Genomic DNA, 53,967 nt, shown 5'->3' on the forward strand with positions numbered 1-53,967 from the left:
GGGGGCGGCGGGGGCGGCGGGGGCGGGGTCACCGCAACCGGCGCAACCACCGGCGGCTCTTCGCCACCGAAGTTGTAGGTGATCGTGCCAAGCAGCGAGTGCGTGGCGACGCTGGTGTCGAGGTCGCGGCCGAACGGATCGACGAGGTTCACGTCGGTCGCGCGGAAGTAGCGATACTTCAGACCGACATCCCAAGAGTCGCTGATCGGCGCGCGGACGCCCGCAAGAAGCTGCCAGGCAAAGCCGGTGTCCGAATCGTTCCACACGCCCGGGCCGTTGGCATTCACGCGGCCGTCCATGTCGACGCGGGCCACGCCCACACCGCCACCGACGAAGCCCTGAACGCTGTCGTCATCGCCGAAATCGACGAGGCCGTTGAGCATGAAGCTCAGCGCGTTGACTTCACCCAGCGCGTCGCGCGTGCCGGTGAAGGTGTTAAAGCCGCCCGGCGCGCCCTGCGCGGGGTTGAGCGCGAGGCCCTGGCTGCCGGCGGTCACTTCCGAAAGATCGGCAGCGCGGTAGCTGGCTTCGGCTTCGAGGCGGAAGCCGCCGAAGTCATAGCCCACAATCCCGCCGAAATCGTAGCCGGTGTCATAATTGGCCGCCGCGTCGTCCGCAGCACCGTTGACATCGATCGACTGGTCTTGGACCACCATGACGCCGCCATCACCCTCGATATACCACTGGCCGTCGCGGGCCATGGCGGGCGTGGTCAGCGCGGTCGAAGCCATCGCCATTCCAATGACGAATTTGCGCATTTCCGGATTTCCCCTTTGCGTTAAACTTGAGGCACTCGCTTTCTCTATCTTTTCCCCCCGCGCGAGGCAAGCAGTCAATGCCCTTGTGGTGTTGCAAGAATGTCGCTGAAAAGGCCTTGTGGATAAAAATGTAACCCCAAAAGCGGCGGTAATCCGCCATTCGCAGGATTCATGGGAGCCTCTAGGCGAGAACACCCATGGTCTTCAGCGCCGTAATCAACGCCGTCAGGGTGTTGCGCGCCTGCACGTCGATAACCGTTCCACCGGACGCTGCGGCAACCACCGCAGCCGGCTGCCATTGTGTCCGGAAGATGACAAGTGCGCCGACCGCGCGGTCGTAAATCACCATGCCGTCTGCGGGCGGGATGAAGTGCCAGGCACCGGCAATGCGGACCGCCAGCTTTCCTTCCTGGCCAACCCATGCACCGGTGGCGGTCGCCGTCACCCGGTAGCACGCGCCGTCCAGCGGGCTTGCCGGCGGAGCCGCCTGCGAGGCGGTGACAGCGCGGGCGTGGAGCGCATCGAGCAAGCTCAGCGCCTCGTTAACGAAGAATTCCTTCTGCGCCTGCCCTGCAAGCATGGCTGTGCTGCGGCCCGCGCAGCGTCTCCGGCTCGGCGGCCGAGAACAGCTGTGCCTGCGCCCCGTTCTCGAACCGGATGCGGTGGAGCGAGGGTTCGAAATGCGGCTTGTGGCCCGGGCGGCAGACCGCAAGCAGCCCGCTTTCGCCCTCGACCATCACCGCCCGCGCCTCGGCCAGCGAGGAGGAGACCAGCGCGATCCGCGCGTCAGGGTGGCTATCGGCGATCATCCGCACCCATTCGGCACCCGCGCGGGTCTTGCCGAAGCCGCGGCCGGCCATGATCATCCACACCCGCCAATCGCCCGGCGGGGGCAGCTGTTCCTTGCGGGCGAGGTATTCCCACAGATAGTCGAAGCTATTCATCTGGTTCTGATCGAGGTCCTCGGTCAGCTCGCGGTAAACCCGTTCGCCATCGGCCTTCTCGATGTCGGGTTTATAGGGATCGGCGATCTGGTCGATCATCTCGTCATAGGGGCCGCTCATTCGCCCTTCCCTTCTGCTGCGGCTCTTTCGCGGGCGATGCGGCGGCGGATGTCCTCGATCTTGCGGTCGATCGAGGCGCGCACTTCGGCGGCGCTGACATCGCGCACCTGGCTTGCCGCGCGGCCCGCGTGATCGCGGTGGGCGGCGAGCAGACGGATCGCGTTGGGGAAGTCGAACTTCTCGCCATCGGCGGTCTTGGCATCGCCGTCGCGCAGGCGGCGGACCACCTCGAGCTCGAGGCCGAGATAGCCGTCAGCCAGGGCCGCCAGCCAGCCGCGCGCGAATTCGGGCTGGTCGCGGCGCGCCTGGCAGGCTTCGGCGATGCTGACGCCGGCGGTCGTCGCGGCGCGATCGAGGCTCGAGGTTGCGCTGAGGGTGTCGAGGAACCGCTTTTGCCAATGCTGCCCGCAGGCGGCTCCGTCACGGTCGGAACGGGCAGGCACGATCTTGGCCATGGGCGCCACTCCTTCGGCGAACGGAAGTGGGCAGCGCTTCCGGTGGGAAGCGCCGCCCGCTGGCGAATCGCTATTTCTGGATGATGTCCTTTGATAACCAATAAGCGTGACGATGTCAATCAAAATAACCATTCAGGTTAATTGACACATTCGGTTTCACGATCCACCGACAAGGGCTGCCACGCAATCTCGTTGCGCATACCGTATTGACGGCGCGCAACATAGCCCATGGTATCATTGGTGGCCGGGCGGGCAGGTGGACCGGGGGAGGAGGCTGCTTCGCGCGGCAGCGCGACAAATGCCGTCAGATGATCCCGATCGCCTTGCCGGCGCGCTCGAACATGCCGAGGATGGTCTGCACCTGCTCGGCCGTGTGCTCTGCGCACAGCGAGCAGCGCAGCAGGGTCATGCCCGCAGGCGTTGCCGGAGGCCTTGCGAGGTTGACGTAGAGGCCCTCCTTCAAGAGCGCTTCCCACATCATCGCGCCCTTTTCGAGATCGGGCATCATGACCGCGATGATCGCGCTCTGCGGGGTTTCGGTGCCCAGCTGGAAACCGAGCTCGATAAGGCCCTTGTGCAGTGTGCGGCTGTTCTCCCACAGGTGCGCACGCTTGTTGCCGCCATGCATCAGCTTGCGGATCGAGGTCGCCGAGCTTGCCATCACGGCGGGCGGAAGGGCGGCGGTGAACACATAGGGACGGCACACCAGGCGCATTACCTCGAACTTGGGGTGGTTGGAGACACAGAAGCCGCCCACCGTGCCCACGCTCTTGGAGAAGGTGCCGATGATGAAATCGACATCATCGATCACGCCCTGCTCTTCGGCGACGCCGCGGCCGTGCGCGCCGATGAAGCCCATCGAATGGGCCTCGTCGACCAGCACCATCGCGCCGTGCGCCTTGGAGATGCGCACCATCTCCTGCAACGGCGCGACATCGCCCATCATCGAATAGACGCCCTCGAGCACCACCAGCTTGCCCGCGCCTTCGGGGATGCGCTTCAGGCGCTTCTCCAGCGCTTCGACATCATTGTGCTTGAAGGGCACAACTTCGGCATTGCCCATCGCGCAGCCATCCCAGATCGAGGCGTGGCTATCGATGTCGAGGATGATGTAATCGCCCTTGCCCGCCAGCGTCGAGATGACGCCGAGGTTGGCCTGGTAGCCGGTCGAGAAGACCATCGCGTGGTCCATGCCGTAGAATTCGCGCAGCGCGGCCTCGACATCGCGGTGGTCGCGGAAGGTGCCGTTCAATACGCGGCTGCCCGTGGTCCCCGCTCCGAAATCCTCCATCGCCGCCTTGCCGGCCGCGATCACATCTGGATCGAAGGTCATGCCCATGTAGTTGTAGGTGCCGAGCAGGATCGTGTCGCGCCCGTTGCAGATCGCGCGGGTGGGCGAGAGCACCTGCTCCATCACCAGGTTGAACGGATCCTCCACCCCGGCGGCAAGCAGCTGCTCGCGGGTCTGGATGATGGGATCGAACTTGGCGAGCAGATCGACCGGTTCGGCAGCGGCGGTGGTGTCGTTCATGGCGGTTGCCATTATCAGCTATCCTGCAACTTGTGGACTGCCGCCACCAATTGGCCCCAGTTTTCGATCTCGGCCTGCTGGTTCATCGAGATGATGACGTCGAACTCGTCCTCGATCTCGGCGACGAAATCCATCACGGTAAGGCTGTCGAATTCGAGATCGCCGGCAAAGGTGGTCGCATCCTCGATGGCGATGCCCTTCTTGTTGAAGGGCTCGATCAGGGTGCGGATCTTGGCGTCGACGTCTGCGGGGGTCATGGCGTTCGTGCTTTCGTTGGACGGCATATGCGGCGTGTCGGTTGTGGCGCGGGCTCTAGCCCTCTATTACGGCTGCAAAACGGCGGATGATGCAGCTTGTCAAGCTTTCGCCGTGCAGGCTTCGGCCGCAGGGCCTTTCCGGGGGGAAAGAATGGGCAATGAAGTCACAGGGGCCGCCGCGCCCAAGGCAGCGCCTTCGCTGCCGTCGCCTTCGGGCTATTCCAATCACGCGATCCATCTGGTGCGCACCGCGCAGCAGATCAACCTGTCGCTCAGTCAGATGGCCGACCAGAAGGCCTCGATCCTGATGGGGGCGACTTTTCTCGTCTTCACCATCACCGTCGGGCAGGCCCGCAATGGCGAACTGCCCTGGTCGCTGGGAATGCTGGCGCTGTTCGCCTTCATCTCGGCGATGTGTGCGGTTTTCGCGGTGTTGCCTGCGGTCAGCAGCCCGGCGGCGGCAAAGCTCAATAACGGCAAGGTCAACAAGCTGTTTTTCGGCACCTTCACCGGCCTCGACGAACAGGAATGGATCGATTCCATCCTCGCCGAACTGCACGCCGATGAAACCGTGTTCCGCACCATGCTCCACGACATCTACCAGAACGGGCAGGTGCTCCAGCGCAAGAAGTACCGGTTCCTCGCCTATGCCTACAAGAGCTTCATGTTCGGCATGTGCCTGACCGCGATCACCTTCGTGATCGAGATGGCGGCGCATTACGTCTGAGGCGGGTCACACCAGCGCGTTGACCGCGTTCATGAAGGGCCCGATGGAGACCGGCTTGGAAAGATAGCCCTCGGCCCCCGCCGCGCGGATGCGCTCCTCGTCGCCCTTGGCGGCGAAGGCGGTCACCGCGAGCACCGGGATCGCCGCCAGCCGCCGGTCGCGCTTGGCCGCCTCGATCAGATCGACGCCGGAGACGCCGCCCAGCTGGATGTCCATGATGATGAGATCGGGCGAGACGGCGCGCGCGGTGTCGAGCACCTTGTCGCCTTCCGCCACGGGTTCCACCTCGAAGCCGTTGGCGCGAAGCACGTCGCAGAACAATTTCCGGTTGAGGTCATTGTCCTCGACAACCATGATCCGCTTTGTCACTGAACGCCCCGATTTGCCACCCGACCCGTTCGTTACTCCCAGCCGAAGGACAGGACAATCCCGCTTCGCCCCCTATCCGAGCCCCGCAATCCCGAAGGGCTGGCGCTGGCTGCGCTCGGCTGGGTGCTGGAGTGCGAGGATCGCGCCGCGCGATACCTTGAACTGACCGGGCTCGATCCCGATTCGCTGCGCAGCGGGCTGGGCGATCCGATGGTGCTTGCCAGCGCGCTCGAATTTCTCGCCAACCACGAACCCGATCTGATCCGCGCGGCAGAGGCGCTTGCCGTCACGCCCGAGGAACTGGTCGCCGCCAAGGACGCTTTGCAAGCATGACCCGCCCCCTGATCATCTCCGACTGCGACGAGGTGCTGCTGCACATGGTCGCCCCCTTCAAGAACTGGCTGGAGGCTTCGCAGGGCGTGAGCTTCCACCTCGAAGGCCACAACTTCGCCGAGGCGCTGCGTTGGCAGGACAGCGGCGAACTGCTCGCGCCGGCCGATATCTGGCGGATGCTGCGCAGCTTCTTCGACAACGAGATGGACTCGCAAAAGCCGATCGCCGGCGCGGTCGAGGGGATCAATACCCTTGCCGAGAAGGCCGACGTGGTGATTCTGACGAACCTTGTCGACCATCACCGCGATGCGCGGGCCGAACAGCTCGCCAAGGTCGGGATCAATGCGCGGGTGTTCACCAACCAGGGGCCCAAGGGACCGGCGCTGAAGGCGATCATCGACGAGTATGCCCCCACCCGCGCGCTGTTCATCGACGATCTCGCCCAGCACCATGCGAGCGTTGCCGAGTTCACCCCGCAGGTCACGCGGCTGCACCTGTGCGGCGAGCCGATGATCGCCCATGCCATTGATTGCGCACACAAGGCAGGCCACGCCGAGGCCCGGATCGACCGCTGGGACGAGGCCCTGCCATGGCTGCTTCAACGACTGGAGAACTGACACAATGACGATCGCCGCCAAACTCGCCGAACTCGGCATCACCCTGCCCAAGGCCGCAGCGCCGGTGGCGAGCTATGTGCCGGTGGTGGTGCATGGCGGCTTCGCCCATGTCTCGGGCCAGCTGCCTTTCGTCGACGGGCAGGTGGTCAAGGGCCGGCTTGGCGATGACGTCTCGGTTGCCGAGGGGCAGGCGGCGGCGCGGGCCTGCGCGCTGATGATCGTCGCGCAGCTCGAGGCGGCAGGGCTGCTCGAGCAGGTCGAACGGATCGTCAAGCTCGGCGCCTTCATCAACTGCACCGCGGGTTTCACCGACCAGCCCGAAGTGGCGAACGGCGCCTCGGACCTGATGGAAGAGGTCTTCGGCGCGGCAGGCAAGCACGCCCGCGCTGCCGTGGGTGTCCCGGCCCTGCCGCGCGGGGCGGCGGTCGAAGTCGACGCGGTGATCGCCCTCAAGGCATGAGCGCAAGGCCCGCTCCCGGCTGGCTGACGCAGTGGGAGTTTGCCCACCGCGGGCTGCATGGGCCGGGCGTGGCCGAGAACTCGCTCGCCGCCGCTGAGGGCGCCATCGCCCGCGGCATGGGGATCGAGTGCGACATCCAGCGCAGCCATGACGATCACCCGATCGTGTTCCACGACTGGGACCTCGCCCGGCTGACCGGCGAGGCGGGCGTGGTCGCCGAGCGCACCGCCGAGGCGATGGAGGCGCTCCACCTCCTGGGCACCGGCGAGCATCCGGTGCGGCTGGCGCGGTTCCTCGAGGTGGTGGCCGGACGCGTGCCGCTGCTGATCGAGATCAAGTCGCGCACCGGCTACGATGTCGAATGGACTTGCGCTTCGGTGGCATGGCTGCTGGACTCCTACAAGCATGACGTTGCGGTTATGAGCTTCGATCCCAAAGTGTCGATCTGGTTCGCTTCCGAAGCCCCTGCCGTTTGCCGCGGTCTGGTCGGCACCGACAGCTACGGGAACGGCTTCGAGGGGGTGTGGCGCTCACCTGATGCCGTGGCTGCGGCAGCACCCGACTTCCTCGCCATCGACGTGAGCGACCTTGGCCGGCCCGAGGCGGCGGCGTGGCGGGCAGGGGGGCATCCGCTGCTCACCTGGACCATCCGCTCTCCCGCGACCCGCGCCACCGGCCTCGCGCTCGCCGATGCCCTGATCGCCGAGGGGGACGGGCTGGCGTGAGCGGAGACGAGCTCACCGTCCGCATCGCCTCCTCGGTCGGCGCCTTCGATGCGCGCCAGTGGGACGCGCTGGGCGGCTGCGACAACCCCTTCGTCTCCCACGCCTTCCTTGCCGCGATGGAGGACTCGGGCAGCGTCGGCCCCGGCACCGGCTGGGAGCCGGCACCCATCGCCATCACCGCCGATGACGGCACGCTCCTCGCGGCGCTCCCCGCCTATGCCAAGGGCCATAGCCAAGGCGAGTATGTGTTCGACCACTCCTGGGCCGATGCCTGGCACCGCGCAGGCGGGCGCTACTACCCCAAGCTCCAGATCGCCGCGCCCTTCACCCCGGCGACCGGCCCGCGCCTGCTGCTCACCGACCCCGCGCTCGCCCCGCACCTCCTCAAGGGCGCCGAGGCGGTGTGCCTCCGCAACGGCCTGTCGGGCGCCCACGCGACCTTCATCGAACCGGCCCAGCTTGCGCTCTTCGAGGCGGCCGGCTGGATGCCCCGCTCGGACATCCAGTTCCACTGGTTCAACCGCGGGTATGCCAGCTTCGACGACTTCCTCGGCGCGCTCTCCTCGCGCAAGCGCAAGGACCTCAGGAAGGAGCGCGCGGCCGCAACCGAGGGCCTCACCATCCGCCACCTGACCGGCTCCGACATCCGCGAGGAGCACTGGGACGCGTTCTGGGTGTTCTACCAGGACACGGGAGCCCGCAAATGGGGGAGCCCCTACCTGACGCGCGAGGCCTTCTCGCTGCTGGGCGAGCGGATGGGCGAGCGGATCGTGCTGATCCTTGCCTATGACGGAGCGCAGCCGATTGCAGGCGCGCTGAATTTCGCGGGGCGCGACGCGCTCTACGGGCGCTACTGGGGCTGCACCCGCGAGGTGCGCTTCCTGCACTTCGAGCTGTGCTACTACCAGGCGATCGACATTGCGATTGCGCGCGGCCTCGCGCGGGTCGAGGCAGGGGCGCAGGGCGGGCACAAGCTCGCGCGGGGCTACGAGCCGGTGCAGACGTGGTCCGCGCACTGGATCGCCGATCCCGGGTTTCGCGCCGCGGTTGCCGACTTCCTCGGGCGCGAGCGGGCGGGCGTTGCCAGCGACCAGCTCTACCTCGGCAGCCGCACCCCGTTCCGCAAGGGCGAGTGAGACCGTCTCCCGCCGTGTAGGAGACACATGAGACACTGTCCTGAGGCGAAATTCCGCCCGCCCCGCAGACCGGCTTGTCACATGCGCGAACCAGGGGATTGGGGCGGACCATCTGCCGATAGTGCCGCAATCGGGGCGTGTAGGAAAACGCTTTCGATCCGGTATGCCGGCAGGGAGCGCGGGCCCCCGCAAGGGCGCGCAATGCTCAGGCCGCGCGCAGACGGCCTTCGGCGAGCCACTGGCGCGCGCGGCGCTGGGCTTCGGCGATTTCGCGGGCGGTCATTTCCTCGGCGATGTCGGCGCGGCAATGGGCGGCTTCCTCGTGCCCGCGCGCGGCGGCCAGGTTGAACCACTTGTGTGCCTCGATCAGATCGCACGGCGCACCGTTGCTGCCCGTCGAGAAGGCGACACCCAGGTCATAGCATGACCCCGCATCGCCGCGGCCGGCACCGGCCAGCCAGCCGCCGATCAGCCCCTCGCCCGGGTTCTCGCGGGAGGCATTTGCTCCGATCGCGATGATGTTCATGTCACTTCCCCTTCACCCGGCCACCCCCCTCGGCGGCCTTCCGTGATGGCAAGGTGCGGCAATTATGGTCAAAAATTAGTTAACGCGGTTTGCGCCTTGTAGCCCTTGCGTTTTTCCGCGCGCATTTGCCCCCATATTGCGTGCCAAAGCCGCTTGTGCGCCCTCGGGGGCTTGCCTATAGGGCGCGCATTGCTTTCCGCTTGCTGGGACCAAGTGAGCCAATGAAAAAATTCATGGCGTCAGGACGCGACGGTCTCCCCGGCGGCTCACGGAATGAGAGTGCGTGATGCCATCCACCGCGTCTGACGACATTGATGTTCTCGAAAAAGCCAAGCGTCTTCTTGCCCCGGACTACGTCCCGAGCGAGGACGAGGAATACATGAACGAGCGCCAGCAGGCCTATTTCCGGATGCTGCTGATCGAATGGAAGCGCTCGATCCACTCGGCGGCCGGGCAGACGCTGCAATCGCTCCAGGATGGCCCGATCCGCGAGGCCGACCTGACCGACCGCGCATCGAGCGAGACCGACTGGGGCATCGAACTGCGCACCCGTGACCGGCAGAGGAAGCTGGTCTCCAAGATCGACGCGGCGCTCAGGCGCATCGATTCCGGCGAATACGGATATTGCGAGGTGACCGGCGATCCGATCGGTCTGAGGCGGCTGATCGCGCGCCCCGTGGCGACCATGACGGTCGAGGCGCAGGAAGCCCACGAACGGCGCGAAAAGGTCTCGCGCGACGACTGATCGCCGCACGGCGGCGGGCAGCGGCAGGAAAGCCGGCTTTTCAACAGCGCCGGACAACCTGTTCCGCCTTGGGACACACCTCATCTTCAGCGCTCCACGGGGGTCACGCTTTACTGCCCGTTAACTGCGAAAGGCGCACCAGCAACGACGCACACGGGCGAGGTCGCATCCCGCGCCCCTTACAGACACACGGCATTGCCATTCTGCTCGGGAGGTTATCCGGAAGATGACGGGGGTTGAGACACGCAGTGTCGCACGTGACAGCCTGTTTCTGCTGGCTGACATTCGCGTCGAACAGAACGCCGAGGCATATCGTGTGCGCGTCAGCAATCTTTCGGATGGCGGCATGATGGGCGAGGGCCAGCTGCGCGTGCAGCGCGGTCACCGCGTTTCGGTCGAGCTGCGCAATATCGGCGCGGTCGGCGGGACCGTCGCCTGGGTGCAGGACAACCGCTTCGGCGTCGCCTTCGACGAGGAAATCGATTCGCAGAAGGCCCGCCGTCCGTTGCAGGGCGGCGAGGATCCGGCTTCGCCGGGAACCGCGCCCTCGTGGGCCCACCGCGCTCCGCGTCCGCCCGAACCGACGACGCTGCGCAAGATCTGAACCATTTTCGGGGCACTACCGTGCCCTGGCATGATCGCTGACGCTGACCTCGGGCTTGCAAGCTGCTAGGCCTTGGCGAATGCGAATCTGCCTGCTTCCGCTTGCCGTGCTGGCACTTGCGTCCTGCGGCGCGGGTGCGGGCGACGGGGCAGTCGCGGTCGCGATCATCGGCACGCCGGCCGGGATGTTCGATGATGGGGTGCGCCTTGCGCCGGCGGCCCAGCTGCTGCGCGGCGCCACGCATGAAGGGCTTGTCGCGCTCGACCAGTCGGGGCAGGTCGTCCCCGCGATCGCCGAACGCTGGATCGTCAGCGACGATGGCCTCAGCTACATCTTCCGCCTGCGCGACAGCAGCTGGCCGGACGGCGAGGAGATCACCGCGCCCGAAGTGCGCGACCAGCTGCGCCGCACGATGGCCCGGCTGGAAGGCACCTCGCTCGCGCTCGATCTCGGCAATGTGCGCGAAATCCGGGCGATGACGGGCCGGGTGATCGAAGTGCAGCTGACCGCGCCGATGCCCGATTTTCTGCGCCTGCTCGCCCAGAGCGAGATGGGGCTGACCCGCGGCGGGAGCGGCGCGGGACCGATGGCGATGTCGCGCGGGGAGGGCGATGGCAACGCGCGGCTCTCGGCGCTGCCCCCCGAAACCCGCGGGCTTCCCGCAAGGCAGGACTGGGAAGAGGTCGCGCGTCCGATCGCCGTCCGCGCGCTTGCGGCGGGTGCGGCGGTGGAGGCCTTCGCCCGCGGCGATGTCGATATCGTGCTGGGCGGCAGCATCGTCGATTTCCCGCAGGCCACCGCCATCGCCGGGCCGCTGTCGCGCGGGACGGTGCAGGTCGATCCGACCGTTGGCCTGTTCGGGCTGACGGTGCGGCGCGAGGCGGGGCTGCTGTCCGATCCCGCGCGGCGCGAGGCGCTGTCGATGGCGATCGACCGGCAGGCGCTGATCCAGGCCTTCGGGCTTGGCGGCTGGCGCGAGAACAGCTGGATCGTTCCGCCCGAAGCCTTCGCCGCGCCGACCTATGGCCAGGACCGCTGGGCCGGCGCCTCGATCGATGAACGCCGCCGCATCGCCGCAGCGCGGGTTGATGCGTGGAAGGGGCCGGGCCGCGCGCCTGTGGTGCGCCTCGCCCTGCCGCGCGGCGCGGGCAGCGACATCCTGTTCCGCCAGCTCGCCGAGGCCTGGGCGACGATCGGCGTCACCACCCGCCGCGCCGCGCCGGGTGAGCCGGCCGATCTCGAACTGCGCGACGTGCTGGCGCGCTATGTCTCGCCGGTGTGGTATCTCAACCAGTTCAACTGCCGCCTCGGCGCAGGGCTCTGCGCGCCGGCCGCCGATGCGCTGGTCAGGCAGGCGCAGGCGACCCGCGATCCCGCCAGGCGCGAGGTGCTGCTCGCCGAAGCCCATGCCGCGCTCGCCCAGAGCGAGGTCTATATCCCGCTCGGCGTGCCGGTGCGCTGGTCGCTGGTGCGCGGCACGCTCGGCAATTTCCAGCCCAACGCCTTCGCCTTCCACCCCTTGTTCCCGCTATCGCAGCCCACCACATAGGGGATATGGAACAGCCCATGCCCCGCCGCCCCGAACCGCTCGGCTTTTCGCTTCCCGCCGGCACCGATCCTGCATCGGTGCGCGCGCGGGTGGCGATCATGGAGCGGCTGCTGGAACGCAGCTTCACCATTCCCGGCGTGAACATGCCCGTCGGCCTCGATGCGATCATCGGTCTGGTGCCGGTGCTTGGCGAAGTCGTGACCGCCGCCATGGGCGCCTATATCGTGTGGGAGGCGAGGAACCTCGGCCTGCCCAAGTGGAAGCTCGCAAGGATGGGCGCCAATGTGCTGTTCGATACTGCGATCGGCGCGATTCCCGTGGTGGGCGATGCGGCGGACCTGCTGTTCCGTTCGAACAGCCGGAACCTCAGGATCCTGACCAGGCATCTCGACAAGCACCATCCCGAGACGCGGGTGATCGAGGGCTAGTTTCCTCAGGCGGCGCGGCGCGCTAGGGGACGGGCATGAGCGCCGATGTCACCTATGCGAGCTATCTCGATCTTGGCCGTATCCTTGCAGCCCAGCACCCTGCGTCCGATGCCCATGACGAGCTCTTGTTCATCATCGTCCACCAGGCGAGCGAGTTGTGGCTCAAGCTGTGCCTGCATGAACTGACCGCCGCGCGCGAGGCCATCGAGGCCGATGACCTGAGGCCCGCCTTCAAGATGCTCGCCCGGGTGGCGCGCGCGCAAGCGCAGCTGATCCAGAGCTGGGACGTGCTCAGCACCATGACCCCGCATGACTACTCGGCGATCCGCGCGCATCTGGGCGCGTCGTCCGGGTTCCAGTCGGCGCAGTACCGGATGATGGAATTCATGCTCGGCGGGCGCGATGGCAAGCATGTGCGGCTCCACCAGAGCAACGCCGAGTGGGCCGGGCGGCTGGAGGCCGAAGCGGGGCGGGCGAGCCTCTACGATGCGGCGATCCGGCTGCTGGCGCGGCGCGGCCTTCCCATCGATGCAGGCGTGCTGGCGCGCGATCCTTCCGCCCCCTACACTCCCGACGCCAGTGTCGAGGCGGCCTGGGCCGCGATCTACCGCGACCCGCAGGCGCACTGGGACCTCTATGAACTCGCCGAGAAGCTGGTCGACCTCGAATACCACTTCCAGCGCTGGCGCTTCGGGCATTTGAAGACGGTCGAGCGCATCATCGGCTTCAAGCGCGGCACCGGGGGCACGCCGGGGGTGCCCTATCTCGAAGGGGTGCTGAAGCAGGCCTTCTTCCCCGAGCTGCTCAGCGTCAGGACCGCGATATGATTCCTGAAGCGCGCGCCGCCGAATTCGATGCGGCCGATCCTTTGGCGGCCTATCGCGAGCGCTTCACGATCCCTGCGGGGGTGATCTATCTCGACGGCAACTCGCTGGGCGCGCTGCCCAAGGCGACCCCGGCGGCGCTGGCGCGGGTGGTCGAAAGCGAATGGGGCGAGGGGCTGATCCGCTCGTGGAACAGCGCCCGCTGGTTCGACATGGCAAGCCGCATCGGCGCCAAGATCGCGCCCCTCATCGGCGCCCGCCCGAATGAAGTGATCGCCTGCGATTCGACCTCGGTGAACCTGTTCAAGCTGATCGCGGCGGCGCTCCACATGCGCCCGGGCCGCAAGGTGGTGCTGTCCGAGCCGGGCAACTTCCCGACCGATCTCTACATGATCGCAGGGCTCGAAGCGCAAGGCCTCGCGACCCGCAGGCTCGCCGAACGCGAGCGGCTGGCAGAGGCGCTCGGCGGCGATGTCGCGCTGCTAATGCTCACCCACGCGCACTACAAGACCGGCGCACTGCATGACATCGCCGCCCTCACCCGCGCCGCGCACGAGGCGGGCGCGCTGGTCTTGTGGGACCTGTCGCATTCGACCGGTGCGCTGCCGGTCGACCTCGACGCGGCGGGCGCGGATTTTGCCGTGGGCTGCGGCTACAAATACCTGTGCGGCGGGCCCGGTGCGCCCGCCTTCGCCTTCGTCGCCGAGCGCCATCAGGCGGCGTTGCAGCAACCGCTGACCGGCTGGTTCGGCCACGCTGCGCCCTTCGCCTTTTCGGACGATTACGCAGGCGCGCCGGGTATCGAGCGGCTGCAATGCGGGACGCCTCCGGTGCTCGGGCTGGCGGCGCTCGAAGTCGGCGTCGATCTGATCGCGGCAATCGGCATTGCGCGTCTTTATGCCAAGTCGCAGGCGCTCTCCGAATTCTTCCTTGAAAGCCTGATGGCGCATGATGTGCCGCTGGAGCTGGTCAGCCCGCCGCGCGCCGCCGAGCGCGGGAGCCAGCTCTCGTTCCGCCACGCGCACGCCTACGCGATCTGCCAGGCGCTGATCGCGCGCGGGGTGATCGGCGATTTCCGTGCGCCCGATGTGCTGCGGCTGGGCTTCGCGCCCGCCTACCTGAGTTTCACCGACATGGCCGCCGCCGCCCGCCATCTCGCGGAGGTCTTGGCGAGCGGCGAGTGGCAACGCGAGGCATTCAACCAGCGGGCAGCGGTGACCTGACGGGGTGACTTTCGGCCCGCTGGGCCGCGAGCGCACCCGCGCGAGCCGCAGGCGCCCCGTAGCGCAGCGAAGGGAACCGCGCCGAGGACGAAGGCGCGGAGGCGCCTTCGCAACAAAATCAGCCGACCGCTCGATCAGCCTTATCGGCAGCATTCGTGCCCTTGATCATCGCACGCATCTGCTCCCACTCGGCATCGCCCAAGGCGCTCAGCATCGGGTAGAAGGTGCCGCCATTGGCCTGGAAGCCCGCGCCGTCGATGGCGATGGTCTGGCCGTTCACATATTCCGCGCCCGGCCCCATCAGAAACACCGCGAGATTGGCGAGTTCGTGCATCTCGCCCGCGCGGCCCATGGGATTGAGGCTGTTGCCTGAATTGCCGCCCGCCCCGCCGGGGTGCAGCCGCGCGCTCATGCCCTTGGTCGGGAAGAGGCCCGGGGCGATGGCGTTGAACCTGAGGCCATAGCGGCCCCACTCGGTCGCAAGGCTCTGGGTCATGGCGTTGATCGCGGTCTTGGACATGGCCGAAGGCACCACGAAGGCGCTGCCCGACCACACCCAGGTGGTGAGGATCGAGAGGAAGCTAGCCTTTTTCTTCTCCGCGATCAGCCGCTTGCCGATGTCGAGCGTAACGTAGAAAGTGCCGCGCATCACGATGTCGGCGATGGCGTTGAAGCCGTTGACGGACAGGTCTTCGGTGCGGCTGATGAAGTTGCCGGCGGCGTTGTTGACGACGCCCGTCAGCGCGCCGCCATCGGCCCAGATGGCATCGACCATCGCGTGTATGGCCTCGGCATCGCGGATGTCGCAGGCATGGCCGACGATCTTGCCACCATGGAGCGCGGTGAGTTCGGCGGCGGTCTCGTCGAGCTTGTTCTGGCGGCGACCGCAGATGTAGACCGTGGCGCCCAGCGTGAGGAAGGCTTCCGCCATCTCGCGCCCGAGACCCGTGCCCCCGCCGGTCACAAGAATCCGCTCGCCCGCCATCAACCCGTCGCGGAACATCAGTTTCGAAGCGTCCATTTCCGGTTTCCTCAGAGACCGAGAACGGTCTTGGCGATGATGTTCTTCTGCACCTCGTCCGAGCCGCCGAAGATCGTCGAGGCGCGGTTGTTCAAGTATTTGCCCATCGCGGTCTGGGCATATTCGCTGCCCACGGGTTCGGGCGCCTCGTTGCCGTAGAGCGGGCGCTCGAGCGGCAATTGCAGCGCGTCGGGGCCGAGCAGTTCGAGCCGCAGCACATCGACCTGCTGGCCGATGTTGGAGCCGAGCAGCTTGACCAGCGAGGTCTGCGGCCCGGGAGCACGGCCCTTGGCGAGTTCGGCGAGGATCCTGAGCTCGGTCACCTCGAGCGCCTCGGCCTCGAGCCTGACGCGGGCAAGGCGGTCGCAGAAGCGCGGGTCGTGCGCGATCGCGCCGTTGACGCCCGAGGGCTGGGTCTCGGCGAGCGTCTCCAGCCGCCCGATGCTCTGGAGCAGGCGCGGGGCGTAGCACGATCCGCCGCGCTCGTTTTCGAGCAGGAACTTGGCGATGGTCCAGCCTGCGCCTTCCGCGCCGATGCGGTTCTCGGCCGGCGTGCGCGCGTCGGTGAAGAACACCGCGTTGACCTCGTGATCGCCCGACATCGAATAGATCGGCGTCACCTCGACCCCCGGCTGGTCCATCGGGACGAGCAGGAAGCTGATCCCCTGCTGCTTCTTGACGCTCGCATCGGTGCGCACCAGCGCGAAGATCCAGTCGGCGTGGTGGGCGTGGGTGGTCCAGATCTTGGAACCGTTGATCACATATTCGTCGCCATCAAGGCGCGCCGAGGTCTTGAGGCTGGCGAGGTCCGAGCCCGAGCCGGGCTCGGAATAGCCCTGGCACCAGTAGTCGTCGCCCGACAGGATGCCGGGCAGGAAGCGCGCCTTTTGTTCGGGCGTGCCGAATTCGCAGATCACCGGGCCGACAAGGCGCAGCCCGAGGATCGCCAATGCGGGCGCCCCGGCGAGCGCGCATTCCTTCTCGAAGATGAATTTCTGCGTCGGGGTCCAGCCGGTGCCGCCGTCTTCCTTGGGCCAGTGCGGGGCGACCCAGCCTTGGCGATAGAGGATGCGGTGCCATTCCATGCCGATGTCCGGCTCGACGAACACGCCGGGGGTGCGGCGCGCCCCGTCGCGCAGCCGTTCGGGCAGGTTATCGGCGAGGAAGGCGCGAACGTCCTCGCGGAAAGCCAGATCCTCGGGCGAGAAGTCCATATCCATTGCAGTCAGTCCCAATTGCAATCCCGCAAGCTACGCAACTTGCGGGCCACCAGCTTCATTCCCCGTCCCGCGTTTCGTCCCTTTGGGCCCACGCAATCGTGCGCCGCAGCAGGTCGTAATAGACGTCGTAGTTCCACGCGCACATTTCCTTGTGCGGGTAGAAATCGGCCATGCCGGGAAGATCGTAATGCCCGCGGCAATGGCCAAGCGCGTTGTATACAATGCGCCCTTTCCCGATATCCCTCGTATAAACGATAGGAACCGTGGTCTTGTCCCAGTGGCTGTGGGTGAAGCCGGTCGCCTCGCCTTCGAAGGTGGTCTGCATCAGCGTGTCGATCGGCGCGGTGGTCTTGGAGAGGTAGAGCTCGTCCACCACCTCGAAATCCGCGATCCCGCGGGTCAGCTCGTGGTCCTTGTTCACCACTTCGACCGGGAACTTGTCGATCGGCGGGTGGGCGACGAACTGCGTGCCGAGCATCTCCATCACGTCGGGCCGCTCGTCGGGCGCATCGACCAGCCCTTCGGCGGTGAAGACCAGGATCGAGTTGGTGCCGTGGAGTGCCATCCACTTGCCGCCCGTCTCCATCCACGCCTTCAATTGCTGCGCCTGTTCCACGGTCGGCATCAGGTCGCAGGTGTAGGTGATGAGGAAGCGGCACTGGTCGAGCCGCTCGAGCCCCGAATAGTCCGCCGCCACGGTGGTGCGGATATGCGGGTGCTCGGCGAGCAGCTTGAGGATTTCGAGCCGAGGGTAGTCGATATCGTGATACTTGCCCGCAGCGATGAAATGCGCGTCGATGCGGGTGGCGGGTTGGTTCGGCATATCAGTTCCTGCCCCTTAGCTTCTGATGCTGCCGCCGCCGTCGACGGTGAGGTCGCAGCCGGTGGTGAAGCTCGCCTCGTCGGAGGCGAAGAACACCACCGCGCGGGCGACTTCCTCGGGCTCGCCGATGCGGTTCATCGGGTGGGTGGCGGCAAAATTGGTCTCGATGTTTTCAGGCGTGTCGGCGCCGGAGAACTTGTAGCGGTTGTACATCGGCGTGCGGATCGCGCCGGGGTGGACCATGTTGACGCGGATTGGCAGGCCCCGTTCGGCAAGGTCCAATGCGACCGATTGCGTCAGGCCCCTGAGGCCGGTCTTGGAGGCGGAATAGGCCGCCACGAAGCTCGCCGGGCGCAGCGCGATCATCGAGCCGATGTTGACGATGGCGCAGGGCTCGCCGCTCGCCGCCATCGCCGGGATCGCGGCGCGCATGCCGTAGAAGGGGCCGTGAAGGTTGATGTCGATGGTGCGCTCCCACACGTCCAATGCGCCCTCGGGGACGTTGCCGGGCTCGGAAATGCCGGCGATGTTGGCGAGCACCGTGAGCTTGCCGAAGCGCGCGAGGGTGGCGGCGACGGCGGCCTCCCACTGCGCCAGGTGGCGCACATCGAGTGGGGACGCCGCCGCGCGGTCACCCAGCTGTGCGGCGAGCGCTTGCGCCTTCTCGAGCTGCACGTCGCCGAGCATCACGCTGCCGCCCTCGGCGATAATCAACCGCGCGACCGCCTCGCCGATTCCTTCCGCGCCGCCCGATACCAGCGCGACCTTGCCCTGCATCCTGCTCATTCGCGCTCCAGGATCGCGACGCCCGAAAGGCCGGGTGCGCCGTAAACGTGGGAATAGCCGAACCTCGGCCCTTTGCCATTTGGGCCGGGCACCTGCCGCTCGCCCGCGCGGCCGCGCAGTTGCGTCACGTTCTCGTAGACCTGCCTCAGGCCCGAGGCGCCGATCGGCTCCCCGCAGGCAAGGCACCCGCCATCGGTGTTGACGGGAAGCTTCCCGCCGCCGATCTCGGTCCAGCCATTGGCGAGCCATTCCTCCTGTTCGCCGTCCTTGCAGAAGCCGTTTTCGGCCATGTGCATGATTTCCGCGCCGCTCTCGGTGTCCTGCAATTGCGCGACCGAGATGTCCTCGGGCCCGATCCCGGCCTTCTCGAAGGCGGCCTTGCTGGCCAAGACGGTGGGCTTGCCGCCTTCCTCGATGCTGATGCCGGCCTGGAACACCTCGAAGGAATTGGGCGGGCGGGTCTTCACCGCAACGCTGCGGATCTTGACCCCGTCGGCGCCCAGTTCCTTCATCTTCTTTTCCGAAGCGAGGATCAGCGCCACCGCGCCCTCGGCAGGCGAGCAGAACATGTATTTGGTGAGCGGATCGTTGATCATCGGCGCGTTCATGATCGTGTCGAGATCGACCGGGCTGCGCCGCCACGCGTGGGGCGTGATCGTGCCGTTGCGGAAGGCCTTTTCGGCGACGCGGCCCAATGTGGTGCGGCTGATGCCGTGGAGTTGCATGTAGCGCTGGATCTTCAGCGCGAAGAACTGCGTGGTCAGCATCATCCCGGTCTGGCCATACCATTCGGGCAGGCCATAGTCCGATGGCTTGGCGTTGAACGCGCCCCGCGGGTGCTTGTCGAAGCCCACGGCAAGCGCGAGGTCATACATCCCGCTGGCGATCGCCTGCTGCGAGGCGGCGAGCGCGCTGCCTCCCGTGGCGCAGCCATTGGCGACATTGGTGAAGGGGAGGCTGGTCAGCCCCAGCTCGTTGACCATGATGTCGGCATTGCCCGCCGCTGCCGAGCCGCCATAGGCGCATTCGATATCGGGCCATTCGAGGCCGGCATCGGTCAATGCCTCGCGCACCGCATAGACGCCCTGTTCGCGGCCCGAGCGGCTGTCGGTGCGGCCAAAGGGATGGATCCCGGCGCCGATGATATAGACGTTCTCGCTCATGCGGCTTTGCTTTCGCTGGCGGTGGCAGGACGGAAGGCGAAGGTGTCGTAGCGCGCGTTGAACGGCACGATGCAGAATTCGAGCTCCAGCCCCAAGTGGAGGTCTTCAAGCCGGCAATCGACGATGCGGCTTTCGACGATCACCTCGCCGGGCAGTTCGACATAGCCGAGGAGGTAAGGCTGGAAATCGGGCGGGCCTTCGCCGGGCCCCGAGCCTGGGCCTTCATAGGGCTCCTTGGGGAGGAAGCCCTGGCTGGTCCACGACCACAGCTTGCCGCGGCGCGAGAGCTTGTAGGGCTCCACCCCCTCGGCCGCATCACCGGTCGGCATCGGGAAGACGATCTGCCCCGATGGCAAGCGCCCGCCCATCAGATGCGGCTGTGCGCCGTCGCTCCACAGGTCCGGGTCGATCTTTTCGCCCATGTCTCTTGTCCCCTCCAGCTGGCCGTCAGGCGGCCAGTGCATACTCCGCAAGCACCGTATCGACGTCGCCGAACAGGCGGGCGAGCACCAGCACGCGCTTCAGCGCATGGCCGATCGCCAGTTCGTCGGTAATCCCCATGCCGCCGTGCATCTGCACCGCCTCGCGGGCGATCGCATCGACGTTCTCGCCGATATAGGCCTTGGCCCCGGCGGCGGCGCGCTGCCATTTTTCCGCGTCGCCGCGGTCGGTCAATGCCGCACGGTAAAGCATTGATCGTGCTTGTTCTTCCTTGGCGTAGCAATCCACCAGCCGGTGCTGCAAAGCCTGGAAGCTCCCGATCGCGACGCCGAACTGCTCGCGCTCCTTCACATAGGTGAGCGTGTCGCCCAGCAGGCGCTGGCCGAGGCCGACCATCTCGGCGGCCGCATAGAGCCTGAGGTCGGCGACAATGCCATCGAGCGCCGCCGGATCGAGCGCCAGCCTGGCGCTCGCCGGTGTGCGGTTGAGCTTGATCTCGCCCGCGATGCTGCCATCCGCGAGGCGATAGGCGCGCACTTCGAGGCCCGGCGCATCACGCGGCACGAGGAAGCACGCAGTCTGGCCGCCAAGGTCCGCGGTGACGATGAACAGGTCGGCAAGAGCTGCGCCCATCACCATCGTCTTCTCGCCGGTGAGGGTGAAGCCGTCTCCTACGCTCTCCGCCTTCATGCCCTTGGCCTTGAGGCTGTAGCGCTGCCCGCGTTCGGTCCAGGCGAAGGTGGCGAGGGTCTCGCCCGACAGCACGCCCTCCAGCACATCGCCCGCAGCCCCGCGTTCGAGCAGCAGGGCGGGGCAAATGCCGTGTTCGAGCAGCGGGTCGGGCGCATTGGCCTTGCCGATCGCTTCGAGCACCAGCGCCAGATCGACCGCCGATCCGCCCATGCCGCCCGCGTCTTCACCGGCGGCGAGCGCAACCAGGCCCATCCCGGCAAGGTCCTGCCAGCGCGCGCGGTCATAGCCGGTGGGCGATAGGCGCAGGCGGCGGCGGGCCTCGACGTCGATGGGCGCGGCGAAGCGTTCCACCGAGGTGACGAACATCTGCTGTTCTTCGGACAGGTCGAAATTCATGTCAGGCCTTACCGGTGCCAGCGCGCGTGAACGTGATCGGCAGGTGGGTCACGCCGCGCAGCAGGATGTTGGGGAGGATACGGATCGCGTTCTCGTCTGCAATCGCGAAGTTATCGAGCCGTTCGAGCAGCTCGTCGAAGGCGACCAGCATTTCCTTGCGGGACAGCATGTTGCCCACGCACATATGCGGGCCCTTGCCGAAGCTGAGGTGGGTGCGGGCGTTGGCGCGGTCGATATCGAAGCGGTCGGGATCGGGGAACCTGGACGGATCGCGGTTCGCGGCGGCATAGCGCAGCTGGACGACCGCCCCGTTCGGGATCGTCATCCCGCCAAGTTCGGTATCCGCCTTGACGATGCGCCACATGCCCGCAGTCGGGGTCTCGTAGCGCAGCGCCTCCTCGACGAGGTTCATGATCACCTTGGGATCGCGCCCCCCGGCGGCCGCCTTGGCCTTGGCCATCTGGTCGGGGTTGCGGATCAGCTGGAGCAGGCCCCCGGCGAGGGTCGAGGTGGTGGTCTCGTTCCCCGCCACCATGAACTGCTGCATCAGCGACATGATTTCCGGGTCCGAGAGCGGCGTCTCGCCCTCGACGCGGGCTTCGACAAGGTCGGTCAAAAGGTCATTGCCGCCGTTCGCCTTGCGGTCGTCGATCAGGCCCTTGATGTAGTGCTGGAACTCTACGAGGCTGCGCGCGCATTCTTTCTTGCGTTCGTGATCGACCATCTGGCTGAAGCGGTCGACCGCCGCGTCCGACCAGCGCTTCACGCGGCCCGGATCATCGTCGAGGCCGATCTGCCCCGCGATCATCGCGACCGGCAGCGGCACGCCGAACTCCTCGACGAATTCGCACGCGCCCCGCTCGGCGAAGGCCTCGATCAGCGCGATCGACTTCTGCCGCATGTCGGCCTCGATCGCGTTGACGCGCGGGGCCGAGAAGGCGAGGTTGACAAGCTTCCTGTTGCGGGTGTGGACGGGCGCGTCGGCGGTGAGCAGGGTAGGCAGGTCCGGCCAGCCTTCGGCGAGGATCGCCTGGATGTCCTCCTCGGCCTCGCGGCCCATCAGCGCAGTGAAGTCGTTGGAGAAGACCTCCGGCTTGGCCGCCGCCTCGCTGCACAGGTCGTAAGAATAGACGACCCAGGTGTTCATGCCTTCAAGGTGCTCGATCGCGATCCCCGCCTCGTGGATGGCGCGGTAGTAATCGAACGGATCGATCAGCGTTTCGGGCGCAAAGACATTGCCTTCGGGCTTGTTCATGGGATGCGGCTCCAGACCCCTTGGGAGATTATGGGCAAAGCCTAGCTGCCCTCGCGCCCCCGATGCGATGCACGAATGTGTTAGGGTCGAGCGCGCCGCATCATGCGCCTGCGAATTCGCGCTGGAATTCCTGGCTGTCGAAATAGTCGCGCCAGCCCTTGATGCGGCCATCGGCGCCGATGTCGAAGGTGCCCATCACGCGGATCGCCGCGCGGCGGCCGTCCTTGAAGTGGAAGATGTCGGTGCGTTCGGTGAGCACGGTGTTGCCGTTCGCGGCAATCGCGTGGGTCTGCCAGTCGCAGCGCTCGACCGCGCCGAGAAAGCCTTCGACCATCGCGCGCATCTGCGCGGTGCCGTTGACCGGCTCCATCGGGATATTGTGGTAGACGATGTCATCGGCGCACAGGGCGAGCATCGCGTCGATATCGCAGGCGTTCCAGTGGGCGATGAAGGCTTCGACGGTGGCTTGCGGGGTCATGGGGTTGCTCCTGAAGTGTAGTCGAGCGCCTGGGCGAGCAGCTGGCGGACATGGGGGTTGGCGTAGGTCGCGGGGCCATCGCCGCATTGCAGGTAGACGAGCGGGGCGGGGCAGGTGCGACTCTCCCACGCGACGCAGTTGCTGCCTTGAGGGTGCTCCCAGCCCGCGTTGCTGAACATCGCGCCCGCGACGGCCTGCGCGGCCGAGTAGAAATTGCCCGCCGTGAAGGCGAACCCCTCGGCCCGGATCAGCGGGGTGAGGGCGGTCTCGTCGATGGGGCACAGGTAAAGCTCGTCGGTGACGGGAAAGCGCGCCGGAAGCCCGCGTGTGACCGGATGGTCGGCGATGACCTGCGCGGTGTAGGCGACATCGTGGCGATAGCCGGAATCGAGCCCGTGCGGCCCCGGCTGGTAGTGGAACTGCCCGCCGAGCCATGCGTGCCACTGCGGCCACTCGGCCCAGCCCGCGATGGCGTGGTGCATCGCGACCGCGCCCTTTCCGCTCGCGAAACGGGCGGCGATGGCCTCGCGCAAGGCCGGCGAGGGTGGGCGGGTGGACACGGCCCCCTCGCCGAAGCTGTAGCCCGCCATGTCGTAGAACAGCAGCGCGTGCGCCTCGCGGATGGCACCGGCCGCATCCGCCTCGCCGCCTTCGGGATGGACGAGGTGGGTGATTTCCCAATCCCCGAGACTGGCGAGGAGTTCGTCAAACGGCCCGGCCTCGTAAGGGTGCCCGCCCGACAGGACCAGCAAGGCGCGCATCAGGCGATCTTGAGGATCATCTTGCCGTCATTCGTCCCCGCAAACAGCCGCATGAAGCTGTCGAAGGCGTGCTCGAGCCCCTCGTCGATATGCTCGTCGATGGTGAGCTGGCCTTGCGCCGCCCACACCCCCATCGCCTGCGCGCCCTCGGCGAAGCGCGGGACGTAGTCGGCGACCAGCAGCCCGCGGATATGGGCGCGCTTGACGATCAGCTGCCACAGGTTGCGGATGCCGCGCGGCTCGGTGTTGTATTCGCTGATGAGCCCGCACAGCCCGACGCGCGAATGGAGGTTCAAGTTCATCAGCCCCGCATCGAGGATGATCCCGCCGACATTCTCGAAGATCACGTCGACCCCGTCCGGGCAGGCCTCGGCGATGGCGGCGGTGAGGGCGGCTTCATCCTTGCCGCGATAGTCGATGGCGGCATCGAAGCCGTATTTCTCGGTCAGGCGCGCGCATTTGGCAGGCCCCCCCGCGATCCCGACCGCGCGGCACCCGTGGATCTTGGCGAGCTGGCCGACAAGGCTGCCCACCGCGCCCGCCGCGCCGGTCACCAGCACGGTTTCGCCGGCCTTGGGCTCGCACACCTCGAGAAAGCCGAAATAGGCCGTCATCCCGACAGCGCCGAAGATCGAGAGGTAGTTGGTGACATTGGGCACCAGCGAAAGGTCGATCGGCTGGGTGAACCCGCCCGCGACGCCGATCGAGTAATCCTCGAGCGCGTTCAGCCCCATCACCCACTGGCCGGGCGCAAAGCCTTCCGCGCGGCTTTCCTCGACCACGCCGATGGTGCTGGCGCGGACCGGATCGCCCAAGGGGATCGGGGGCATGTAGTTGCCCTCTGCATCCATCCACCCGCGCATCGCCGGATCGAGCGAGGCATAGTGGTTGCGGATCAGGAACTGGCCCTCTTCCAGCGACGGGGTATCGACAGTGACGAGCGCGAAGTCTTCAGGCACGGGCGTGCCATCGGGACGGCGCTGGAGGAGGAAGCGGCGGTTCTGGGGCATGTCGGTCTTTCGGTTTGTGGGAATTTCAGGCCGGTTCGAGCTTCACTGGGATCGCGCTTTGCAGCGATTGGCCGGTGATCGGATCGTAATCGACCACCTCGCTGACGAGACGGTTGGTGGAGGCGCCCCGCTCGCGCACGTCGTCCTTCCCCGCATCGGCATCGCCATAGGCATGCGCCATCGACACGATCCCGCGCCGCACCTTGTCGCTCGCCTTGACCACGCCGTGGATCGTGGCGTGGGGGCTGGTGATGGCGACGAGGCCGCCCTCTTCCAGGCCGAGGGCCGCGATATCGTCGGGGTGGATGAAGGCGGGGTTGGTGGTGGTCTTGGCCCGCAGCTTCTTGAGCGGATGCCCGATCGAGTTGAACCGCGTCTTCGAGCGGCGGCTGATGAGGCGGAAGTCGAAGCCCTCGCGCGCGGCGCTGGCGTCGGCATACTTCCCGATTTCGGACGGCATTGCGCCGACTGCCAGATCGAAGCGGTAAAATTCGCTCTCGTCGACCGCTTCGACCACCGGGTGCTTCTCGGGGTAGATCGCCGCCGCCCCGCCATTGGCCGCGCAATCCGCGCGCACCTGGCTCGGGGGGACAAGGCAGCCGGTCACCGCAAGGTCGAGGAACTCCTGCTTGGTGGGCTTCCTGTCCATCGGCAGCGGCCCGCCGTTCAAGTTCATCTGGATGCCGAGATGGTGGGCGAGGGTCCAGAACATCTCGTATTCGTCGATGCAGTCGCCCGGCGCGTCCACGAGCGCCTCGGTGTAGCGGGCATAGGGTTCCTCGTGCCACCATTCGGAAAGGCTGGTGATGTCCTCGCGCTCGAGGCATTGCGAGGGGGCGAGCACCACCGTGGCGCGCTTGGCGCTGGCGCTCATCCACGGGTCGATCTGAACGAACAGCTCGAGATCATCCAATGCGCGGACCATCTTGGCCTGATCGGGAAAGCCCACCACCGGATTGCCGCCGACCGAGATCAGCGCGCGCACCTGACCTTCGCCGGGGGTGAGGATTTCATCGGCGAGCACGTTGCAGGGCATTTCCCAGCCCAGATGGCCGAGCCCGCGGAAGCGTGACTTGGGCATGCCGTCGGCCCCGAACATCGGCACGGGCGGGCCGACCTGTGCGCGGCGCGCGGTCTGGTAGGGGCTGAACACGCCGGGGATCGCGGCCTTCTCGCCCTCCTGCTTGAAGCGCGCGCAAATCGTGTTGAGGCACACCACGAGATATTCGGTGAGCGTCCCGTTGCCCGCCATTTCCGGCCCCGTTCCGGTAACTGCGCAGCCCTTCGTGCCTTGCGCGAACATCCGCGCGGCGGCGACAAGCTGGTCGGTCTCCAGCCCCGCGCGCGCGGCGGCGACTTCGGGCGGGAAGGCCTTCACCGCCTCGGCGAGTTCATCGAAGCCATCGACATGCGCGGCCACGAAGTTGCGGTCATAAAGCCCCTCGGCGATGATGACGTTGAGCATCCCCGCCAGCATCGCCGGATCCTCGCCCGGCTTTACGGGGAGGTAGATGTCGGCGAGCCGCGCGACATCGCTCTCGCGCGGGTCGGCGACGATCAGCTTCAGGCCCGCCGCCTTCTGGTCGCGGATGCGGCGCGAGGGGCTGAAGGGCGGCACACCGCCGACCGGCGCATAGTGCGAGACGATCGGGTTGTTGCCGATGAAGAAGGCAACATCGCTTTCCGAGAAGGTGTTGGGCCCCGCCATCCACTTGCCATAGCGCGCGGTGGTGAAGACCTTGGCGGGCTGGTCCAATGTCACCGAAGTGTAGAAATTGCGGCTCCCCACGGCATTGGCGAAAGACAGCGAGGCAGCCATCGCGGCCGAGTTCTGGAACCCGCCCGAACCCATGAACACGGCGACCGAATGCGGGCCGTGGGTGTCGATGATCCGGCGCAGCTCGCCCGCCACATGGGCGAGCGCCTCGGCCATCGGGGTCGAGACGAATTCGCCCGCCTCATTGCGCACAAGGCTGTGGTGCAGGCGGTTTTCGGAGTTGTGGCTGTCCGGCAGCTCGCGGCCCTTCATGCAGGTGTAGCCGCCATAGGCCGGATCGTCCGGATCGCCGCGCACTTCGACGACCTTGCCGTCCACCACATCGACTTCCATCGCGCAGTTGGCATGGCAGAAACGGCAGAAGGTCTTGTGAGTCTGAACGCCCATCATGTCTCTCCCCGACAATGGCGCAGAGACTACCACAGGGGCCGGGCTGCTCGACTGACACTTTTGTCCGTGGAGGGTGGCGCAGCGCGCCCGCAATAGGGCAGGCAGGAAGAGGAGACGCCCAATGCCCACCACCACCCGCCAATGGCTCCTGAACGGCCACCCGCGCGGTCGCGGGATCGAGATCGAGAACGATTTCAAGCTCGTGACCACCGAGCTGCCCGATCCTGCCCCGGGCGAAGTGCTGCTCAGGCAGCACTATCTCGGCTTCGATCCGGCGCAGAAGGGCTGGATGGAGAACATCGCCGACTACGTCGCCCCGATGAACATCGGCGATGTGATGCGCGGCAGCGGGATCGCCGAGGTCGTGGCGTCCAACGGCGGGCGCTTCGCGGTCGGCGACATGGTGTTCGGCACCACCGGCTGGACCGAATATCTCGTGACCGACGGCAAGGAGCTGACCAAGGTCGAGACCGAGATTTCGCCCACCGCGGTGCTCTCGGTGCTGGGGACGACGGGGCTGACCGCCTATTGCGGGCTGTTCAAGGTGGGCAGGCCCGTGGCGGGCGACACGGTGCTCGTCAGCGGTGCGGCGGGCGCGACCGGCAGCATCGTCGGCCAGCTCGCCAGGATCGCCGGGTGCCGCGTGGTCGGCATCGCAGGCGGGCAGGACAAGTGCGACTGGCTCGTCAAGGAAGCGGGCTACGACGCCGCGATCGATTACAAGGCGGGCCGAGTGAAGGAGCAGATCCGCGAACTCTGCCCGCGCGGCGTCGACGTGATCTACGACAATGTCGGCGGCAAGATCCTGAACGACATGCTCGCCTGCATCGCCACAGGCGCGCGGGTGGTGATCTGCGGCGGGATCAGCCGCTACGAGACCGGCACGCTGCCTGCGGGCCCCGAGAACTACTTCAACCTCGTCTTCCGGCGCGGCACGATGGCGGGCTTCATCGTGCTCGACTGGGCGAGCGAATTCCCCGGCATCCGCAAGCGGCTCGAGGGCTTCGTCAAGGACGGGAGCCTCAAGTATCAGGAGGACATCCAGCACGGCTTCGAGAACGCCCCGCAGACCTTGCAGCGGCTGTTCACCGGGCTCAATCGCGGCAAGCAGATGCTGAAGCTGTGACGTCTCAGGCCGGGGGCAGGTCCTCCGGCCGGTTGACGTTCATCAGCGCGCGCGGCAGCCCGACCCGCCGCGCGCTCGCATGGTCGGCGAAGCGGTAAAGCGACCTGCCGCCGCCTGCCACGAACCCCTCCAGCAGGGGGGCGGCGCTGACCGGCCAGAGCCCCACCACCGGCTGGCTCTCGACAATCGCCGCGCCCTCGCCCGCCAGCGTCGCGGCGAGATCGAAGGGCAGGTCGGGCACGTCCACTCCGGCGGAGAGCACATGGCTGAAACCGCCTGCCCCGGCATGGCGCAGCGCCGCCGCCAGCCCCCCGAGCGGGCCGAGCCCCGCCTCGGGCCAATCGGGGATGCAGGCGAAGCCCGGCTCCTCGCGCCCGCACACCACTTGCGCATCGCACTGCGCCGACAAAGCAGCGGCGACCCGGTCGATCAGCCGCGCGCCCTGATAGAGCGCGTGGGCCTTGTCGCTGCCGAAGCGGCGCGCCTGTCCGCCGGCAAGGATGGCTCCGAGCAGCCTAGTCAAAGGCTTCGGTGGCGTTGCCCTCGGCGTTGTAGACCGGGCCTTCGGCGTCCACGCGATACTTCTTGCTGACCGCCGCAGTGATCCCGAACCGGCCGATATGGTCGCGCATGCCGGTATAGGCCGGATCGCGGAAATGGGCGGCGAGCGCCTCTTCGCTCTCCCACTCCTCGAACACGTTGACGCGGGCCGGGTTCATCGAACAGGCGCTCCAGTCGTAGTGGATGCAGCCCCGTTCGGCGAGCGCGGCCGCGATATGCGGGCGGGCGGAGCGCAGGGCCTCCTCGCGCTGGGCGGGGTCCAGGTCGATCTGGGCGGAAATGAGGATTTTTGCCATGGTAATCAGCCTTCCACACCGAATTCGGCGATGATCTTGAATGTGCGGGCAGTGAACAGCCAGCGGCCATCCACCTTCTTCAACTCGTCTTCATAAAGCCCGCCGACATGGCGCGCCTTGGCGTCCTTGGGCTTCAAAATCTCCTGCGTCTGGACCCGCGCGCGGGCGGTATCGCCGGTGACTTCGATCATGCAGGGCACGCAGTGGAAGCTCACCGCCTCGAGGCCCGACATGGCCCCGTTCCAGAAGGCCACGATCGCCTGCTTGCCTTCAGTCTGGTGGCCCATCAGGTCCCAGTGGGCATCTTCGGCCCAGACGCTCGCCCAGGTGTCGGCATCGATCCGCACCACGCCGTCCGCATAGGTGCCGTTCAATTCATGGATCGCCACGCGATCCTCGAGGGGTCCTGTGAACATTGCTCTCTCCCTTGTTGCGCCCGGCTATCGGCCCCGAGGGGCAGGAGCGACAATGCCCACTTTTGGGAAGGGTGAGCGCACCCCTGCGCGTGTTACTCCGCTGCCCGAGAGAGGAGACACATCATGGGACAATTGCAGGGCAAGAGCGCCGTCATCCTGGGCGCAGCGTCCGAGGGGAACATGGGCCAGACCATCGCCCGCCTGTTCGCAGCCGAGGGCGCGAAGGTGATGGTCGCAGGCCGCAAGGAAGCCCCGCTTGCCGCGCTCGCGGACGAGATCGGCGGGGCATATGCCCTGTGCGACATATCGAATAAGCCCGAGGTGAACGCCATGGCCGACAAGGCGGCGGCGGTCTTCGGGCGGGTCGATATCGCGATCAACACCACCGGCTGGGGGCTGCTCGCCAGCCTCGAGGAGATCACCGACGAACAGCTCGACAGAATCGTCGACTTGCAATTCAAGGGCGTGCATCACTTCCTGCAAGCCTTCGTGCGGGTGATGGGCGCGCAGGCTCCGACCGGCGGCTCGCTCATCAGCCTGTCCTCGGCGACCACCAAGGCGATCATCACCAACCACGCCGCCTATATCGGCACCAAGCGCGGCAGCGAGGCGCTGATCGAGTGCGTCGCCAATGATTACGGGCACTTGGGGATCAAGGCCAACACGGTCTCGCCGGCCTTCACCGATAGCCCGATGACCCACGAGAGCTTCCAGGTCCCGGGCCTGACCGACGCCTTCCTGCCGCGCTACCCGATGGGGCGGCTGAACACGGTCGATGACGTGGCCCATGCCTGCCTGTGGCTCTCCACCGATCAGGCCTATGTCACCGGCGCCAACATCCAGCCCAATGGCGGCCTCATCATGCGCGGCAATCCGCAAGCGCATGATGTGGCGGCAGCGGTCGGCGCGGCGATGGCGAAGCTGCAAGGCTAGGCTAAGGTCAATATCTCGCGAAGTTCACGAAGTTCACATTGCAAAATCTGCAATCCTACAGGATTGCCCAAGCAATATCATGAACTTGTGAGCGAAAAGCGAAGTTCACACGGGGCGCGGCGCTGCATCGCGCGCGCGCGGCCGTGAAACCGCCTGCAAACGGGGCCCGACAATGGGAAAGAACGCCCCGTTCCTATCCCAAAGCCGGCCTGTAGGAAAATCGCTTCCGCCCGGGAGGCGAGGATGCGTTCAATATTGCGCCGTCCCACCGTCGACGCTGATCTGCTGGCCGGTGATCCCGCCGCCCGCTTCGCTCGCCAGCAGCACGGCAACCGCGGCGACTTCCTCGACCGTGTTGGGGCGCTTGATCGCCGCTTCGGAGGCGAACATGTCGATCATCTCCTCGAATTCCAGCCCCATCGCGCGTGCCGTGGCGGGGCCGTTGTTCTTGATGATGTCGGTGATGACGATGCCGGGGCAGATCGCGTTGACGGTCACGCCCGCCGCGCCGACCTCGCGCGCGAGGCTCTTGGTCATGCCGTTCACCGCATGCTTGGCGGCGGAATAGGCGGTCAGCACCGGCTTGCCGTGCTTGCCTTCCATCGAGGAGATGTTGATGACCCGGCCAAAGCCCTTCTCCAGCATCCCCGGCAGCGCGCGGCGGGTCGCCCAGAAGGTCGAATAGACGTTCCACTTCATCGCCTCGTCGAAGGCGTGGTCGGAAAGGTTGACGAGCGGTTGCAGGTCGCCCGCGCCGCCGGCATTGTTGACGAGAATGTCGAGCGTGCCGAAGTGCGCCGTGACGTGATCGACGAAGCCTTCAAGGTCGCCCTGCGCCATCACGTCGCCTGCAACGAAGATCGCGCGCTCGCCCGCGCCCAGCTCTTCCAGCACCTTTGCGCCCTTTTCGGCATTGCGCGCGAACAGCGCGACGCTCGCGCCTTCGGCGAGGAACGCCTCGGCGATCCCGCGCCCCATGCCTGCCGTGCCCCCGGTGATCGCGGCGATCTTTCCTGCGAGTTTCATGCTCTGTCTCCTTCGCGTGGCTGGGTAGCGGGCCGCAAGGCGGCGCGCACCTTGCCAAAATGACGGGTTGCCGCGCCCCGCCCGGCAGGCGTCTATTCGCCGCCATGGACGCGGTGGATGTGATCATTCTGGGAACGGGCGCGGCCGGCATGGCGGCGGCGCTCAGCGCACACGCGGCGGGCGCGAAGGTGGCGCTGGTCGAGCGGTGGGACCGCATCGGCGGCACCTCGGCCATTTCGGGCGGGGTGATCTGGGTGGCGGACAACCCCCGGATGCGCGCCGCCGGGATGGCGGACAGCCGCGAGGCGGCGCTCGCCTATTTCCGCAGCCTCGATCACGGCGATCTGGTGGACGACACATTGGAGGCCTTCGTCGACCGGGGGCCGGAAGCGCTGGCCTTTCTGGAAGGGGCGGGCGCGCTCAGCGTGTCGGTGCTGCCGGGCTATCCCGACTATTATCTCGACCGTCCCGGCGCCAAGCCCGAGGGGTCGCGGGCGCTCGACCACGATCTGTTCGATCTGCCTGAGTTGGGCGCCTGGGCCGCGCGCATCTACGCGATCGAGGAACCCAAGCCGCTGATGCTGCGCGAGACGCCCTTGGGCGGGGCAAGCGCGTTGCCGCCGGTGGAGGTGCTGGGTCAGCGCATGGCCGCGCGGCAATGCGGCTTCGGGCAGGCGATGGTGGCGCGGCTTTTGAAGGCCTGCCTCGCGCGGGGGATCGAACCGCTGCTCGGGGTGGAAACGCAGCGGCTGGTGAAGGACGGCGCGCGCATCACCGGCATTGAAGGATTGAAGGACGGTGCGCCCTTCGCCCTGTCGGCAAGGCGCGGGGTGATCATCACCACCGGCGGGTTCGAGTGGGATGCGGAGCTGCGCCAGACCTTCCTGCGCGGACCGGTGACAGCGCCGGCCAGCCCGCCCACGGGGACCGGCGGGGGATTGAAGTTGGCGATGGCGGCGGGCGCGAAGCTCGGCAACATGACCAGCGCGTGGTGGGCGCCCACATTGGTCACCCCCGATGCCCCCTGGGCGAGCGGCGAGCAACGCGCGCAGATCATCCTGATCGAGCGGACGGTGCCGCATTCGATCATGGTCAATCGCTCAGGCCGGCGCTTCTGCAACGAGGCGGCGAATTATTCGGCCTTGGGGGGCGTGTTCCACCGCTTCGATCCGGCCACCTATGATTACGAGAACCTTCCCGCATACCTGATCTTCGACGCGCAATATGCCGCGCGCTATCCCTTGGGCACGCGCCAGCCGGGGCAGCCGATGCCCGGGTGGGCGATGTCCTCGGACACGCTGGAGGGGCTGGCGGCGCAGATCGGCCTCGACGGCGCGGCGCTCACGGAGACCGTTGAACGGTTCAACGTCCATGCAGACGAGGGCCTCGACCCCGATTTCGGGCGCGGCACCAGCGCCTATGACCACTTCTACGGCGATCGCTCGCGGGAGGGGGCGGCGGTCACCTTGGGCGCGCTGCGGCAGGCGCCGTTCTATGCGGTGGAGATCGCCTCGGGGCTTCTCGGCACCAATGGCGGGCCGAGGACCGACGGGCAGGCGCGCATCCTCGGCCATGACGGCGCGCCGATCCCGGGGCTCCTGGGCGCGGGCAACGCCATCGCCTGTCCCACGGGGGGCATCTATGCGGGCGCGGGTGGGACCCTGGGCCCGGCGCTGACCTTCGGCTATATCGCCGGGCGCACGGCGGCGCTGGCGAACGCTTAGGCCCCCAGCCAGCGATCGATCGTATCGTGGAAGAACCGCACCCGCGCCTCTTGGCCTGCGAGGTGCCCGCCCTTGTAGCCGCGCGAGCGCAATCCCTTCTGCTGCTCGCTCCAGATGCTCACATCCTGATCGATGCCCGGACCGCAGCTGAGTTCGCCCACCACCCCGCGCTGGTGCGGGACGGGGAGGGTGCGGTCGACCTCCTGCCCCATCGAATAGGCGTAGTAGCGTTGCGCGCCTTGGGGGAACCAGGTGAAATACCACAAGTCGAAATAGCACCGCTCGGGGTCGGTCCTGTGCGGATCGGCGCGCAGCCAGATGCAGCCGTCGGGCTTCAGGCTGAAGCTGATGTTGGGGAAGATCGTGTAGTGGAAATGGTCGGTCAGCTGGGCATCGTGGAAGTGGCTGAAGTCGTAGCCCTTCTCCGCGCCTTTTGCGCGCTTGGCCTGCTGGAGCGCCTCGCGGATGCGCAGCGGATCATCGCGGAAGTCCTCGGGATCGAGGCCCCAATAGGTGAGTTCCGTCCGCATCATCTCGAGCACGGTGTCGGTGTGGCCCCGCAGGCTCCTTGAGGGCCGCGAGCCGGGCATGAACATCCGCGCATGGCCGTGCGGCGCGTAGAGATCGAACTGGCAGTCGCGGTAAGACTGCTCCATCACGAAGCGCGTCTGCGGGTGGACGAAGGGGAGGTGATAGGACTCGTTGAAATTGTCCTGCACGCACTTCCAGTTCCAGTCGCCCTCGAGCGTCACCCAGTGGGTGCGGTGCATCTCCTCCATGTTGTAGAGCGCGAGCTGCGGGCCGACCGGGCCGAGGTGATCCGCCAGAGGCGCGGCGTCAGGATCGAGATTGACCCAGACGAAGCTCGCAAAGACCTCGCAAGCCACCTCCTCGAGCCGCACCTTCCCGCACGGATTGCCTCCCGCAAAGTCCTCCGGGCAGGGGACGAAATTGAGTTCGCCCTCGGAGGTGAAGCGCCAGCCGTGGTAGGAGCAGGCGAGGCGCTTGGAATGGCCCTCTTCCTCCATCACCAGCCGCTTTCCCCGGTGCGGGCAGACATTGTAGAAGGCGCGCACCACCCCGTCCTCGCCCCGCGTGACGAGGATGCTTTCGCGGCCGATATCGTAGGTGAAGAAATCGCCGGGCCTCGCCACTTGCGACGCGAGGCCGCCGATCAGCCACGCTTTCGTCCAGATGCCGTCCCACTCGCGATCCATGAATTCGCGCGACCAGTAGCGGCTCCCGTCGATCGGCCGGTCGGAGAGGCGCGGCATCGGCTGCGGGCGCACGTCGATCCGCTGCGGGGCGGGTGTGAGGAGCGTCGCCATCTCAGCGCTTCCTCGGCTGGAACACGATGTTGAGCTGCTTCAGGCTGCGCAGCAGGAAGTGCGGGTGGTAGGTGAAGTCGTTCTGCCCTTCGGCAAAATCCATGTCCTCGAACCGGTCGACCACCGCCTGAAAGCCCCAGGTCAGCTCGCGCCGGGCGAGCGGGGCGCCGAGGCAGTGGTGCGTGCCCGAGCCGAACGCCATGTGCGCGCCCGCCTTGGGCCGGTCGAGATCGAGCTTTTCCGGGCATTCGAAAAAGCGTTCATCACGGTTGGCCGCGCCATAGCGGACGTTGACGACGCTGCCTGCCGGGATCGTCACCCCGGCCAGTTCGACGTCCGCATGGGTGAAACGCATCAGCGATTGCACCGGGCTTTCGAGCCTGAGCACCTCCTCGACGAAATTGCGCATGTGCCTGCCGGGATCGGCCTTGAGCTTTGCCCACACGTCCTTGTTCTCGATCAGCAGCTTCATCCCCGCCGCGAGCGCATTGGTGGTGGTTTCCGAGCCGCCCACAAAGGTATCGGCCATCATCTCGGCGTGGAGTTCCTCGTCATTCAAGGGGCGCCCCCAGCCTTCGATCACGGTGTTGACCAGCACCGAGATGAGGCTGCCGTCCGGCTCCTCGCGCAGGCGTTCAAAGATCGGCTGGAAATAGTGCTGCGCCTCGATCTCGCGGTCGACCATTTCGAGGTGCTTGTCCTCGGGCAGCATCAGCGAGATGCGGTGGAAGAAGGCATCGGTCCAGCCCTTGATGCGCCACATGTCTTCCCGCTTGGCCCCCATCTGTTCGCCGATGATGAACAGCGGCAGGGGAACGCAGAACTGGCGCACCCAGTCGCAGCGGCCATCCTCGACGAAGGAGTCGATCAGTTCATAGGCAAGGGTTTCGACACGCGGGTCGATGTCCTTGATGCGGGATGGCTTGAAGGCCTCGTTGAACATCGCGCGCATCTGCTTGTGGTTCGGGTCATCACGCCCCGCCAGCGTCGGCGCGGGGAGCCAGCCCTTCTCGCGGAACCGCTCGGCGACCTTGCGCCCGCGCTCGGCATCGACGGGGCTGGCGCGCATCAGCTCGCTCAGGGCGGTCGAGGGGAAGCGGGCGGGGTCCATCAGCACCTCGCGCACATGGTCGTAGCGGCTCACCACATAGATTGGCGTGCCTGGGATGTTGTAGACCGGCACCTCGTCGCGCAAGGTCTTGTAGGCATCATAGGGGCACTGCTGGAGCGCGGGATCGAACAGGTCGATCTGGGGCTGCCCCGAAACTTCCTTTTGGACGTTCATCAGCGCACCTCGATCTTTTCCGCGCCCCATGGTGCAATCGTCTCGGCGGTCTTGAACGCCTCGGGCAGCTCCTCGACCATGTGATAGGTCGCCGCGAGCCGCCCGAAGCCGACGAAGAAGGCGACCGTCATGCCCAGTTCCACGATCTGCGCCTGGCTGAAATGCTGGCGCAGGTCGGCATAGACCGCGTCGGTGATGGCAAGATGATCGGTCGCCATCAGCTCGCCGTAACGGATCGCGGCTTTTTCGGCCGCCGAGAGGTTTTCGGCCTCCTGCGGGCGTTCCAATGAGCACACGAGGCCCTCGGTCACGCCGTCGGCCACCGCGTCCGAATAGCGGATCGCCATGCACGAACGGCACTGGTTGAAGAAGGCGACGCGCAGCCGCACCAGTTCGACCAGCCGTTCGGGCAGGGAGCGGTTGCGCTTCAGCGCCCCGCCGAAGCCCATCAGCCCCAGCGCCTGTTCGGGGCAATGCGCGAAGTAGCGGGTGAGGCCCTGTTCCAGATCGGTGAGGCCCGCCGGCTGGATCGCGGCGACAAGGCGCGCGTCCCACTGGTCGGGGGGAAGCTTCTCGATACGGCTCACAGGTCTCTCTCCCCATCCACGGCACTGGCATTTTCGCCCGTTTCCGTAGCGCCAAGGCTGCGGGACAACCCCTGCATCAGCAATTGGCGGATTCGCTAAGCGGCGAGGCGCCACCGCGCAGGGGAGAGGCGGATTGCAGGCGGGACACCCTCGCACACTGGCCGATGTCGACCTGTTCGCTCCGGGCGCGCAGGAGCACTGGTATGCGGCCTATGCGATCCTCCACGAGGAGGCCCCGGTGCAGCGCCTGCCGGGCGAGGGGCTGACCCCGGGCACCGACGCCTTCGTCCTCACCAAATACGAGGACATTTCGCGGGTCGTGAAGGACTGGGACCGCTTCCTGCCGACGCTTTCGTTGCTGGTCGCGCATATCCAGGCCTCGGGCGAGATGCCGAGCCACATCCCCGATATCGACGCGATGGTGGCGAGCATCGTGTCGCTGCGCCCCGATCCTGCGCTGTGGCGCGCGCACAGGAAGGAACTGACCGATCCGTGGGTCGGCCCCGGCTGCACGCGGCACGCGGGGATGATTGCAGGGCATGTCGAGGATCTTGTCGCCGGGATGCTCGCCAAGGCCCGTGCGGGCGGGCCGGTCGATTTCGTCGCCGATTTCGCCCGGCCGCTGCCGCAGCGGGTGATGGCGAGCGTGCTGGGCTTTCCGGTGGAGGACGTGCCCAGCCTCGAACAATGGGGCAATGCGCAGGTCATGTCCTACGTGATCGGGACCACTCACAAGAACATCCTCACCCCCGAACAGAGCGCCGAGAAGTTCCGCTTGCTGGCCGGGATGAAGGAATATGTGGCGGAAAAGACACGCGAAAAGCGCGCCCGCCCGCAGGACGATATGATCAGCTTCCTCACGCAGGTCGAATACCAGGCGCTGGGCCGCAAGCTCTCCGACGACGAGATCAATGGCGTGGTCTATGCGATGGTGATCGGCGGCCTGGAGACGACGCAATATGCGCTGGCCGAACAGGCGCAATTGCTGTGCGAGCGGCCGGGGATGTTCGCGCAGCTTCGCAGCGATCGGGGTGCGATCCGCACCTTCATCGAGGAAGGGATGCGGCTGCGTTCGCCCACGCAGGGCCTCTCGACCCGCATCTGTGCTGCTGACGAGGTGTTTCAGGGCGTCGCCGTGCCCGCCGGATCGATGCTCCACCTGAGGTGGGCCGCTGCCAATATCGATGCCGACGAGTTCGAGGACCCGCTCGACCTCAAGCTGGATCGCAAGGCCGTCACCCGCCACTTGGCCTTCAGCCAGGGTCCGCGTTCGTGCCCGGGCTCGAACATCTCGCGTTTGGAACAGATGATCGCGTGGGAGAAGCTCTGCGATGCCTTCGCCGATCTCGCCTACGCGCCGGGCAACGACTTCCGCCATCAGGGCGGGATCATGCTCGGCATCTACCGGCTGATGCTCAACCTCACACCCACGGAGACACCCTGATGGCCAGTCTGCTCGCCCATATCACGATCCAGCCCGGCAAGGAGGCCAAGTGGGAGGCGATCATGCACGACATGGTGCACCACACCTTCGGGACGGAAGAGGGCGTGCTGCGCTACGAATACTGGAAGGGGCAGGCGCCGCTGTCCTATTACTGCCTGCTCAGTTTCAGGGACAAGTGGGCCTTCTATCACCACCAGATGTCCGACCACCACGAGGGGCACGATTTCGCCGATGTGCTCGCCGGAATCACGCTCGAATATATCGACCCGGTCGAGGGCGCGGGCGGCGGGCTTCCGCACACCGAGGACCCCGCCCTGCCCGAGGATGCCAGCGAGGCGATGAAGACCGCGCAGGAACGCTTCCCGCTGTCGATCCCGGCATGGTGGGGGGCGCGCGCATGAACATCGAGGAAAAGCTCCGGGAACTGCTCGACCGTCAGGCGATCGGCGATCTCATCGCGCGCTATTCGCGCACGCTGGACTGGCTGGATGATGAAGGGCAGGCGGGCTGCTACTGGCCCGAGGCGCGCATCGACTACGGTTTCTTCACCGGCACCGCGGCGGATTTCGTGCCGGTGGTGATGGCGGTGGAGCGTTCCACCGGGCGGCGCTGGCACATGCTCGCGCCCTTGTCGGTCCGGCTCACCGGCCCGACCACGGCGGAGGGGGAGTGCTACGGCATCGCCCTCGGCTTCCGGCGGGAGAGCGATGCGGAGCCCTACAAGGGCAACATGTATGGCGGGCGCTATCTCGACACCTACGAGAAGCGCGGCACCGAAAACGGAGAGGAATGGCGCATCGCCAGCCGCCGCTACATCCTGGACTGGAGCATGCCGATGCCGGACCAGCCCGACGCCGCGCCCAACGCCGCCTTCCCGCTGCCGATGCTGGATTTGCGCGAGAGCGGCCACCCGGATTACCGGCCCTTCTAGCCCCTTCCCTTGAGGGAAGGGGTCGGGGATGGGTGGTCCGCCGTCGACAGGGCAGAGCCCCCACCCCCGACCCCTCCCCAAGGGGAGGGGAGAAGGACGTGTAGCCCTACTGCGCCGGGTCCATGTAATCGCGGTAATAGGTGAGCTTGCCGCCTTCGACCTTGTAGATGCCCACACCCCCGCGTGACGGCGCGCCTTCCATGTGCATCGTCCAGCGCGCCCACACGGCGTGATCGTCGCCGCAGATCTCGTCGACGGTGAAGTGGACCTTGCGCTCCCCCATCTCCTTCACCATCGTCGTCATGAACCCCATGATCGCCGCGCGCCCGCGATACTGGCCCCAGATCGGGTCTTCGAGGAACGCGTCCTCGGCGAAGAGATCGACGAGCCTGGTGTAGTCGCCGCTGTCCTGGATGCGCCAGAAATCCTCGATCACGCGCTGTGCCTCGCCTGCCATGCCTGTGTCTCCCTTGCTGGCCGCAATCTGCCATGAGGCCGCTCGCCGCCCGCCTGTGAAAATGGCGAGGGTGTCGCAACGGCACCCTGCGGTATCTTCGTGCGGCAAAGGAGAGGCACCATGTCGACCATCCCCCGCGTATCCTCCGCGATTGCCGGAGAGCCTGCACATTTCGGCTCCGTCCTCGCCCGCCAGCCGGCCATCGCGGAGAGCTTCTTTGCGCTCTATGGCCGGTTCTGGGGCTCGGACGTGCTGGCGGCGCGGATCAAGGAGGTCGCGCGGATGCGCAATGCGCGCGTCACCGAATGCGGCTTCTGCCGCAATGTCCGCTTCGACAAGGCGGTGGCCGAGGGCCTCGGCGAAGAGGTGGTGGACGACATCACCGATGGCTACGAGACCAGCGCCCGGCTGACCGATGCCGAAAAGGCCGCGCTCAAGTTCACCGATGCGCTGATCCACGATCCCGAACTGCTGACCGGCGATGCGAAGGCGGCCCTGCAACGCCACCTCACGCCCGCGCAGATCGCCGAACTTGGCCTTGGCGTGACGCTGTTCCTCGCGCTCGCCAAGGCGCTGATCACGATGGGGCTGGAGCCCGAGGCGATGGACCGCACCGTGCTGCCCACCCCGGCCGTGCTGGAGGCGGCGGAATGAGCGCCGTCTGCGCCGCGCTGGCGGCCGATCCGGTGCTCGCCCGCCACTATGCCGATTTCCGCGCCAAGACCGAAGCCGCGCTCGATCCGGCACTGGCGGCGCTGGTGCGGCAGGCGGTGGCGGCGGTTCATGGCATGGGCGACGCGCCCGACGAAAGCGGCCTCGATCAAGGCATCCGCACAATCCTTGCCTATGCGCGGCGGATGCCGTTCGAGCATACCGCGATCACCGATGCCGAAGCGGCGGCGGCGGTGGCGCATCTGGGCGAGGCGGGGTTCGTTGCCTTCTCGGTGCTCGCCGCGCTCGCCGATGCGGAGTGCCGGGCAGAGCAGGTCGGGTTGGCGGAGCTGGCGGGCGGCTAGGAGAGTTGCGCAGCTGCGCTGCGGAGTTTCTCGCAGAGGCGCAGAGAAGAAAAGGGAGACGCGCAGGTGTCGCCCTGTGCCGAAGGCTCCTTGACGAATTGCGACGGCGCCGCGCGCCTGACGTCTTGATGAGGAATGCCGCTTCGCCGCGAGCGCAACATCTCTGCGCCTCTCTTTCCTCTGCGGTCTCTGCGGGAAACCCCTGTTCTTCTAATCCAATTCCCGCACCAGATCGCGCCCGTCCCAACCTTGCGCGGCGGCGGCGACGAAGTCGTAGAAGCCCGTCAGCTGCTCGGCCGGCTCATACAGCTCCAGCATGTGCCCGAGGCTCGTCCGGGTATCGACGAAGGCGAAAGCCGTGCCGCCTTGCGTGACCGATAGCTGCGCGAGCGGCGCGCCCTCGCCCTCGAAGCGCGCGATGGCTGCTGCGAGATCATCGACGAAGACCGCCGCATGGTGCAGCCCCTCGCGCAGCGAGCCGTGCGGAAACATCTCGTGCAGCGCGCTCTCGTCGGCGTTGTGCTGCACCACCAGCTCGATCATCACGCTGCCCCATTGGCCATAGGCGCTCGAATGGTCGAAGGGTCGCTCCACCCCGCGGTGCTGCGAGGATGCCAGCGCGACATGGCGCAGCACGAAGAAGGGCCCCGATCCGAACGCCCGGTGATGCGCCTCGGCCGCCGCTTCAAGACTGTTCACCTTGTAAGCCAGCTGCCGGACGGGGAGCACCTCAGTTGACCGCCCGGTCCTTGCCCGCCCAATAGGGCGCGCGCAGTTCGCGGCGCAGGATCTTGCCCGAAGGGTTCCTCGGCAGGGCGGGGATGAAGTCGACCGACTTGGGGCACTTGTAGCCCGCGATCAGCGTGCGGGCATGCTGGATCAGTTCCGCTTCGGTCAGGGTCTCGCCCGCCTTCACCACCACGCAGGCCTTGACTGCCTCGCCCCACTTGGGATCGGGCACGCCGATCACCGCCACATCGGCAACCTTGGGGTGCGAATAGAGCGCGTTCTCGACCTCGGCCGGGTAGACGTTTTCGCCGCCCGAGATGATCATGTCCTTCACCCGGTCGTGGATGTAGAGATAGCCGTCTTCGTCGAGATAGCCCGCGTCCCCGGTGCGCAGCCAGCCTTGCGGGTCGATGGTGGCGGCGGTGGCATCGGGGTTGTTCCAGTAGCCGCGCATGTTCTTGGAGGAACGCGTGGCGATCTCGCCCACGGTGCCGGCCGGAACCTCGTGGCCGGCCTCGTCGATCACCTTGATCTCGACCCCCGCGAGCGGCTTGCCGACCGAGCGCATCCGCACCGAGCCTTCGGGCACGTGGTCCTCGGGATCGAGCGCGACGATCGTGCCGCTGGTCTCGGTCATGCCGTACATCTGCACGAAGCCGCAGCCCATCACCCGGATCGCCTCGCGCATCAGTTCGAGCGGAATGGGGGAAGCGCCGTAGGTCACGTATTTGAGGCGGCTGAAATCGACCTCGCCCACGCGCGGGTGGTTGAGCAGGATTTGCAACGCGGCGGGGACCAGGAAGATCTTCGAGATGTTGAAATTCTCGATCAGGTCCAATGCCTTGGTCGGGTCATATTCGGGCAGGACGATCGCGTTGGTGCCCGCGACCAGCGTGCCGATGCCGGTGCCCGTGCCGCTGATATGGAAGCACGGCATGGCGAGCAGCGTGACATCGCCCGGGATCGGCTCCTGCCACTCCCGCATATCCTCGCCGCTGGCGGTCGCATCGCGGCTGGAGAGGATCGAGCCATGGGTGATCACCGCCCCCTTGGGCTTGCCGGTGGTGCCCGAGGTGTAGAGCTGGAGCGCGTCGTCTTCGGCGCGGACGCGGTGCGCGAGGGGCGTCGCCGAAAAACCGTCGCGCCAGATGCGGTAATCGGTGCCCGGGTAGTCGGGCGCATCGATGCCGATCACCTGTTCGACATGGGGGCAACCGGCCCGGATCTGGCCGAGCACCTCGGCAAAGCCCTCTCCCACGAACACCACGCGGGCGCAGGAATTGTCGAGCACATAGGCGACCTCGGGTGCGGCGAGGCGCCAGTTCACCGGGGTCATCACCGCGCCGATGCGGTTGGCGCCGAGGAAGGCCTCGAAATAGAGCGGGTGGTTCTTGCCGAGGAAGGCGACACGGTCCCCGGGCTTGATGCCGAGCGCGAGGAGCCCGTTCGCCACGCGGTCGGCGCCCGCGTCGATCTCGGCGAAGCTGATCTCTTCACCGCCGTAGGAAAAGGCGATGACATGCCCCTGCGCGCGGGCGTGTTCGCGGACGACGTCGCAGAAGCTATCTGCGGCCAGTGCTGTGTTCTCTCCCATGGGGGGCAGGGATACTCCCCGGCCGCGCGCGTGTCATTGGCACAATTCATAGCGGGCTGGTGACGGCGCGGCGGGGTAGGGTGGCGGAATGGCGATACCATCAGGCTTCGAAGCCGCCGGCTTCACTGCGGGCTTTCTCGATCACGGCGGGCCCTATTATCTCGGGGCCGCTTTCGAGGGCGTGCGCCCAGGAACCCCTAGAATTGTCGGCCTCATGATCTGCCCGCACCACATCAACTACCGCGACGCGGCGCATGGCGGGGTGATATCGACCTTCGCGGACGTGGCCTTGAGCCATGCGGTCTACGATGCGGAGCGGCCCCGCCTTGCGCCCTCGACCGTGACACTCACGGTCAACTACCTCGCGGGCGCGAAGCTCGGCGACTGGCTGGAGGCGCGCGTCAGCATCGACCGGCTGGGCGGCCGCACCGCCTACACCTCGGGCGGCATCTGGCGCGGCGAGGAACAGGTGGCGACGATGAGCGGGGTGTTTTCCTTCAAGCGGTGAAGGCTGCGCAGCTTCGCTGCGGGGTTCCTCGCAGAGATCGCAGAGAAAGAAAGGGGCGACGCAAAGGGGTTGTCCCTTGCCGAAGGCACTTTCTCACTCCTCGGCGCTGCTCCAAGCGGCAAGGTCCGACGAAGAAAGCTGCTTTGCCGCGGGCACCCCTTCTCCGCGTCTCACTTTCCTCTGCGTCTCTGCGAGAAACCGCCCTTCTTCTACCCCAGCCACGCCTTCACCGCCGCCGCCGAAGGATCGCGCTCGTCGTGATAGCCCGCCGCGCCCTCGGGCGTGTCCGACAGGTCCACCCCCTCCACCACCCGGAACTCGCGCCAGTCATACAGGCCCGTGCGCTGGGCGAGCCGCCATTCCTGCCCGCGCTTCTCGAACCGGTCGACATAGCGCCCCGCAACGATCGCCGAGTAGATCACGCCCTTGTCCGGAAACACCGCCGCCAGCGGGTAGCCGGGGGGGATCGTGTGCATCGCGGTCATGTAGGTTTCGGTGTGGCAGAGGCTATCGCTCTCGAAGCCGAAGATCGTCTGGCCGAGCTGGTGCTTGGTCGCAAGGCAGGGGTCGATGACGGCGCGCGCCTGCTCGACGAACCCGCGCCAGTCGCCTTCGATCGTGCCGAAGCGGAAGGTGGCGTCGGGGTGGAACAGGCGCTCCATCATCCCCCAGCGCCGCCGGTCGATGGCATGGGCATAGGCGGCGAGGATATCGCGGATCGCCTCGCGGTCTTCGAGGGTGCCGGTCATGGGGTCAGCTCCACGATCACCTTGCCGATATTGGCGCCGGTGAAGAGTTTGGCATAGGCGGTCAGGGTGTTTTCAAGGCCGGTGGTCACGTCATAGGGCATCACCAGATCGCCGCTTTCCGTCCACTCCCGCAAGCGGCGGGTGAGGGCGGGGCCTTCGTGCATGAAATCGGGCGAGAAGAAGCCCTCAATGCGCAGGCGCCGCATCAGCACCTGATCGAATTCCTTGGGGGCGGTGCGGGTGCCGGCGGTGTAGTCCGCGAGCAATCCGCACACCGCGATGCGGCCATAGTGGTTCATGCGGGTCAGCACCTGGTCGAGCAGCGCACCCCCGACATTGTCGAAATAGACATCGAAGCCCGAGCCGTCTCTTTTGGCCGTATCGAGCCGCGCGCCGACATCCCCCGCCTTGTAATCGACCGCCCCTGCGATCCCCAATTCTCCCGTCAGGTAAGCGCATTTCGCCGCCCCGCCCGCAATGCCCCACGCCTCGCAGCCGAGCAGCCGGGCGATCTGCACCGCGAGGATCCCGGTCGCCCCGGCCGCGGCCGAGACCAGCACGCGCTCGCCGGGCCTGGCCGCGCCGGTCCGCTCGATGCCCCACAATGCGGTCCACCCGTTCATGCCGAGCGGGCCGAACCACGCGCGCCGGTCGGCGACGGTGGGATCGAGCAGGATCGCGCCCGACATCACGGCATCGACCGTGCTGACATCCGCCCACTGCCCGAAGGCGCGCACCAGATCGCCGGTGGCAAAGCCTTCCGCGCGGCTCTCGATCACCTCGCCCAGCACCAGCCCCGTCATCGGGCCGCCCACCGGGAGCGGCGGCTGGTAGCCGTCCTCGCGGTCCGACAGCCACATGCGGGTGCCCGCGTCCATCGACAGGTGGGTGTTGCGGATGCGGATCTGGCCGTCGGCGAGGGGGGCGAAATCCTCCTCCACCAGTTCCAGCGCGGCGGCGAAATCGGTGCCCTCGGGGCGGCGCGCGATGCGCCAGATGCGGTTGTCCATGCGCGGCTTGTCAGACTGCCGCGCCGCTACGGCAACCCCGCCTTTTCGCTAGGGCCAGGAACAGGCGCGGCTATCACTTTGGCGCGGTGCGAGGGGGCGGGGGGCTTCCTAGTCTTGCCTCCACAAGAACACGAGGGAGAGAGGAACTATGGCACTCATCACGGTGATCGGCGCGAGCGGGCGGCAGGGCCTTGCGCAGGTGCGCCAGGCGCTGGCGGCAGGCTATGACGTGCGCGCGATCTCGCGCCGGCCCGATGCGCTGGAGGGCGCGCCGGTCGAGGGGGTGGAGCGGGTCGAGATCCGGCCGATGGACCTCTACGACACCGCGACCTTCGCCGAGGCGCTCGAGGGCAGCGACTACATCTTCTACACCCACCCGCTGCAAGCCCGCGCCGACCGCGCCTATCTGGTCGGCGAAGTCGGCAAGGTCGCAGCCCACCTCGGGGTCAAGCGGGTGGTTTGGAACACCTCGAGCTGGATCCCCGACAAGCCCGGCGATGCCTTCACCTATGCCGGCAACACCGCCGGGATCAACGCCCTGTGGCGTTCTGGCGCGCCGGGGACGGTGTTCGGGAGCGTCCTGTTCATGGACAACCTCCTGACCAACTGGGCGCGGCCCTTCATCGTCAATGAGGGGCGCTATGTGTACCCGCACAACCCGAACCTCGAAGCCAACTGGATCAGCCTCGACGACGTTGCGCGCTTCATGCTCGCCAGCCTCGAGCGGCCCGACATGGAGGGCGCCTGGCTCAACATCGGTGGCCCCGAGCGGCTGGTCGGCAAGCAGGTGACCCAGTGCCTCTCCGAGGCGCTCGGCAAGGCAATCAAGTACGATCCCTGCTCGCCCGCCGAGTTCGGCCGCTACCTCGTGGAAGCCGCCGGTGACGGGATGCCCGCAGAAATGCGCGCCGACTTCGCCAAGGGGATCGAGGACTTCTACGAATACAACAACAACGCGCCGACGCGGCCCTTCGCGGTCGACATGGACCACGTCTACGAACGCTTCCCGGAACTGGAGGGCAAGCTCGAGCCGATGGGCGAATGGACCAAGCGGCAGGACTGGGGCGAGAGCAATTATCGCCCGGCGTTCGGGTAAGACCATGAGCGAACGGCGCGCGGCCAATATCGCGCTCTCCACCCGCTATTACGAGGCACTGGCGGCGGGCGATTTCGATGCGCTCGCCGCCCTGCATTCGGACGACGTGGTGTTCAACCTTCTCGGCACCACGCCGGTCTCCGGTCGCTGGGTCGGCAAGGCCGAATGCTTCGGGCCGGTCGTGGCCGAGGGCGTGATCGGAAAGCTGGTGGCCGAAACCATCCGCTTTTCGCGCCAGTGGCGGATCATGTGCGCCGACGATGATCGCGTGGTGGGGTTGATGCGCGGGGGCGGCATGGCCACCAACGGCCACGAATATCTCCAGACCTACTGCCAGATCCTGACGATCGCGGACGGTCTGATCGTCGAGCTGCACGAGTTCTTTGACACCGCGCTGGTCGAGCTGGCGCTCAACGACAACCCGACAGCCAAGGGGCCGAGCGTGCCGGTGCGGCCGTTTGCGTTCTAGCTCGGCAGATTGATTTTTTCACCCCCACCCATCGTCGCCCCGTACATGGCCCGGGGCTTGGCTCCTTGCCGTTCGGGTGGAGACAAAGAAAAGCCGACAATCGGGGGGATGGCGGCCTCGGCCTCGTTTCGGCCAAAAGCGGACGTTCAGGAAGCGCCCCCGCAGCGGACACTCGCTACCCGCTCTTTCCCATGAGGACGTCCGCGGCGGAAGCGGGGCATGGGATCGATCTTTGTCCAGGCTCTCGACGTCCCCTGTCTCCTGCGCGATGGCGCTGCGTTTCTTCCGCAGGATTGATTGTGGTTGAAGTGCCGATCCACTTCTGCATCTCTTCAGGTCCGAACCACAATGCACTGGAGTGGGGAACAGAGTTGGTCATATCATAAAATTGATGTGCCTTATCGTGGCTCATTCCCATTTCCATATAGTAATTCAGATACATTTCGTTCACCGGGTCATGTTTTTTATAATCGTAAGGGCCCTTTCCATAATAATCGGACCAGCAATGAACTGCAAAACGCGCGCCCTTGTCCATCGTGCGGCGCACGCCCGCGATAAAGAGATCGACAGCGCCGGAACGCGCCGAGCCATTGTTAGGGACATGGGTCGACAACCCGCTCGCGCGGATCAAGCGACCGAGCTTGAGGTTGCTGATATCGTTGATTGTTCCTGGCGCATCAATGAAGTCCAGCTGATCGATGTCAGGGTATGAGGTCATCATCCGCCCGAAATGCTTCAGGCTCTCCGAGTCCGTCGCTCCGACCAGTCCTGCAACTCTGCTGTTCAAGACAACAAATGGCCCAAACCGCGCGGGCGGGGCGGCCGTCTCGTCTGCCGTTTGGCGATGGACTTCGGAAGAACATGCAGCAGATGGCTGGTCAACTCTGATCCAGCAGCGCTTCACTGGATCCCAATCCTCGACCCATGTTTCAACGACCTGAACGCCAGTCTTCCGGGCCGCAGAATGATCTTCAGCCGGGGATGTTTGGTCCGTTGAAAACGATATCACCGCAAAGGCGAAGATTGCGAACAACGCCATCGTACATGCTGCAAGAAAGATTTTTGCGCGGTGCATTCTGAAGACGCGATCTTGGGGGTTACCTTACGACCTTAAGTCACTTGAACTACAACAGCATCATCCATCCGAGGCCGGTAGCATCCGGTCTATACAGCCCAGCCGACACATGCTTGCGAGTCTGGAACTATCCTGCACGGGAGCTGGCGCGCAAAGCGGGCGCTCAATGCACAAGCAATTCTCTCTAGAAACGTCGCGTCGGTGAAAAACCTGTCTATCGGGATAGCCACCAGATCTCATATGCCCTCGATCTTTCGGGGCGCAGGAAGCCACCCAATCCTGGACGTTGAGCACAGGCCCGAGCAACCCCGAAAGCAGCCGTTCCGAGGGCGGCGTCCGATCCACTACTCCGCCGCCTGCCGCTGCTCCTGCGCGAAGATCGCCACCAGATCATCGTCGCTGGCGTTGACCAGACGCTCCACCCATTGGTGGAAGACCTGTCCGCCCTTCTCGTTCTTGCCGAACAGCACCTCTTTCATCAGGCCTGATGCCAAGGCCTGCTGCTGGCGCTTGCCGGTCGCATAGTCCTCGTCGCGCACCACGATTTCGAGGAAGTTGAACTGGTCGTGCGCGGCCTGGACCTGTTCGGGGGTCTCGGGCTGGTTTTCCATGACGTAGAACTGGGTGGTGTAGCTTGTCCCCACTGTCTCGCCCGGGAACAGCTGGCTGATCATCGCCCCGCGCTGGCCGCCGCCGTAGAAGCTGGCGATCGAGATGTGCGGGAAGATCGTCCACACGCCCTGCACCAGCACCTCCTGCGGCAGGTCATCGTCGGCCATCGCTTCGAGATCCATCTGCTGGTCATCGTCGCCCTGCACCTTGATCGCGAATTTCGACGGGGTCGAGAGGCGCTGGTGCGGGCCGAAGGCGAAGTAATTGGCGCGGTTGTAGAAGTCCGCCCCGAAGGTGTCCTTGTGGAGCACGGGCAGGTGGTAGAAATCGAGGTAGCCGTCATAGGCCGTCTTCCAGTTCGGACCCGAAAGCGTGCGCTGGGAGAACAGCGTCCAGCCTTCGAACTCGAAGGCCTTGAGCAGCTCGTCATAGCCGCACAGGTAATCGGCGATCGAGAGCTTGGAGAGCGGATCGAGCGTCACCCAGATGAGACCCGCGTTCTCGTAGACCGGGAACTTGGTGAGGCAGTGCTGGCTCTTGTCGATCTTGCCGAAGTCCTGCGGGGAAGCGACGCCGATCAGGTCGCCGTCGGCCTTGAAGGTCCAGCCGTGATAGCCGCAGGTGAAGCGGCTGGCATTGCCGCAGCCTGCCGCGAGCGGATTGCCGCGGTGGGTGCACATGTTGAGGAAGGCGCCCATGCTGCCATCCTTCTGGCGGCTGAGGAGCAGCGGCACGCCGCAGATGTCCATCGCCTTGAAATCGCCCGGGTTGGGCAATTCGCACGAGGGCGCGACCATCAGCGGCAGGCGGCGGAAGATCTGCTGCTTCTCGGTCTCGAACACCGCCTGATCGGTGTAGGCGCTGGCCGGAATGCGCACGACATCATCGGCATATTCCATCGTGTCGGCCGCGCCGTGGGCGACCAGATTGCGGGTCATTTCGACCAGCGTTTCGCGTGACATTGCCGTTCCTCCCGGGTGGTCCTTTTGCCTGCGACCATCCGCCCTGGCGCCGCTTGCGGCAATCCTCACTTTTGGTCAGTAGGCCAAAAGCGAAGGGGGCGGGCCATCGCTGGCCCGCCCCCCGTCCCCCTGCTTTTCTTGCGGATCAGAACTTGAAGCTGACTTCCGCGAAGATCTGGCGGCCGCGGTTCTGGGTCAGCACCAGATCGTCGCCCCGCGGACGGCCCTGGGCGTCGAGCCCGCCGGGCAGGAACGGACGCCCGCCGCTGGTGATGACGAAGACCTTGTCGGTGAGGTTCTGTGCCACCAGCGCAAGCTTCCAGTTGCCGTCGGGATGGCCGATCGAGACGCTCGTATCCAGCAGCCAGAAGCTCGGCTGGACGTAGTCGTTGAGCGAGGTTTCGTCGGTGATGTAACCATCATTGTAGGCCGCGTTGCCCGACAGGAACAGCTCGAGGCTGTCGCTGAGCGGCACCGTCCAGTCGGCGGCGATGTTGCCCGCCCACTCGGGCGCCTGGCTGCCGCGCCGGCCATTGAGGTCGACGAACCCGCCCTGGCCGCCCGGCTGGAGGAACTGGGCGGTGTATTTCGCATCGAGGTAGCTGAGGTTGGCCGACAGGTTCAGCCCCTCGATCGGGGTGCGCCAGCCGGCTTCGAGGTCGACGCCCTTGGTGGTCAGTTCGCCCGCGTTGCTGGTGACGAACTGGATGGTCACCGCGTTGAAGTTCTGCACCTGCAGATCCTCGAACACGTAGTAATAGCCGGTGAGGTTCAAGGTCACGTCGCGGTCGGCCCACTGCGACTTGATGCCGACTTCGCCGCCCTTGGCCTTTTCCGACTGGAAGATCAGCGCGCTGAAATCGCCCGAGGTCGCCGCCTGGCTGAGGCTGTTCGACGGCAGCGCCGAGTTGTCGACACCGCCCGACTTGAAGCCGGTCTTGAACGAGGCGAAGATGTTGATGTCATCGCTCGCCTTGTAGCGCAGCGTGACTTCGGGCGAGACGTTGTCGTCCTTGAAGGCGATCGGGCCCGAGAAGAAGCCCGGCCGCACGAAGTTCGGCCCCTGCAGGAACAGGTGCACATAGGGCACCGAGATGGTCTGGATCTTGGATTCGTCGGTCCAGCGCACACCGCCCGACAGTTCGAGCTGTTCGGTGATGTCCCAGCTCAGGCTGCCGAAGAACGACAGCGCTTCGGTCTTGGTGGTGTGGGTCTTGTCCCAGTCATAGGTGAACCCGGTGATCGGGTCCGCCCCGAGGAACGAGATGTTCACCCCCTGCTGGGCGGTATCGAAGATGAAGGTGCGGTCTTCATAGAACGCGCCGAGCATGAAGTTGATCGGCCCGTCGAAGTCCGAGGCAAGGCGCAGTTCCTGGCTGTACTGCTCCAGCGCGTTGCGCGGATCCGAACAGCCGGCCGCGCCCGGCAGGCGGGTGCCGCCCGGTCCGGGGAAGAAGCCGCCGTAGGAATAGCAGTCGAAATCGACCGCATCCATGTTGAGCAGGCCGGTGACCGAAGTCAGGGTCAGCGTCTCGGACAGGTCAAGATCGAATTGCAGGCGGCCGAACCAGATGTCGGTCTCGCCGAAAGGCACCCCGCCCCGGCCCGCGGCCTTCGAGGGAGTTGGGACGCCTGCCGAAAGTGCCGCGGCCCCATCGCTCAGGTAATAGCGCTGGTCGGTGGTGTTGCAGTTGTAGCCGGCCGGAATGGTGACCGCACCGCCCAGCAGCACCACCGGGTCGGCGGTGCCATTGGCGCCGCAGAAGATTTCCGCGGTGCCGATCGCGCCGTCATTCTCGTTCTTGGTGTATTGCACCTTGAGGTTGGCGCGGAACGCGTCGGACGGGTTCCAGTCAAGCGTCACGCGGCCGATGAAGTCGGTCAGCCCGCGCTTCTGGTTGACCGCCGGGGTGCCCGCCTGGAGCAGCTGGAATTCGTCGATGTCGTTGAACTGGCCGGCGATGCGGATGCCCAGCGTGTCGGTGATCGGGCCCGAAACATAGCCCGAGACAAGGTAGCCCTTCTCCTCGAACTCGTAACTGCCGCGCACGCCGTATTCCCAGGTCGAGGTCGGGTTGGCCGAACGCAGCGAGAGCACGCCGGCGGTTGCCGACTTGCCGAAGAACAGCGACTGCGGCCCGCGCAGCACATCGACCTGCTCGACGTCGAAGAAGCCGGCCTGCACCATGCGCATGGTCGAGACGACGACGCCATCGTAATCGAAGGCGACCGCCGAATCGAAGGCGGCGGAAATGTTCGACGAGCCGACGCCGCGCAAGGACAGCTGGCCGCCCGAGCCCGAACCGCCGACCTGGACGTTGAGGGTCGGCACGCGGCTGGTGAAGTCGGCGACTTGGTCGATCGAATAGCGCTCGAGCGTGTCGCCGCCGATCGCGGTGACGGTGACGGGAACTTCCTGGAGCGTTTCGTTCTGGCGGCGGGCCTGGACGACGATCACGGGAACGTCATCGGCATCCTCGGCGCCATCGGCCGCGTCCTGGGCGTAGGCGGTAGTGGGCATGGCGGCAAACCCGCTCAACGCCGCTCCGCACAGAAGCGCACGGCGCAGGCTGGCGCCTGATGCAATTCGGGCACGAAAAGTGTTCATGATCCTCTCTCCCCATCGGGCCGCGGCTTCCCCGCGCACCCTGGTTTTCCCCAACCCCCAGGCATGTCTCCTCATGCCTTTCGGTATGGATGGCAGGTGTATGGTGCCCCCGCTTTGGCGCCATCAGCAAAAGCGATAGTGACCCGTCCAAACTGCGACAAAAACGTCACACGCCTGTGTGAAAGCTTGATTCCGTAACGTCATTCAGCCCTGCCGCGTTCGCCCCGCCATGCCCTCGCGCTTTCGACAGTGGCGGGTGGCCCTGCGCCCGATAGGCTGGCCGCAGACAAAAAACGCTTTTGGGAGAAGGCAGATGGCGGGACGGGTAGCGGGCAAGGTGGCGCTCGTGACAGGCGGGGCGATGGGTCTGGGCAAGGCCGATTGCGAGGTGCTGGCGCGCGAGGGCGCGAAAGTGATCGTCACCGACCGCGATGCCGAGCTCGCCCATCAGGTTGCAGATTCCATCGGTGGCGATGCCATCGCGCTGGACGTGACCAGCGAAGAGCAGTGGATCGAGGTGATGCGCGCGGTCCACGAACGTCACGGCGGGCTCGACATTCTCGTCAACAATGCCGGCAACGTGATTTTCGAGAGCATCGAGGATTGCAGCCTCGCGCATTTCCGCCTGCATCTCGATATTCACGTGGTCGGCACCTTCCTCGGGTGCAAATACGGCGTTCCGCTGATGAAGAACCGCCACGAGACCCACGGCGGGGGCGGATCGTCGATCATCAACATGGCCTCGACCGCGGCGCTGATGGGCTATGGCAACATTCCCGCCTATGCCGCGTGCAAGGCGGGGATCGCGGGGATGACGCGCAGCCTTGCGATCGACTTCCAGGACCGGGGCTACGGCATCCGCGTCAACGCGCTCGCGCCCGGGGGGATCGAGACGCCGATGGTGATGGGCATTTCGGGCCGCGGCGGACAGACGCCGATGGAGATTCCCGAAGGCCCGCTGCCGATGGACGCGCTCGGGCACCCCCGGGACGTAGCGGGCTGCGTGCTGTTCCTCGCTTCGGACGAGGCGCGGTTTCTCAACGGGTTGACCATCCCGGTCGACAACGGCCTGTGGGCTCGTCCGCATCACTAGGGGCCCCATCACCGAGGGCAGCAAGCCCGGCGCATACAGATGGTATGTGCTCGGCCTGCTGACGCTGACGAGCGCGTTCAGCGTCGCCGACCGGCTGGTGTTCTCGATCCTGGTGCAGGACATCAAGGCCGCCTTCAGCCTCAGCGACACCGAACTCGGCCTGCTGGGCGGGGCGGCGTTCTCGGTGATCTATGTGCTGGCGGGTTTCCCCGCCGCGCGCCTCGCCGACCGCTCGACCCGCAAGAATATCGTTGCCGCCGCAATCAGCTTCTGGAGCCTGATGACCGCCGCCTGCGGGATGGCGACAGGGTTCTGGACGCTGTTCCTCGCGCGCACCGGGGTGGGGGTGGGGGAGGGCTGTTCGGGCCCCTCCTCGCAGAGCCTCGTCGCGGACTATTTCACCCGCGGCGAGCTGGCCAAGGCGATGGGCTTCCTCACCATCGGGGCCAGCATGGGCACCGCCGGCGGCCTCTTGATCGGCGGGCAGCTGGCCGAGGCCTTCGACTGGCGCTGGGCCTTCGTGCTGATGGGCCTTCCGGGGCTGGTGCTGGGCGCGATCATTTTTCTGACCATGCGCGAAGCCCCGCGCGGGCGTTATGCGCCGACGGGCACCGATATGACCCAGCGGGCGCTGGGGGAGACGGTGCGCAGCCTCGTCACCAACCGCGTGTTCATGGGGCTGGCGCTGGGCTGGGCGGTGCAGATCATGATCGGCTATGCGCTCGCCTTCTGGATGGCGCCGATCATGCTGCGCGCGTTCGGCATCTCGACGGGCGATGTCGGCCTCTATCTCGGCCTCACCTTCTTTCTCGGCGGCATCCCGGGGCCGATCCTGGGCGGCTATGTCACCCACTGGCTGACCCTGCGCGACGAACGCTGGCGCGCGTGGCTGCCGGGGGTGACGAGCCTGGGCTGCGTCATCCCGCTCGCGCTGAGCCTGACCTCGGGCGATTTCACCGTCTTTCTCATGTGGTTCGGGCTTGCCTATGCGATCTACGTCGCCAGCCAGGCGGGTATCCTGTCGGGCATCCAGGCCGCGGTCGAGCCGGCGAGCCGCGGCTTTGCGGTCGCCATCGCGCTGTTCTTCAACAACCTCATCGGACAGGCGCTGGGCCTTGCCGTGACCGGCGCGCTGAGCGACGCGCTGGCGCCAGAACAGGGCCCGGCGGCGCTCGCCATCGCGGTCTTCGCGGTGTGCCTTGCGGCGGGCGTGGCCGCGATGGCGATCTTCGCCTGGACGGCAGCCCAGATGGGGCCGAGCGGCTATCTGGAAAAGATGCGCGGCGGCTAGAAGCCGGGGTGGATCGCCAGCGCGCCGCCATCGACCAGCATGTCCGCCCCCGTCATGAAGGGGCATTCATCGCTGGCGAGGAAGGCGATCGCGGCGGCCGTCTCCGAAGGATCGGCCAAGCGGTTCAGCGGCGAGGTTTTCGCCACCATCGCCAGGAAGCCCGGCATCTGCTGTTCGGTCGCATCGAGAATGCCGGTATGGGTCGCGCCCGGGATCACCGTGTTGCAGCGGATCGCTAGGCCCGCCTGCGCGCACCAGGTCGCCACCGACTTCGACAGCGCCCGCACCGCCGCCTTGCTCGCCGAATAGCCGGCATCGGTCGGCAGCGGGGTGATCGCGGTGGTGGAGGCAATGTTGACGATCGCGCCCTTGGCGCCGCCGGGGTTGCCCCGCATCGCGGCGATGGCAGCCCGGCAGCCCGCCATCGTGCCGGTGAGGTTGACGGCGAGCACCTTGTCCCACGCGCCGAACATCGCCGCATCGTCATGATCGCCGA

At 66.4% G+C, this 53,967-nt stretch carries 60 protein-coding genes and 1 pseudogene (1 of these 61 only partly in view); 25 read left to right on the plus strand and 36 right to left on the minus strand.

What is annotated here, in order from left to right; translation table 11 throughout:
* The 6 genes and pseudogenes from D620_RS0105565 to D620_RS0105590 form a co-directional block, all read right to left on the minus strand.
* Nucleotides 1-758 (minus strand): outer membrane protein (locus tag D620_RS0105565; RefSeq protein WP_033376286.1); only part of this gene is annotated, 758 nt, incomplete at its 3' end.
* A 181-nt stretch (nt 759-939) separates the two neighbouring features.
* On the minus strand, nt 940-1,338 hold the full coding sequence (locus D620_RS14740) for a DUF2793 domain-containing protein (RefSeq protein WP_033376288.1): 399 nt from the start codon (nt 1,336-1,338) through the stop codon (nt 940-942).
* Nucleotides 1,334-1,702 (minus strand): annotated as a pseudogene (locus D620_RS0105575) (terminase large subunit domain-containing protein); the annotation flags it as partial. The gene D620_RS14740 and the pseudogene D620_RS0105575, both read right to left, overlap by 5 nt.
* A gap of 116 nt (nt 1,703-1,818) precedes the next feature.
* A complete protein-coding gene (locus D620_RS0105580) occupies nt 1,819-2,277 on the minus strand; it encodes a hypothetical protein (protein WP_017664808.1) in 459 nt (152 codons plus the stop codon).
* Nucleotides 2,278-2,581: 304 nt separating this feature from the next.
* Nucleotides 2,582-3,820: a serine palmitoyltransferase gene (gene spt / locus D620_RS0105585; RefSeq protein WP_017664809.1), complete on the minus strand. Its 1,239-nt coding sequence runs from the start codon at nt 3,818-3,820 to the stop codon at nt 2,582-2,584.
* 2 nt (nt 3,821-3,822) lie between these two features.
* The gene (locus D620_RS0105590) at nt 3,823-4,065 is read right to left on the minus strand and encodes an acyl carrier protein (RefSeq protein ID WP_026091981.1); all 243 of its coding nucleotides are present in this window, start codon (nt 4,063-4,065) and stop codon (nt 3,823-3,825) included.
* A gap of 151 nt (nt 4,066-4,216) precedes the next feature.
* Here D620_RS0105590 and D620_RS0105595 point away from each other — a divergent pair, with 151 nt between their 5' ends.
* Nucleotides 4,217-4,792 carry a Pycsar system effector family protein gene (locus D620_RS0105595; protein ID WP_017664811.1) on the plus strand — a complete coding sequence of 192 codons (576 nt, stop codon included), beginning with the start codon at nt 4,217-4,219 and terminating at the stop codon, nt 4,790-4,792.
* Between the two features lie 6 nt (nt 4,793-4,798).
* On the opposite strand, the gene D620_RS0105600 is transcribed toward D620_RS0105595, so the two are convergent.
* Nucleotides 4,799-5,161 carry a response regulator gene (locus D620_RS0105600; RefSeq protein ID WP_026091982.1) on the minus strand — a complete coding sequence of 121 codons (363 nt, stop codon included), beginning with the start codon at nt 5,159-5,161 and terminating at the stop codon, nt 4,799-4,801.
* Between the two features lie 123 nt (nt 5,162-5,284).
* Here D620_RS0105600 and D620_RS0105605 point away from each other — a divergent pair, with 123 nt between their 5' ends.
* The 5 genes from D620_RS0105605 to D620_RS0105625 are packed head-to-tail and all read left to right on the plus strand — an operon-like array spanning nt 5,285 to nt 8,432.
* The gene (locus D620_RS0105605; RefSeq protein WP_017664813.1) at nt 5,285-5,494 is read left to right on the plus strand and encodes a DUF3572 family protein; all 210 of its coding nucleotides are present in this window, start codon (nt 5,285-5,287) and stop codon (nt 5,492-5,494) included.
* Nucleotides 5,491-6,111: a hypothetical protein gene (locus tag D620_RS0105610; protein WP_017664814.1), complete on the plus strand. Its 621-nt coding sequence runs from the start codon at nt 5,491-5,493 to the stop codon at nt 6,109-6,111. The genes D620_RS0105605 and D620_RS0105610 overlap by 4 nt, the downstream gene beginning before the upstream one ends.
* A 4-nt stretch (nt 6,112-6,115) precedes the next feature.
* Nucleotides 6,116-6,571 (plus strand): RidA family protein, encoded by a 456-nt coding sequence (locus D620_RS0105615; protein WP_017664815.1) that lies wholly within the window; start codon nt 6,116-6,118, stop codon nt 6,569-6,571.
* Nucleotides 6,568-7,296 (plus strand): glycerophosphodiester phosphodiesterase family protein, encoded by a 729-nt coding sequence (locus tag D620_RS0105620; protein WP_026091983.1) that lies wholly within the window; start codon nt 6,568-6,570, stop codon nt 7,294-7,296. The genes D620_RS0105615 and D620_RS0105620 overlap by 4 nt, the downstream gene beginning before the upstream one ends.
* Complete coding sequence (locus tag D620_RS0105625; RefSeq protein ID WP_017664817.1) at nt 7,293-8,432, plus strand: GNAT family N-acetyltransferase; 1,140 nt, start codon at nt 7,293-7,295, stop codon at nt 8,430-8,432. The genes D620_RS0105620 and D620_RS0105625 overlap by 4 nt, the downstream gene beginning before the upstream one ends.
* 205 nt (nt 8,433-8,637) lie before the next feature.
* Here D620_RS0105625 and D620_RS0105630 read toward each other — a convergent pair whose 3' ends face one another.
* Complete coding sequence (locus D620_RS0105630) at nt 8,638-8,958, minus strand: sel1 repeat family protein (RefSeq protein ID WP_017664818.1); 321 nt, start codon at nt 8,956-8,958, stop codon at nt 8,638-8,640.
* 286 nt (nt 8,959-9,244) lie between these two features.
* Between D620_RS0105630 and dksA the strand changes: the two genes are divergently transcribed.
* The 6 genes from dksA (at nt 9,245) to kynU (ending at nt 14,331) form a co-directional block, all read left to right on the plus strand.
* Nucleotides 9,245-9,703 carry an RNA polymerase-binding protein DksA gene (gene dksA, locus D620_RS0105635; RefSeq protein WP_026091984.1) on the plus strand — a complete coding sequence of 153 codons (459 nt, stop codon included), beginning with the start codon at nt 9,245-9,247 and terminating at the stop codon, nt 9,701-9,703.
* A 226-nt stretch (nt 9,704-9,929) separates the two neighbouring features.
* Nucleotides 9,930-10,307, plus strand: a complete 378-nt coding sequence (locus D620_RS0105640) for a PilZ domain-containing protein (RefSeq protein ID WP_026091985.1) — start codon at nt 9,930-9,932, stop codon at nt 10,305-10,307.
* A gap of 106 nt (nt 10,308-10,413) precedes the next feature.
* Nucleotides 10,414-11,856, plus strand: coding sequence for an ABC transporter substrate-binding protein (locus D620_RS0105645; RefSeq protein WP_233991992.1), 1,443 nt, complete (start codon nt 10,414-10,416; stop codon nt 11,854-11,856).
* A gap of 17 nt (nt 11,857-11,873) precedes the next feature.
* Nucleotides 11,874-12,284 (plus strand): DUF4112 domain-containing protein, encoded by a 411-nt coding sequence (locus D620_RS0105650; protein WP_026091986.1) that lies wholly within the window; start codon nt 11,874-11,876, stop codon nt 12,282-12,284.
* A gap of 35 nt (nt 12,285-12,319) precedes the next feature.
* A complete protein-coding gene (locus D620_RS0105655) occupies nt 12,320-13,111 on the plus strand; it encodes a tryptophan 2,3-dioxygenase (RefSeq protein WP_017664823.1) in 792 nt (263 codons plus the stop codon).
* The gene (gene kynU, locus D620_RS0105660; protein ID WP_017664824.1) at nt 13,108-14,331 is read left to right on the plus strand and encodes a kynureninase; all 1,224 of its coding nucleotides are present in this window, start codon (nt 13,108-13,110) and stop codon (nt 14,329-14,331) included. The genes D620_RS0105655 and kynU overlap by 4 nt, the downstream gene beginning before the upstream one ends.
* 118 nt (nt 14,332-14,449) lie before the next feature.
* Here the strand turns inward: kynU and D620_RS0105665 are convergent, their stop codons facing one another.
* The 12 genes from D620_RS0105665 to D620_RS0105720 form a co-directional block, all read right to left on the minus strand.
* A complete protein-coding gene (locus D620_RS0105665) occupies nt 14,450-15,352 on the minus strand; it encodes an SDR family oxidoreductase (protein WP_017664825.1) in 903 nt (300 codons plus the stop codon).
* Between the two features lie 11 nt (nt 15,353-15,363).
* The gene (locus D620_RS0105670) at nt 15,364-16,572 is read right to left on the minus strand and encodes an acyl-CoA dehydrogenase family protein (protein WP_017664826.1); all 1,209 of its coding nucleotides are present in this window, start codon (nt 16,570-16,572) and stop codon (nt 15,364-15,366) included.
* A gap of 55 nt (nt 16,573-16,627) precedes the next feature.
* The gene (locus D620_RS0105675) at nt 16,628-17,395 is read right to left on the minus strand and encodes a ThuA domain-containing protein (RefSeq protein WP_017664827.1); all 768 of its coding nucleotides are present in this window, start codon (nt 17,393-17,395) and stop codon (nt 16,628-16,630) included.
* Between the two features lie 15 nt (nt 17,396-17,410).
* Nucleotides 17,411-18,181 (minus strand): SDR family NAD(P)-dependent oxidoreductase, encoded by a 771-nt coding sequence (locus D620_RS0105680; RefSeq protein WP_026091987.1) that lies wholly within the window; start codon nt 18,179-18,181, stop codon nt 17,411-17,413.
* Nucleotides 18,178-19,344: a thiolase family protein gene (locus D620_RS0105685; RefSeq protein WP_017664829.1), complete on the minus strand. Its 1,167-nt coding sequence runs from the start codon at nt 19,342-19,344 to the stop codon at nt 18,178-18,180. The genes D620_RS0105680 and D620_RS0105685 overlap by 4 nt, the downstream gene beginning before the upstream one ends.
* Nucleotides 19,341-19,766: a Zn-ribbon domain-containing OB-fold protein gene (locus D620_RS14745; RefSeq protein WP_017664830.1), complete on the minus strand. Its 426-nt coding sequence runs from the start codon at nt 19,764-19,766 to the stop codon at nt 19,341-19,343. Before D620_RS14745 ends, D620_RS0105685 begins: the two co-directional genes overlap by 4 nt.
* Nucleotides 19,767-19,791: 25 nt before the next feature.
* Nucleotides 19,792-20,874, minus strand: coding sequence for an acyl-CoA dehydrogenase family protein (locus D620_RS0105695; RefSeq protein ID WP_017664831.1), 1,083 nt, complete (start codon nt 20,872-20,874; stop codon nt 19,792-19,794).
* A gap of 1 nt (nt 20,875) precedes the next feature.
* Entirely contained in the window at nt 20,876-22,129 is a 1,254-nt protein-coding gene (locus tag D620_RS0105700) for a cytochrome P450 (RefSeq protein ID WP_017664832.1), read from the minus strand.
* A gap of 100 nt (nt 22,130-22,229) precedes the next feature.
* Nucleotides 22,230-22,607 carry a nuclear transport factor 2 family protein gene (locus tag D620_RS0105705; protein WP_017664833.1) on the minus strand — a complete coding sequence of 126 codons (378 nt, stop codon included), beginning with the start codon at nt 22,605-22,607 and terminating at the stop codon, nt 22,230-22,232.
* The gene (locus D620_RS14750; RefSeq protein WP_017664834.1) at nt 22,604-23,368 is read right to left on the minus strand and encodes a ThuA domain-containing protein; all 765 of its coding nucleotides are present in this window, start codon (nt 23,366-23,368) and stop codon (nt 22,604-22,606) included. The genes D620_RS0105705 and D620_RS14750 overlap by 4 nt, the downstream gene beginning before the upstream one ends.
* Nucleotides 23,368-24,378, minus strand: coding sequence for an NADP-dependent oxidoreductase (locus D620_RS0105715; protein WP_017664835.1), 1,011 nt, complete (start codon nt 24,376-24,378; stop codon nt 23,368-23,370). Before D620_RS0105715 ends, D620_RS14750 begins: the two co-directional genes overlap by 1 nt.
* 25 nt (nt 24,379-24,403) lie before the next feature.
* Nucleotides 24,404-26,545, minus strand: coding sequence for a molybdopterin-containing oxidoreductase family protein (locus D620_RS0105720; protein WP_233991994.1), 2,142 nt, complete (start codon nt 26,543-26,545; stop codon nt 24,404-24,406).
* Between the two features lie 121 nt (nt 26,546-26,666).
* Here D620_RS0105720 and D620_RS0105725 point away from each other — a divergent pair, with 121 nt between their 5' ends.
* The gene (locus D620_RS0105725) at nt 26,667-27,671 is read left to right on the plus strand and encodes an NADP-dependent oxidoreductase (RefSeq protein WP_017664837.1); all 1,005 of its coding nucleotides are present in this window, start codon (nt 26,667-26,669) and stop codon (nt 27,669-27,671) included.
* Nucleotides 27,672-27,675: 4 nt separating this feature from the next.
* On the opposite strand, the gene mobA is transcribed toward D620_RS0105725, so the two are convergent.
* The 3 genes from mobA to D620_RS0105740 are packed head-to-tail and all read right to left on the minus strand — an operon-like array spanning nt 27,676 to nt 28,944.
* Nucleotides 27,676-28,194 (minus strand): molybdenum cofactor guanylyltransferase, encoded by a 519-nt coding sequence (gene mobA, locus D620_RS0105730; RefSeq protein ID WP_017664838.1) that lies wholly within the window; start codon nt 28,192-28,194, stop codon nt 27,676-27,678.
* Complete coding sequence (locus tag D620_RS15725; RefSeq protein ID WP_017664839.1) at nt 28,187-28,528, minus strand: putative quinol monooxygenase; 342 nt, start codon at nt 28,526-28,528, stop codon at nt 28,187-28,189. Before D620_RS15725 ends, mobA begins: the two co-directional genes overlap by 8 nt.
* Nucleotides 28,529-28,533: 5 nt before the next feature.
* Nucleotides 28,534-28,944 (minus strand): nuclear transport factor 2 family protein, encoded by a 411-nt coding sequence (locus tag D620_RS0105740; protein ID WP_017664840.1) that lies wholly within the window; start codon nt 28,942-28,944, stop codon nt 28,534-28,536.
* Nucleotides 28,945-29,067: 123 nt separating this feature from the next.
* Here D620_RS0105740 and D620_RS0105745 point away from each other — a divergent pair, with 123 nt between their 5' ends.
* Complete coding sequence (locus D620_RS0105745; RefSeq protein WP_033376290.1) at nt 29,068-29,877, plus strand: SDR family NAD(P)-dependent oxidoreductase; 810 nt, start codon at nt 29,068-29,070, stop codon at nt 29,875-29,877.
* A gap of 249 nt (nt 29,878-30,126) precedes the next feature.
* Here the strand turns inward: D620_RS0105745 and D620_RS0105750 are convergent, their stop codons facing one another.
* On the minus strand, nt 30,127-30,903 hold the full coding sequence (locus D620_RS0105750; protein WP_017664842.1) for an SDR family NAD(P)-dependent oxidoreductase: 777 nt from the start codon (nt 30,901-30,903) through the stop codon (nt 30,127-30,129).
* A 104-nt stretch (nt 30,904-31,007) separates the two neighbouring features.
* On the opposite strand from D620_RS0105750, the gene D620_RS0105755 reads away from it, so the two are divergent.
* Complete coding sequence (locus tag D620_RS0105755; protein ID WP_017664843.1) at nt 31,008-32,627, plus strand: FAD-dependent oxidoreductase; 1,620 nt, start codon at nt 31,008-31,010, stop codon at nt 32,625-32,627.
* Here D620_RS0105755 and D620_RS0105760 read toward each other — a convergent pair.
* Genes D620_RS0105760 through D620_RS0105770 form a run of 3 tightly spaced genes read right to left on the minus strand, consistent with a single transcriptional unit; the run spans nt 32,624 to nt 35,827 of the window.
* The gene (locus D620_RS0105760; protein WP_017664844.1) at nt 32,624-33,955 is read right to left on the minus strand and encodes an aromatic ring-hydroxylating oxygenase subunit alpha; all 1,332 of its coding nucleotides are present in this window, start codon (nt 33,953-33,955) and stop codon (nt 32,624-32,626) included. The two genes, D620_RS0105755 and D620_RS0105760, sit on opposite strands and share 4 nt — an antisense overlap.
* 1 nt (nt 33,956) lies before the next feature.
* A complete protein-coding gene (locus D620_RS0105765; protein ID WP_017664845.1) occupies nt 33,957-35,240 on the minus strand; it encodes a cytochrome P450 in 1,284 nt (427 codons plus the stop codon).
* A complete protein-coding gene (locus D620_RS0105770; RefSeq protein ID WP_017664846.1) occupies nt 35,240-35,827 on the minus strand; it encodes a carboxymuconolactone decarboxylase family protein in 588 nt (195 codons plus the stop codon). Before D620_RS0105770 ends, D620_RS0105765 begins: the two co-directional genes overlap by 1 nt.
* A 133-nt stretch (nt 35,828-35,960) precedes the next feature.
* Between D620_RS0105770 and D620_RS0105775 the strand changes: the two genes are divergently transcribed.
* The 3 genes from D620_RS0105775 to D620_RS0105785 are packed head-to-tail and all read left to right on the plus strand — an operon-like array spanning nt 35,961 to nt 38,202.
* Nucleotides 35,961-37,271, plus strand: coding sequence for a cytochrome P450 (locus D620_RS0105775; RefSeq protein ID WP_017664847.1), 1,311 nt, complete (start codon nt 35,961-35,963; stop codon nt 37,269-37,271).
* Entirely contained in the window at nt 37,271-37,672 is a 402-nt protein-coding gene (locus D620_RS0105780) for a putative quinol monooxygenase (RefSeq protein WP_017664848.1), read from the plus strand. The genes D620_RS0105775 and D620_RS0105780 overlap by 1 nt, the downstream gene beginning before the upstream one ends.
* Nucleotides 37,669-38,202: a nuclear transport factor 2 family protein gene (locus D620_RS0105785; RefSeq protein WP_196795260.1), complete on the plus strand. Its 534-nt coding sequence runs from the start codon at nt 37,669-37,671 to the stop codon at nt 38,200-38,202. Before D620_RS0105780 ends, D620_RS0105785 begins: the two co-directional genes overlap by 4 nt.
* A gap of 106 nt (nt 38,203-38,308) precedes the next feature.
* Here the strand turns inward: D620_RS0105785 and D620_RS0105790 are convergent, their stop codons facing one another.
* Entirely contained in the window at nt 38,309-38,659 is a 351-nt protein-coding gene (locus D620_RS0105790) for a nuclear transport factor 2 family protein (protein ID WP_017664850.1), read from the minus strand.
* A 120-nt stretch (nt 38,660-38,779) separates the two neighbouring features.
* Here D620_RS0105790 and D620_RS0105795 point away from each other — a divergent pair, with 120 nt between their 5' ends.
* Nucleotides 38,780-39,313, plus strand: a complete 534-nt coding sequence (locus D620_RS0105795; protein WP_017664851.1) for a carboxymuconolactone decarboxylase family protein — start codon at nt 38,780-38,782, stop codon at nt 39,311-39,313.
* Nucleotides 39,310-39,675, plus strand: coding sequence for a hypothetical protein (locus D620_RS0105800; RefSeq protein WP_017664852.1), 366 nt, complete (start codon nt 39,310-39,312; stop codon nt 39,673-39,675). The genes D620_RS0105795 and D620_RS0105800 overlap by 4 nt, the downstream gene beginning before the upstream one ends.
* A gap of 210 nt (nt 39,676-39,885) precedes the next feature.
* Here D620_RS0105800 and D620_RS0105805 read toward each other — a convergent pair whose 3' ends face one another.
* Together D620_RS0105805 and D620_RS0105810 are read right to left on the minus strand one after the other, a co-directional pair.
* Nucleotides 39,886-40,404, minus strand: coding sequence for a VOC family protein (locus tag D620_RS0105805; protein ID WP_017664853.1), 519 nt, complete (start codon nt 40,402-40,404; stop codon nt 39,886-39,888).
* A 1-nt stretch (nt 40,405) separates the two neighbouring features.
* Nucleotides 40,406-41,998 carry a fatty acid--CoA ligase gene (locus tag D620_RS0105810; protein ID WP_017664854.1) on the minus strand — a complete coding sequence of 531 codons (1,593 nt, stop codon included), beginning with the start codon at nt 41,996-41,998 and terminating at the stop codon, nt 40,406-40,408.
* Between the two features lie 88 nt (nt 41,999-42,086).
* Here D620_RS0105810 and D620_RS14760 point away from each other — a divergent pair, with 88 nt between their 5' ends.
* Nucleotides 42,087-42,506: a PaaI family thioesterase gene (locus D620_RS14760; protein ID WP_081596539.1), complete on the plus strand. Its 420-nt coding sequence runs from the start codon at nt 42,087-42,089 to the stop codon at nt 42,504-42,506.
* Between the two features lie 209 nt (nt 42,507-42,715).
* On the opposite strand, the gene D620_RS0105820 is transcribed toward D620_RS14760, so the two are convergent.
* Together D620_RS0105820 and D620_RS0105825 are read right to left on the minus strand one after the other, a co-directional pair.
* Nucleotides 42,716-43,255, minus strand: coding sequence for a nuclear transport factor 2 family protein (locus D620_RS0105820; RefSeq protein WP_017664856.1), 540 nt, complete (start codon nt 43,253-43,255; stop codon nt 42,716-42,718).
* Nucleotides 43,252-44,265 (minus strand): NADP-dependent oxidoreductase, encoded by a 1,014-nt coding sequence (locus D620_RS0105825; protein WP_017664857.1) that lies wholly within the window; start codon nt 44,263-44,265, stop codon nt 43,252-43,254. Before D620_RS0105825 ends, D620_RS0105820 begins: the two co-directional genes overlap by 4 nt.
* A gap of 148 nt (nt 44,266-44,413) precedes the next feature.
* Here D620_RS0105825 and D620_RS0105830 point away from each other — a divergent pair, with 148 nt between their 5' ends.
* Nucleotides 44,414-45,361, plus strand: coding sequence for an SDR family oxidoreductase (locus tag D620_RS0105830; protein WP_017664858.1), 948 nt, complete (start codon nt 44,414-44,416; stop codon nt 45,359-45,361).
* 4 nt (nt 45,362-45,365) lie between these two features.
* Nucleotides 45,366-45,830: a nuclear transport factor 2 family protein gene (locus D620_RS14765; protein WP_017664859.1), complete on the plus strand. Its 465-nt coding sequence runs from the start codon at nt 45,366-45,368 to the stop codon at nt 45,828-45,830.
* A gap of 175 nt (nt 45,831-46,005) precedes the next feature.
* Here D620_RS14765 and D620_RS15965 read toward each other — a convergent pair whose 3' ends face one another.
* From D620_RS15965 to D620_RS0105845, 3 genes are all read right to left on the minus strand, one after another.
* Nucleotides 46,006-46,869, minus strand: a complete 864-nt coding sequence (locus D620_RS15965; RefSeq protein ID WP_196795261.1) for an alpha/beta hydrolase — start codon at nt 46,867-46,869, stop codon at nt 46,006-46,008.
* A gap of 380 nt (nt 46,870-47,249) precedes the next feature.
* Nucleotides 47,250-48,479: an aromatic ring-hydroxylating oxygenase subunit alpha gene (locus tag D620_RS14770; protein WP_017664860.1), complete on the minus strand. Its 1,230-nt coding sequence runs from the start codon at nt 48,477-48,479 to the stop codon at nt 47,250-47,252.
* A 145-nt stretch (nt 48,480-48,624) separates the two neighbouring features.
* Nucleotides 48,625-51,000, minus strand: a complete 2,376-nt coding sequence (locus tag D620_RS0105845; RefSeq protein ID WP_017664861.1) for a TonB-dependent receptor — start codon at nt 50,998-51,000, stop codon at nt 48,625-48,627.
* A 400-nt stretch (nt 51,001-51,400) separates the two neighbouring features.
* On the opposite strand from D620_RS0105845, the gene D620_RS0105850 reads away from it, so the two are divergent.
* Nucleotides 51,401-52,180, plus strand: coding sequence for an SDR family NAD(P)-dependent oxidoreductase (locus tag D620_RS0105850; protein WP_017664862.1), 780 nt, complete (start codon nt 51,401-51,403; stop codon nt 52,178-52,180).
* Nucleotides 52,181-52,226: 46 nt separating this feature from the next.
* A complete protein-coding gene (locus D620_RS14775) occupies nt 52,227-53,471 on the plus strand; it encodes a spinster family MFS transporter (RefSeq protein WP_017664863.1) in 1,245 nt (414 codons plus the stop codon).
* Here the strand turns inward: D620_RS14775 and D620_RS0105860 are convergent.
* Nucleotides 53,468-53,967: the 3' portion of an SDR family NAD(P)-dependent oxidoreductase gene (locus D620_RS0105860; protein WP_017664864.1), read on the minus strand. 280 nt of this gene lie beyond the right edge of the window; the window shows 500 of its 780 coding nt (coding positions 281-780); its start codon lies beyond the right edge, outside the window; its stop codon occupies nt 53,468-53,470. The genes D620_RS14775 and D620_RS0105860 overlap by 4 nt on opposite strands.

This window comes from Porphyrobacter sp. AAP82 (assembly GCF_000331285.1).
GTDB lineage: Bacteria > Pseudomonadota > Alphaproteobacteria > Sphingomonadales > Sphingomonadaceae > Erythrobacter.

What these genes read in the sequence shown, in the direction of transcription:
- D620_RS14740 (WP_033376288.1), bottom strand. Translation starts at nt 1,338, where the DNA reads ATGCTTGCAGGGCAGGCGCAGAAGGAATTCTTCGTTAACGAGGCGCTG.
- D620_RS0105580 (WP_017664808.1), bottom strand. Translation starts at nt 2,277, where the DNA reads ATGGCCAAGATCGTGCCTGCCCGTTCCGACCGTGACGGAGCCGCCTGC.
- spt (WP_017664809.1), bottom strand. Translation starts at nt 3,820, where the DNA reads ATGGCAACCGCCATGAACGACACCACCGCCGCTGCCGAACCGGTCGAT.
- D620_RS0105590 (WP_026091981.1), bottom strand. Translation starts at nt 4,065, where the DNA reads ATGACCCCCGCAGACGTCGACGCCAAGATCCGCACCCTGATCGAGCCC.
- D620_RS0105595 (WP_017664811.1), top strand. Translation starts at nt 4,217, where the DNA reads ATGGGCAATGAAGTCACAGGGGCCGCCGCGCCCAAGGCAGCGCCTTCG.
- D620_RS0105610 (WP_017664814.1), top strand. Translation starts at nt 5,491, where the DNA reads ATGACCCGCCCCCTGATCATCTCCGACTGCGACGAGGTGCTGCTGCAC.
- D620_RS0105615 (WP_017664815.1), top strand. Translation starts at nt 6,116, where the DNA reads ATGACGATCGCCGCCAAACTCGCCGAACTCGGCATCACCCTGCCCAAG.
- D620_RS0105620 (WP_026091983.1), top strand. Translation starts at nt 6,568, where the DNA reads ATGAGCGCAAGGCCCGCTCCCGGCTGGCTGACGCAGTGGGAGTTTGCC.
- D620_RS0105630 (WP_017664818.1), bottom strand. Translation starts at nt 8,958, where the DNA reads ATGAACATCATCGCGATCGGAGCAAATGCCTCCCGCGAGAACCCGGGC.
- dksA (WP_026091984.1), top strand. Translation starts at nt 9,245, where the DNA reads ATGCCATCCACCGCGTCTGACGACATTGATGTTCTCGAAAAAGCCAAG.
- D620_RS0105640 (WP_026091985.1), top strand. Translation starts at nt 9,930, where the DNA reads ATGACGGGGGTTGAGACACGCAGTGTCGCACGTGACAGCCTGTTTCTG.
- D620_RS0105650 (WP_026091986.1), top strand. Translation starts at nt 11,874, where the DNA reads ATGCCCCGCCGCCCCGAACCGCTCGGCTTTTCGCTTCCCGCCGGCACC.
- D620_RS0105655 (WP_017664823.1), top strand. Translation starts at nt 12,320, where the DNA reads ATGAGCGCCGATGTCACCTATGCGAGCTATCTCGATCTTGGCCGTATC.
- kynU (WP_017664824.1), top strand. Translation starts at nt 13,108, where the DNA reads ATGATTCCTGAAGCGCGCGCCGCCGAATTCGATGCGGCCGATCCTTTG.
- D620_RS0105665 (WP_017664825.1), bottom strand. Translation starts at nt 15,352, where the DNA reads ATGGACGCTTCGAAACTGATGTTCCGCGACGGGTTGATGGCGGGCGAG.
- D620_RS0105670 (WP_017664826.1), bottom strand. Translation starts at nt 16,572, where the DNA reads ATGGATATGGACTTCTCGCCCGAGGATCTGGCTTTCCGCGAGGACGTT.
- D620_RS0105675 (WP_017664827.1), bottom strand. Translation starts at nt 17,395, where the DNA reads ATGCCGAACCAACCCGCCACCCGCATCGACGCGCATTTCATCGCTGCG.
- D620_RS0105680 (WP_026091987.1), bottom strand. Translation starts at nt 18,181, where the DNA reads ATGAGCAGGATGCAGGGCAAGGTCGCGCTGGTATCGGGCGGCGCGGAA.
- D620_RS0105685 (WP_017664829.1), bottom strand. Translation starts at nt 19,344, where the DNA reads ATGAGCGAGAACGTCTATATCATCGGCGCCGGGATCCATCCCTTTGGC.
- D620_RS14745 (WP_017664830.1), bottom strand. Translation starts at nt 19,766, where the DNA reads ATGGGCGAAAAGATCGACCCGGACCTGTGGAGCGACGGCGCACAGCCG.
- D620_RS0105695 (WP_017664831.1), bottom strand. Translation starts at nt 20,874, where the DNA reads ATGAATTTCGACCTGTCCGAAGAACAGCAGATGTTCGTCACCTCGGTG.
- D620_RS0105700 (WP_017664832.1), bottom strand. Translation starts at nt 22,129, where the DNA reads ATGAACAAGCCCGAAGGCAATGTCTTTGCGCCCGAAACGCTGATCGAT.
- D620_RS0105705 (WP_017664833.1), bottom strand. Translation starts at nt 22,607, where the DNA reads ATGACCCCGCAAGCCACCGTCGAAGCCTTCATCGCCCACTGGAACGCC.
- D620_RS14750 (WP_017664834.1), bottom strand. Translation starts at nt 23,368, where the DNA reads ATGCGCGCCTTGCTGGTCCTGTCGGGCGGGCACCCTTACGAGGCCGGG.
- D620_RS0105715 (WP_017664835.1), bottom strand. Translation starts at nt 24,378, where the DNA reads ATGCCCCAGAACCGCCGCTTCCTCCTCCAGCGCCGTCCCGATGGCACG.
- D620_RS0105720 (WP_233991994.1), bottom strand. Translation starts at nt 26,545, where the DNA reads ATGATGGGCGTTCAGACTCACAAGACCTTCTGCCGTTTCTGCCATGCC.
- D620_RS0105725 (WP_017664837.1), top strand. Translation starts at nt 26,667, where the DNA reads ATGCCCACCACCACCCGCCAATGGCTCCTGAACGGCCACCCGCGCGGT.
- D620_RS15725 (WP_017664839.1), bottom strand. Translation starts at nt 28,528, where the DNA reads ATGGCAAAAATCCTCATTTCCGCCCAGATCGACCTGGACCCCGCCCAG.
- D620_RS0105740 (WP_017664840.1), bottom strand. Translation starts at nt 28,944, where the DNA reads ATGTTCACAGGACCCCTCGAGGATCGCGTGGCGATCCATGAATTGAAC.
- D620_RS0105745 (WP_033376290.1), top strand. Translation starts at nt 29,068, where the DNA reads ATGGGACAATTGCAGGGCAAGAGCGCCGTCATCCTGGGCGCAGCGTCC.
- D620_RS0105750 (WP_017664842.1), bottom strand. Translation starts at nt 30,903, where the DNA reads ATGAAACTCGCAGGAAAGATCGCCGCGATCACCGGGGGCACGGCAGGC.
- D620_RS0105755 (WP_017664843.1), top strand. Translation starts at nt 31,008, where the DNA reads ATGGACGCGGTGGATGTGATCATTCTGGGAACGGGCGCGGCCGGCATG.
- D620_RS0105760 (WP_017664844.1), bottom strand. Translation starts at nt 33,955, where the DNA reads ATGGCGACGCTCCTCACACCCGCCCCGCAGCGGATCGACGTGCGCCCG.
- D620_RS0105765 (WP_017664845.1), bottom strand. Translation starts at nt 35,240, where the DNA reads ATGAACGTCCAAAAGGAAGTTTCGGGGCAGCCCCAGATCGACCTGTTC.
- D620_RS0105780 (WP_017664848.1), top strand. Translation starts at nt 37,271, where the DNA reads ATGGCCAGTCTGCTCGCCCATATCACGATCCAGCCCGGCAAGGAGGCC.
- D620_RS0105785 (WP_196795260.1), top strand. Translation starts at nt 37,669, where the DNA reads ATGAACATCGAGGAAAAGCTCCGGGAACTGCTCGACCGTCAGGCGATC.
- D620_RS0105790 (WP_017664850.1), bottom strand. Translation starts at nt 38,659, where the DNA reads ATGGCAGGCGAGGCACAGCGCGTGATCGAGGATTTCTGGCGCATCCAG.
- D620_RS0105795 (WP_017664851.1), top strand. Translation starts at nt 38,780, where the DNA reads ATGTCGACCATCCCCCGCGTATCCTCCGCGATTGCCGGAGAGCCTGCA.
- D620_RS0105800 (WP_017664852.1), top strand. Translation starts at nt 39,310, where the DNA reads ATGAGCGCCGTCTGCGCCGCGCTGGCGGCCGATCCGGTGCTCGCCCGC.
- D620_RS0105810 (WP_017664854.1), bottom strand. Translation starts at nt 41,998, where the DNA reads ATGGGAGAGAACACAGCACTGGCCGCAGATAGCTTCTGCGACGTCGTC.
- D620_RS14760 (WP_081596539.1), top strand. Translation starts at nt 42,087, where the DNA reads ATGGCGATACCATCAGGCTTCGAAGCCGCCGGCTTCACTGCGGGCTTT.
- D620_RS0105820 (WP_017664856.1), bottom strand. Translation starts at nt 43,255, where the DNA reads ATGACCGGCACCCTCGAAGACCGCGAGGCGATCCGCGATATCCTCGCC.
- D620_RS0105825 (WP_017664857.1), bottom strand. Translation starts at nt 44,265, where the DNA reads ATGGACAACCGCATCTGGCGCATCGCGCGCCGCCCCGAGGGCACCGAT.
- D620_RS0105830 (WP_017664858.1), top strand. Translation starts at nt 44,414, where the DNA reads ATGGCACTCATCACGGTGATCGGCGCGAGCGGGCGGCAGGGCCTTGCG.
- D620_RS14765 (WP_017664859.1), top strand. Translation starts at nt 45,366, where the DNA reads ATGAGCGAACGGCGCGCGGCCAATATCGCGCTCTCCACCCGCTATTAC.
- D620_RS15965 (WP_196795261.1), bottom strand. Translation starts at nt 46,869, where the DNA reads ATGGCGTTGTTCGCAATCTTCGCCTTTGCGGTGATATCGTTTTCAACG.
- D620_RS14770 (WP_017664860.1), bottom strand. Translation starts at nt 48,479, where the DNA reads ATGTCACGCGAAACGCTGGTCGAAATGACCCGCAATCTGGTCGCCCAC.
- D620_RS0105845 (WP_017664861.1), bottom strand. Translation starts at nt 51,000, where the DNA reads ATGCCCACTACCGCCTACGCCCAGGACGCGGCCGATGGCGCCGAGGAT.
- D620_RS0105850 (WP_017664862.1), top strand. Translation starts at nt 51,401, where the DNA reads ATGGCGGGACGGGTAGCGGGCAAGGTGGCGCTCGTGACAGGCGGGGCG.